At 63.9% G+C, this 55,431-nt stretch carries 55 protein-coding genes and 2 pseudogenes (1 of these 57 cut by a window edge); 29 read left to right on the top strand and 28 right to left on the bottom strand.

Annotation, left to right across the window (positions count from 1 at the left end):
- The first annotated feature begins 136 nt into the window (after positions 1-136).
- Positions 137-712, top strand: coding sequence for a phosphatase domain-containing protein (locus AC5P9I_RS14220; RefSeq protein ID WP_114618998.1), 576 nt, complete (start codon positions 137-139; stop codon positions 710-712).
- Positions 713-763: 51 nt separating this feature from the next.
- On the opposite strand, the gene AC5P9I_RS14215 is transcribed toward AC5P9I_RS14220, so the two are convergent.
- Positions 764-1,198 (bottom strand): MerR family transcriptional regulator, encoded by a 435-nt coding sequence (locus AC5P9I_RS14215; RefSeq protein WP_099484980.1) that lies wholly within the window; start codon positions 1,196-1,198, stop codon positions 764-766.
- Positions 1,199-1,302: 104 nt separating this feature from the next.
- Here AC5P9I_RS14215 and AC5P9I_RS14210 point away from each other — a divergent pair, with 104 nt between their 5' ends.
- The 5 genes from AC5P9I_RS14210 to AC5P9I_RS14190 all read left to right on the top strand — a co-directional run bounded on the left by AC5P9I_RS14210 (position 1,303) and on the right by AC5P9I_RS14190 (position 7,826).
- The gene (locus tag AC5P9I_RS14210; protein WP_114618997.1) at positions 1,303-1,920 is read left to right on the top strand and encodes a cation diffusion facilitator family transporter; all 618 of its coding nucleotides are present in this window, start codon (positions 1,303-1,305) and stop codon (positions 1,918-1,920) included.
- A gap of 203 nt (positions 1,921-2,123) precedes the next feature.
- The gene (locus AC5P9I_RS14205) at positions 2,124-3,401 is read left to right on the top strand and encodes a TolC family protein (RefSeq protein WP_114618996.1); all 1,278 of its coding nucleotides are present in this window, start codon (positions 2,124-2,126) and stop codon (positions 3,399-3,401) included.
- Positions 3,398-4,345: an efflux RND transporter periplasmic adaptor subunit gene (locus AC5P9I_RS14200; RefSeq protein ID WP_187756945.1), complete on the top strand. Its 948-nt coding sequence runs from the start codon at positions 3,398-3,400 to the stop codon at positions 4,343-4,345. The genes AC5P9I_RS14205 and AC5P9I_RS14200 overlap by 4 nt, the downstream gene beginning before the upstream one ends.
- Positions 4,346-4,353: 8 nt before the next feature.
- The gene (locus AC5P9I_RS14195; RefSeq protein ID WP_187756944.1) at positions 4,354-7,551 is read left to right on the top strand and encodes an efflux RND transporter permease subunit; all 3,198 of its coding nucleotides are present in this window, start codon (positions 4,354-4,356) and stop codon (positions 7,549-7,551) included.
- On the top strand, positions 7,548-7,826 hold the full coding sequence (locus AC5P9I_RS14190) for a hypothetical protein (RefSeq protein WP_114618993.1): 279 nt from the start codon (positions 7,548-7,550) through the stop codon (positions 7,824-7,826). The genes AC5P9I_RS14195 and AC5P9I_RS14190 overlap by 4 nt, the downstream gene beginning before the upstream one ends.
- Before the next feature lie 30 nt (positions 7,827-7,856).
- Here the strand turns inward: AC5P9I_RS14190 and AC5P9I_RS14185 are convergent, their stop codons facing one another.
- The 9 genes and pseudogenes from AC5P9I_RS14185 to AC5P9I_RS14145 all read right to left on the bottom strand — a co-directional run.
- Positions 7,857-9,161 (bottom strand): arsenic transporter, encoded by a 1,305-nt coding sequence (locus AC5P9I_RS14185; protein WP_005411451.1) that lies wholly within the window; start codon positions 9,159-9,161, stop codon positions 7,857-7,859.
- 18 nt (positions 9,162-9,179) lie between these two features.
- Positions 9,180-9,905, bottom strand: a complete 726-nt coding sequence (gene arsH / locus AC5P9I_RS14180) for an arsenical resistance protein ArsH (protein ID WP_187756942.1) — start codon at positions 9,903-9,905, stop codon at positions 9,180-9,182.
- On the bottom strand, positions 9,902-10,312 hold the full coding sequence (arsC, locus tag AC5P9I_RS14175; protein ID WP_005411449.1) for an arsenate reductase (glutaredoxin): 411 nt from the start codon (positions 10,310-10,312) through the stop codon (positions 9,902-9,904). The genes arsH and arsC overlap by 4 nt, the downstream gene beginning before the upstream one ends.
- Before the next feature lie 10 nt (positions 10,313-10,322).
- Positions 10,323-10,853: an arsenate reductase ArsC gene (locus AC5P9I_RS14170; RefSeq protein ID WP_114619015.1), complete on the bottom strand. Its 531-nt coding sequence runs from the start codon at positions 10,851-10,853 to the stop codon at positions 10,323-10,325.
- A complete protein-coding gene (locus AC5P9I_RS14165) occupies positions 10,850-11,197 on the bottom strand; it encodes an ArsR/SmtB family transcription factor (RefSeq protein WP_099484974.1) in 348 nt (115 codons plus the stop codon). Before AC5P9I_RS14165 ends, AC5P9I_RS14170 begins: the two co-directional genes overlap by 4 nt.
- A gap of 123 nt (positions 11,198-11,320) precedes the next feature.
- Positions 11,321-12,409, bottom strand: coding sequence for a UvrD-helicase domain-containing protein (locus tag AC5P9I_RS14160; protein ID WP_414608565.1), 1,089 nt, complete (start codon positions 12,407-12,409; stop codon positions 11,321-11,323).
- The gene (locus tag AC5P9I_RS14155; protein WP_099484972.1) at positions 12,387-13,967 is read right to left on the bottom strand and encodes an ATP-dependent nuclease; all 1,581 of its coding nucleotides are present in this window, start codon (positions 13,965-13,967) and stop codon (positions 12,387-12,389) included. The genes AC5P9I_RS14160 and AC5P9I_RS14155 overlap by 23 nt, the downstream gene beginning before the upstream one ends.
- Before the next feature lie 245 nt (positions 13,968-14,212).
- Entirely contained in the window at positions 14,213-14,635 is a 423-nt protein-coding gene (locus AC5P9I_RS14150) for an antitoxin Xre/MbcA/ParS toxin-binding domain-containing protein (protein WP_099484971.1), read from the bottom strand.
- 631 nt (positions 14,636-15,266) lie between these two features.
- Positions 15,267-16,289 (bottom strand): annotated as a pseudogene (locus tag AC5P9I_RS14145) (YifB family Mg chelatase-like AAA ATPase); the annotation flags it as partial.
- A gap of 556 nt (positions 16,290-16,845) precedes the next feature.
- On the opposite strand from AC5P9I_RS14145, the gene AC5P9I_RS14140 reads away from it, so the two are divergent.
- From AC5P9I_RS14140 to AC5P9I_RS14115, 6 genes are all read left to right on the top strand, one after another.
- Entirely contained in the window at positions 16,846-17,769 is a 924-nt protein-coding gene (locus AC5P9I_RS14140) for an RHS repeat-associated core domain-containing protein (RefSeq protein WP_227863693.1), read from the top strand.
- A 936-nt stretch (positions 17,770-18,705) separates the two neighbouring features.
- Positions 18,706-19,053: an Imm10 family immunity protein gene (locus tag AC5P9I_RS14135; protein ID WP_080355570.1), complete on the top strand. Its 348-nt coding sequence runs from the start codon at positions 18,706-18,708 to the stop codon at positions 19,051-19,053.
- 250 nt (positions 19,054-19,303) lie between these two features.
- On the top strand, positions 19,304-19,501 hold the full coding sequence (locus AC5P9I_RS14130) for a hypothetical protein (RefSeq protein WP_141098717.1): 198 nt from the start codon (positions 19,304-19,306) through the stop codon (positions 19,499-19,501).
- 42 nt (positions 19,502-19,543) lie between these two features.
- The gene (locus AC5P9I_RS14125) at positions 19,544-19,984 is read left to right on the top strand and encodes an Imm44 family immunity protein (protein WP_049441965.1); all 441 of its coding nucleotides are present in this window, start codon (positions 19,544-19,546) and stop codon (positions 19,982-19,984) included.
- Between the two features lie 61 nt (positions 19,985-20,045).
- Entirely contained in the window at positions 20,046-20,417 is a 372-nt protein-coding gene (locus AC5P9I_RS14120) for a hypothetical protein (RefSeq protein ID WP_049468942.1), read from the top strand.
- Positions 20,418-20,501: 84 nt separating this feature from the next.
- Positions 20,502-21,059, top strand: coding sequence for a hypothetical protein (locus AC5P9I_RS14115; RefSeq protein ID WP_235644636.1), 558 nt, complete (start codon positions 20,502-20,504; stop codon positions 21,057-21,059).
- 65 nt (positions 21,060-21,124) lie between these two features.
- On the opposite strand, the gene AC5P9I_RS14110 is transcribed toward AC5P9I_RS14115, so the two are convergent.
- Entirely contained in the window at positions 21,125-21,643 is a 519-nt protein-coding gene (locus AC5P9I_RS14110; protein WP_049468946.1) for a hypothetical protein, read from the bottom strand.
- 45 nt (positions 21,644-21,688) lie between these two features.
- Positions 21,689-22,045, bottom strand: coding sequence for a hypothetical protein (locus tag AC5P9I_RS14105; protein WP_049468948.1), 357 nt, complete (start codon positions 22,043-22,045; stop codon positions 21,689-21,691).
- Between the two features lie 699 nt (positions 22,046-22,744).
- Between AC5P9I_RS14105 and AC5P9I_RS14100 the strand changes: the two genes are divergently transcribed.
- The 3 genes from AC5P9I_RS14100 to AC5P9I_RS14090 all read left to right on the top strand — a co-directional run bounded on the left by AC5P9I_RS14100 (position 22,745) and on the right by AC5P9I_RS14090 (position 24,636).
- Positions 22,745-23,290 carry a DUF998 domain-containing protein gene (locus AC5P9I_RS14100; protein ID WP_235644902.1) on the top strand — a complete coding sequence of 182 codons (546 nt, stop codon included), beginning with the start codon at positions 22,745-22,747 and terminating at the stop codon, positions 23,288-23,290.
- 55 nt (positions 23,291-23,345) lie between these two features.
- Entirely contained in the window at positions 23,346-23,711 is a 366-nt protein-coding gene (locus AC5P9I_RS14095) for a hypothetical protein (protein WP_049468950.1), read from the top strand.
- Positions 23,712-24,021: 310 nt separating this feature from the next.
- Complete coding sequence (locus AC5P9I_RS14090) at positions 24,022-24,636, top strand: hypothetical protein (RefSeq protein ID WP_049468953.1); 615 nt, start codon at positions 24,022-24,024, stop codon at positions 24,634-24,636.
- Positions 24,637-25,091: 455 nt separating this feature from the next.
- Here AC5P9I_RS14090 and AC5P9I_RS14085 read toward each other — a convergent pair whose 3' ends face one another.
- The gene (locus AC5P9I_RS14085) at positions 25,092-25,916 is read right to left on the bottom strand and encodes a hypothetical protein (RefSeq protein ID WP_049468955.1); all 825 of its coding nucleotides are present in this window, start codon (positions 25,914-25,916) and stop codon (positions 25,092-25,094) included.
- Positions 25,917-26,082: 166 nt separating this feature from the next.
- A complete protein-coding gene (locus AC5P9I_RS14080) occupies positions 26,083-26,223 on the bottom strand; it encodes a hypothetical protein (protein ID WP_176422039.1) in 141 nt (46 codons plus the stop codon).
- A gap of 1,210 nt (positions 26,224-27,433) precedes the next feature.
- Between AC5P9I_RS14080 and AC5P9I_RS14075 the strand changes: the two genes are divergently transcribed.
- The 3 genes from AC5P9I_RS14075 to AC5P9I_RS14065 all read left to right on the top strand — a co-directional run bounded on the left by AC5P9I_RS14075 (position 27,434) and on the right by AC5P9I_RS14065 (position 29,025).
- Entirely contained in the window at positions 27,434-27,574 is a 141-nt protein-coding gene (locus tag AC5P9I_RS14075) for a hypothetical protein (protein WP_160314616.1), read from the top strand.
- Between the two features lie 98 nt (positions 27,575-27,672).
- Positions 27,673-28,206 carry a hypothetical protein gene (locus tag AC5P9I_RS14070; RefSeq protein WP_235644634.1) on the top strand — a complete coding sequence of 178 codons (534 nt, stop codon included), beginning with the start codon at positions 27,673-27,675 and terminating at the stop codon, positions 28,204-28,206.
- Between the two features lie 372 nt (positions 28,207-28,578).
- Positions 28,579-29,025 (top strand): DUF4279 domain-containing protein, encoded by a 447-nt coding sequence (locus AC5P9I_RS14065; RefSeq protein ID WP_049468957.1) that lies wholly within the window; start codon positions 28,579-28,581, stop codon positions 29,023-29,025.
- Here the strand turns inward: AC5P9I_RS14065 and arr are convergent.
- Together arr and ubiK are read right to left on the bottom strand one after the other, a co-directional pair.
- Positions 29,018-29,452, bottom strand: coding sequence for an NAD(+)--rifampin ADP-ribosyltransferase (arr, locus tag AC5P9I_RS14060; protein ID WP_049468960.1), 435 nt, complete (start codon positions 29,450-29,452; stop codon positions 29,018-29,020). The two genes, AC5P9I_RS14065 and arr, sit on opposite strands and share 8 nt — an antisense overlap.
- Positions 29,453-29,579: 127 nt before the next feature.
- On the bottom strand, positions 29,580-29,831 hold the full coding sequence (gene ubiK / locus AC5P9I_RS14055) for a ubiquinone biosynthesis accessory factor UbiK (protein WP_005419983.1): 252 nt from the start codon (positions 29,829-29,831) through the stop codon (positions 29,580-29,582).
- 155 nt (positions 29,832-29,986) lie between these two features.
- Between ubiK and AC5P9I_RS14050 the strand changes: the two genes are divergently transcribed.
- Entirely contained in the window at positions 29,987-30,325 is a 339-nt protein-coding gene (locus AC5P9I_RS14050; protein ID WP_005411374.1) for a P-II family nitrogen regulator, read from the top strand.
- Positions 30,326-30,571: 246 nt separating this feature from the next.
- On the opposite strand, the gene AC5P9I_RS14045 is transcribed toward AC5P9I_RS14050, so the two are convergent.
- Positions 30,572-31,231, bottom strand: coding sequence for an RIO1 family regulatory kinase/ATPase domain-containing protein (locus AC5P9I_RS14045; protein ID WP_064239412.1), 660 nt, complete (start codon positions 31,229-31,231; stop codon positions 30,572-30,574).
- Between the two features lie 436 nt (positions 31,232-31,667).
- On the opposite strand from AC5P9I_RS14045, the gene AC5P9I_RS14040 reads away from it, so the two are divergent.
- Entirely contained in the window at positions 31,668-32,573 is a 906-nt protein-coding gene (locus tag AC5P9I_RS14040) for an aspartyl/asparaginyl beta-hydroxylase domain-containing protein (RefSeq protein ID WP_032954620.1), read from the top strand.
- Between the two features lie 86 nt (positions 32,574-32,659).
- On the opposite strand, the gene speE is transcribed toward AC5P9I_RS14040, so the two are convergent.
- The gene (gene speE, locus AC5P9I_RS14035; RefSeq protein ID WP_049471480.1) at positions 32,660-33,514 is read right to left on the bottom strand and encodes a polyamine aminopropyltransferase; all 855 of its coding nucleotides are present in this window, start codon (positions 33,512-33,514) and stop codon (positions 32,660-32,662) included.
- A 191-nt stretch (positions 33,515-33,705) separates the two neighbouring features.
- Here speE and speA point away from each other — a divergent pair, with 191 nt between their 5' ends.
- Positions 33,706-35,595, top strand: coding sequence for an arginine decarboxylase (gene speA, locus AC5P9I_RS14030; RefSeq protein ID WP_049471482.1), 1,890 nt, complete (start codon positions 33,706-33,708; stop codon positions 35,593-35,595).
- 37 nt (positions 35,596-35,632) lie between these two features.
- On the top strand, positions 35,633-35,953 hold the full coding sequence (locus tag AC5P9I_RS14025) for a DUF6122 family protein (protein ID WP_049471484.1): 321 nt from the start codon (positions 35,633-35,635) through the stop codon (positions 35,951-35,953).
- Positions 35,954-37,068: 1,115 nt separating this feature from the next.
- On the opposite strand, the gene AC5P9I_RS14020 is transcribed toward AC5P9I_RS14025, so the two are convergent.
- From AC5P9I_RS14020 to AC5P9I_RS14010, 3 genes are read right to left on the bottom strand one after another with little or no spacing between them, the layout of a single operon-like run.
- A complete protein-coding gene (locus AC5P9I_RS14020; protein WP_049468629.1) occupies positions 37,069-38,388 on the bottom strand; it encodes a sensor histidine kinase in 1,320 nt (439 codons plus the stop codon).
- Positions 38,385-39,044 (bottom strand): response regulator transcription factor, encoded by a 660-nt coding sequence (locus AC5P9I_RS14015; protein ID WP_049468627.1) that lies wholly within the window; start codon positions 39,042-39,044, stop codon positions 38,385-38,387. The genes AC5P9I_RS14020 and AC5P9I_RS14015 overlap by 4 nt, the downstream gene beginning before the upstream one ends.
- Positions 39,044-39,334: a PepSY domain-containing protein gene (locus AC5P9I_RS14010; RefSeq protein ID WP_049468625.1), complete on the bottom strand. Its 291-nt coding sequence runs from the start codon at positions 39,332-39,334 to the stop codon at positions 39,044-39,046. Before AC5P9I_RS14010 ends, AC5P9I_RS14015 begins: the two co-directional genes overlap by 1 nt.
- A 151-nt stretch (positions 39,335-39,485) precedes the next feature.
- Here AC5P9I_RS14010 and AC5P9I_RS14005 point away from each other — a divergent pair, with 151 nt between their 5' ends.
- On the top strand, positions 39,486-39,920 hold the full coding sequence (locus tag AC5P9I_RS14005; protein ID WP_049461647.1) for a PepSY domain-containing protein: 435 nt from the start codon (positions 39,486-39,488) through the stop codon (positions 39,918-39,920).
- A 151-nt stretch (positions 39,921-40,071) separates the two neighbouring features.
- Here the strand turns inward: AC5P9I_RS14005 and AC5P9I_RS14000 are convergent, their stop codons facing one another.
- From AC5P9I_RS14000 to AC5P9I_RS13990, 3 genes are all read right to left on the bottom strand, one after another.
- On the bottom strand, positions 40,072-40,551 hold the full coding sequence (locus AC5P9I_RS14000) for a hypothetical protein (protein WP_014038776.1): 480 nt from the start codon (positions 40,549-40,551) through the stop codon (positions 40,072-40,074).
- 125 nt (positions 40,552-40,676) lie between these two features.
- Entirely contained in the window at positions 40,677-41,885 is a 1,209-nt protein-coding gene (locus AC5P9I_RS13995) for an NAD(P)/FAD-dependent oxidoreductase (protein ID WP_049468623.1), read from the bottom strand.
- An 11-nt stretch (positions 41,886-41,896) separates the two neighbouring features.
- Positions 41,897-42,391 carry a lipocalin family protein gene (locus AC5P9I_RS13990; RefSeq protein WP_088476281.1) on the bottom strand — a complete coding sequence of 165 codons (495 nt, stop codon included), beginning with the start codon at positions 42,389-42,391 and terminating at the stop codon, positions 41,897-41,899.
- A 183-nt stretch (positions 42,392-42,574) separates the two neighbouring features.
- On the opposite strand from AC5P9I_RS13990, the gene AC5P9I_RS13985 reads away from it, so the two are divergent.
- Entirely contained in the window at positions 42,575-42,823 is a 249-nt protein-coding gene (locus AC5P9I_RS13985; protein WP_006474562.1) for a hypothetical protein, read from the top strand.
- Between the two features lie 111 nt (positions 42,824-42,934).
- Positions 42,935-45,361: a DUF3772 domain-containing protein gene (locus tag AC5P9I_RS13980; protein ID WP_049468073.1), complete on the top strand. Its 2,427-nt coding sequence runs from the start codon at positions 42,935-42,937 to the stop codon at positions 45,359-45,361.
- 192 nt (positions 45,362-45,553) lie between these two features.
- Here AC5P9I_RS13980 and AC5P9I_RS13975 read toward each other — a convergent pair whose 3' ends face one another.
- Together AC5P9I_RS13975 and AC5P9I_RS13970 are read right to left on the bottom strand one after the other, a co-directional pair.
- Positions 45,554-47,659: a phosphoglycerol transferase I gene (locus tag AC5P9I_RS13975; RefSeq protein ID WP_049468071.1), complete on the bottom strand. Its 2,106-nt coding sequence runs from the start codon at positions 47,657-47,659 to the stop codon at positions 45,554-45,556.
- A gap of 243 nt (positions 47,660-47,902) precedes the next feature.
- Positions 47,903-49,549 (bottom strand): annotated as a pseudogene (locus tag AC5P9I_RS13970) (ABC1 kinase family protein); the annotation flags it as partial.
- A 245-nt stretch (positions 49,550-49,794) separates the two neighbouring features.
- Between AC5P9I_RS13970 and AC5P9I_RS13965 the strand changes: the two are divergent.
- Positions 49,795-50,721, top strand: coding sequence for a DUF808 domain-containing protein (locus AC5P9I_RS13965; RefSeq protein ID WP_049468067.1), 927 nt, complete (start codon positions 49,795-49,797; stop codon positions 50,719-50,721).
- Between the two features lie 64 nt (positions 50,722-50,785).
- Here the strand turns inward: AC5P9I_RS13965 and AC5P9I_RS13960 are convergent, their stop codons facing one another.
- Positions 50,786-52,324 (bottom strand): GGDEF domain-containing protein, encoded by a 1,539-nt coding sequence (locus tag AC5P9I_RS13960; RefSeq protein ID WP_235644632.1) that lies wholly within the window; start codon positions 52,322-52,324, stop codon positions 50,786-50,788.
- Positions 52,325-52,429: 105 nt separating this feature from the next.
- On the opposite strand from AC5P9I_RS13960, the gene AC5P9I_RS13955 reads away from it, so the two are divergent.
- The 3 genes from AC5P9I_RS13955 to AC5P9I_RS13945 all read left to right on the top strand — a co-directional run bounded on the left by AC5P9I_RS13955 (position 52,430) and on the right by AC5P9I_RS13945 (position 54,361).
- The gene (locus tag AC5P9I_RS13955; protein WP_049468062.1) at positions 52,430-53,065 is read left to right on the top strand and encodes an NAD(P)H-binding protein; all 636 of its coding nucleotides are present in this window, start codon (positions 52,430-52,432) and stop codon (positions 53,063-53,065) included.
- Positions 53,065-53,772, top strand: a complete 708-nt coding sequence (locus tag AC5P9I_RS13950; RefSeq protein ID WP_049468061.1) for a helix-turn-helix transcriptional regulator — start codon at positions 53,065-53,067, stop codon at positions 53,770-53,772. The genes AC5P9I_RS13955 and AC5P9I_RS13950 overlap by 1 nt, the downstream gene beginning before the upstream one ends.
- Before the next feature lie 202 nt (positions 53,773-53,974).
- Positions 53,975-54,361 (top strand): VOC family protein, encoded by a 387-nt coding sequence (locus tag AC5P9I_RS13945; RefSeq protein ID WP_049468059.1) that lies wholly within the window; start codon positions 53,975-53,977, stop codon positions 54,359-54,361.
- Between the two features lie 77 nt (positions 54,362-54,438).
- On the opposite strand, the gene AC5P9I_RS13940 is transcribed toward AC5P9I_RS13945, so the two are convergent.
- Positions 54,439-55,431: the 3' portion of a dihydrolipoamide acetyltransferase family protein gene (locus AC5P9I_RS13940; RefSeq protein ID WP_057494336.1), read on the bottom strand. It continues 405 nt past the right edge of the window; 993 of the gene's 1,398 nt are visible here — the last part of the coding sequence; its start codon lies off the right edge, out of view; its stop codon occupies positions 54,439-54,441.

Raw genomic sequence — 55,431 nt, 5'->3', positions numbered from 1 at the left:
ATCACCTTTGCTGTGCTGCTCGGCAGGGCGGCACCACTAGGTCGGCTGGAATGTTTAGCTCAAGGATCGGCATAGGAGGCATGGGTGGTCGCCGCTGCGCTGTGGCTCTCTTAGTTGCCGCGATGAGGGATCGACAATGTTCAGAACTAGTCACACACATCCTCTGCATATCGCCACGATCGCTGTCGGAGTCAGTGGCGGCGCAGTAGGTGTAACTTTCGCGCCAGGGAAGTTTCAGAAGGCCGCGATGACGGGGCCATGGAGTCGTGACATTGACGTGGATCTTTGCGCGATTCGCCAGTGGGGCGCGGGGTACTTGATCTCCCTGATTGAGCCATGGGAGTTCGATGAGCTTAGGATTGCCGCGCTGCCAAAGCGGGCGATGGCGCAGGGAATCAAATGGTACGGACTTCCAATCGTAGACGGCGCAGCGCCGAACAGTTCTTTCTTGGAGGCATGGCGCGAGCTGGGTCCAGCACTCAGTCGTGAATTGTTGCGCGGAAGCCGCGCAGTTGTTCATTGTAAGGGCGGGCTAGGACGAGCTGGCACCGTAGCGTGCTTGTTGCTTCTAGAAACAGGCACGGCTGCCACAGGTGAGCAGGCCATGAGCATGGTTCGTCAGGTCAGGACGGGTGCGATCGAGACGCGTGAGCAGGAGGACTTCATACGCGCCTGGAGTCCAGGTCCGGGCAGCCAAGCTACAGGCAACTGACACCGTCGACCGGTCGGACTGCGAAAGGCATAGGTTTTGGACCACGGGCGCCTAGGTAGCGCTCTTGCTCGATTCCTTACGTAGGGAGTCCTCGGAAGCCGGCCGGCGCAGCGTCGACAGGATGGTGCACTCAGCTCGCTGTCCGCCGTGACAACTGGCGATTACCCGTTCCAGCTCGTTGGCCATACGTTGCAAGTCTGCCATCCGGGCGCGAATGTCGGACAAGTGGCTGCGGGCCAGACGATCCACATCCACGCACGACAGGCCCTCGTCGCCGGCCAGCTGCAGCAGGCTACGGACCTCTTCCAGGCTGAAACCCAAGTCCCGACCGCGGGCAATGAAGCGCAGGCGCTCAATGTCCGGCAATCCGTAGACCCGGTAACCATTGCCTGATCGTCCCGGCCTCGGGAGCAAGCCGATGCGCTCGTAGTAGCGGATCGTCTCCAGATGGCACCCGCTGGCGGCGGCGGCGTCACTGATTTTCATTCGTAGTAGGCTTGACTCCGTAGTAGCTACGGACTTTACCCTCATGGACCCTGCCATGCCAGCGGACCGCGCCGGCCCGGCTCCCCTGCGATGGAGAAGATCCGATGAGTGATTGCGGCTGCCACCACGAGGCAAAGAACGCGCAGGAACGGCGCGTGCTGTGGATCGCTCTGGCACTGAACGCTGCAATGGCGGTGATTGGCGGCATTGCCGGCTGGATCGCCCATTCCACCGGCTTGCTTGCCGACGCACTGGACATGCTCTCCGACGCCACGGCCTACGCCATTGGGTTGGTCGCTATCGGTCGGACGGCGCGCTTCAAGGCCAACGCTGCTTGGGTTAGCGGTAGCGTGCTGCTGATTCTGGGCGTTGGCGTGCTGGTCGAGGTCGGCCGCCGCGTACTCCACGGGGCTGAACCGGTAAGCGGGTGGATGATCGGTACGGCTCTATTGTCGCTAGTGGTCAATCTCGCGGTCCTTCGCATGCTGGCGCCACTGAAGTCTGGCGAAGTACATCTGCGGGCAACGTGGCTTTTCACCCGAGCCGATGTGGTAGCCAACGTGGGCGTGATCCTGGCTGGCCTACTGGTGTGGTGGCTGGCCAGTCCATATCCAGATTTCGTAATCGGTGCCTTTATCGGCCTCTACGTGATGAAGGAAGCCTTTGAAATATTGGGCGACGCGCGCCGGGCACGCGCCGACGCGCGCAAGACCCCTGCATGACCGCGGGCGGCCAGCTGGGATTTTCCCTGCGCTGATTGCTGCTGGCGAAATTGGCTGTCGGCCGGGATTTGCCTGAAATCGAGGCCGAAACGCGTACAGATGCGTATGAGCATCAGGTCGCGCCCTTTCGACCGCCAATTGCCGGGTGACGCATGTAGGCGCAGGCCGATCCCTGTGATCTCAAGAACCTTCGGAGTACTTCCATGTCTGTGCGATGGGCGGCCTTGGCCGCGTTGCTGTTAACGGGCGCAGTAGCGATGCCTGCGGTGGCGGCCGAATTGATGACCTTGGACGATGCCTTTGCACGCGTAGCCCAAACCCATCCGGAGCTGCGTCTGGTCGATGCGCGAGCCACTGTCCTCGCTGCCGAGCGAGATAAGGCGATGCAGCGTCCACCGTGGACGCTCGGTGCCGAGGTCGAAAACGCGCTGGGCACCGGCGCGGCCGGTGGCTTGGACAGCGCCGAGTTGACCTTGAGCCTGAGTTCGGTGCTGGAGCGCGGCGGCAAGCTCGAAGCCCGCCGTACCTTGGCACAAAGCCGGATTGATGCGCTGGCCGTGCAGCGCGAGACCGGGCGCCTGGACTTGCTAGCCGAGACGGCGCAGCGCTATTTGGCTGTCGTTGGTGCCGACCGGCAACGAAGCCTAGCGGACATCGATGTTGGCCAGCGCCAGCGAACCGTGGTCGCCGCCAGGCAGCGCCTGCAGGCCGGCGCCTCACCCGAGTCGGTGCTGCTCACCGCGCAGGCAGCGCTTGCGCGGGCCGAGCTGAAGCGTGATCGGGCCGAGCAACAGCGACTCGCTGCTCGTCAGCATCTGGCTGCTTTGTGGGGCGAACGTACTCCCACCTTCGAAGTGGTCCCGGCCGATCCGATGGCCCTGCCGGCGATCGCCTCCATGCAGACGCTGGCCGATGAGTTGGAACGGACTCCGGAATTGGCGCAGTTTGCCGACGCCCGCCGGATCGCGCAGGCACGCCTGCAGCTGGCGCGTTCAGCGGCCTCACCGGACCTGTCCTGGCAGCTCGGAGTGCGTCGACTACAGGAGACCGATGACACCGCGCTGGTCGCCAGCTTATCCATGCCGCTGGGCAGCCGCAGCCGCGCACAGCCAGAGATTCGAGCCGGCGAAGCCGAGCTGCAGGTCCTGACGATCGAGCGCGAGGCCAAGGGCCTGTCGCTGTACTCCACGCTGGTCGAAGCCCATGGCCGCTACACCGTGGCACAGGCCGAGGTGGCGCGCCTGCACGACGACGTGTTGCCGAAGCTGGCCCGAGCCGAGCAGGCCGCTGAGCGTGCCTATCGTGCTGGGGCGATCAGTTACCTGGAATGGGCACAGTTGCAGTCCGAACGCACCGCCATGGCCCAGCAACAGCTGGACGTCGCCTTGGATGCGCAGCGCGCCCTGATCGAAATTCAACGACTGACCGGCCAGGCGCTTGTCACGCCGCCGGCTGCCGCTTCCACTGGAGAGACCCCATGAATCGCTTTTCCTGGACCGCACTGGGCATGGCTCTGATGCTGGCGGCCTGCAATGCGTCGACCCCCAACGAAGCATCCGAAGGAGGCCACGCCGATGAGGGCGAAGAGCACGGCGAGCACGAGGAAGCGCCGCTGGAAACCGAGATCTCGGCCAAAGCTGCGCAGGCGGCGGGAATCCAGGTCGCGCCGGCTGGACCCGGTGAGATTGCCGATGAGCATGAGGTGCAGGGGCTGTTGACCCCAATCGATGGGCGCATCGCGCAGGTCACTGCACGCTTCCCCGGACCGGTCCGTTCCGTGCGAGTGGGCGTGGGTGACCAGGTACGCACCGGCCAGGTGCTCGCGACAGTGGAGAGCAACCTCAGCCTGACCACCTACACCGTTACCGCGCCGATCAATGGCGTGGTCATGGCGCGTACGGCCGCCGTGGGCATGTCGGCGCCTGAGGGCGCCCCGCTGTTCGAGGTAGCCGACCTGTCCACGCTGTGGGTGGACCTGCACATCTTCGGCGCCGACGCCCAGCACATCGGTGCCGGCGTGCCGGTGACGGTCACCCGCTTGAGTGATGGCGTCACGGCGCAGACCACATTGGAGCGCGTCCTGCCCGGCACCGCCACTGCCAGCCAAAGCACTATTGCCCGCGCAACCGTAGCTAACACCGATGGGCTGTGGCGGCCGGGTTCAGCGGTCAAGGCGCGGGTCACCGTGGATCGCCAATCGGCGTCGCTGGTGGTTCCGATCACCGCCCTGCAGACCGCACAGGACCAGGACGTTGTCTACGTGCAGCAGGGCGAGACGTACCACACCCGGCCGATCAAGCTGGGGCGCCGTGACGCCGAACGCGCCGAAGTGCTGGAAGGGCTCAAGGCAGGTGAACGAGTGGTGGTGGCCCAAAGCTTCCTGATCAAGGCCGACATCGAAAAATCCACTGTGGAAGAGGAATGAGGCCCGCCATGCTCGAGCGCCTCATTGGTCTGTCCATCCGCCACCGCTGGCTGACGCTGGTGCTCACCGCTGCGCTAGTCGCACTGGGCGTGTGGAGCTACCGTCACCTGTCCATTGACGCCACGCCCGACATCACCAACGTCCAGGTCCAGATCAACACCCAGGCCCCGGGTTACTCGCCGCTGGAGGCCGAGCAGCGAGTGACCTTCGCCATTGAAACGGCCATGGCCGGGCTACCAAAGCTGGACTACAGCCGCTCGCTGTCGCGCTACGGACTCTCCCAGGTCACTGTCGTCTTCAAAGACGGCACCGACCTGTACTTTGCCCGCCAGCAGGTCGCCGAAAGGCTACAGCAGATCGCATCTCAGCTGCCCGAGGGGTTGGACCCGGAGATGGGCCCCATCTCCACCGGGCTGGGCGAAATCTTCATGTACACCGTGGAGGCCGAGCCTAACGCCCGCAAACCTGACGGCACGCCGTATACCGCCACCGACCTGCGCACCCTGCAGGACTGGGTGATCCGGCCGCAGCTGCGCACCACGCCTGGCGTCACCGAGGTCAACACGATCGGCGGCTTTGAGCGGCAGATCCACATCACCCCGGATCCGGCCCAACTGGTGGCGCTGGGCTTTACGTTGAACGACGTGGTCGCGGCGGTCATGCGCAATAACCAGAACATCGGTGCCGGCTACATCGAGCGCAACGGCCAGCAGTTTCTGGTGCGCGTGCCCGGTCAGCTGGCCAATCTGGACGCGATTGGGAACATCGTGCTGGACCGGCGCGATGGCGTGCCCATTCGCGTGCGCGACGTCGCCAGCGTGGGCGAAGGCAAGGAGTTGCGCACGGGCGCGGCCACCCAGAATGGCCATGAGGTCGTGGTCGGCACCGCCTTCATGCTGTTCGGCGCCAACAGCCGGGAGGTCTCCCAGGCGGCCGCTGCCAAGCTGGACGCCGCCAACGCCAGCTTGCCTGCTGGCGTACATGCCAAGGCCGTCTATGACCGCACCGCGCTGGTGGATCGCACTATCGGCACGGTGTCCAAGAACCTGATCGAAGGCGCGATGCTGGTAGTGGTAGTGCTGTTTCTGCTGCTGGGCAATGTGCGCGCATCGTTGATCACCGCGGCAGTGATCCCGTTGGCAATGCTGTTCACCATTATTGGCATGGTGCGCGGCGGCGTGTCGGGTAACCTGATGAGCTTGGGCGCCCTGGATTTCGGCCTGATCGTGGATGGGGCGGTGATCATCATCGAGAACTGTCTGCGCCGGTTTGGGGAGGCGCAGCATGCGTTGGGCCGCCAGCTCAACGACGAAGAGCGCTTTGATCTGACCGCCTCGGCCACGGCTGAGGTGATTCGTCCCAGTCTGTTTGGTCTGGGCATCATCGCGGCGGTCTACCTGCCGATCTTTGCGCTGTCAGGGGTGGAGGGGAAAATGTTCCACCCAATGGCGATCACAGTGGTCTTGGCCCTGACCGGTGCCATGGTGTTGTCGCTGACCTTCGTGCCGGCGGCGATTGCCACCTTCCTGCGCGGCCGTGTGGCCGAACACGACAATCGCCTGATGCGCTGGTCACGCGCCCGCTACACGCCGCTGCTCGACTGGGCGCTGCGGCGGCGGGTCGTGGTGCTGACAGGCGCAGCCGTGCTGGTGGTGGGGTCTGGCGTGCTGGCCACCCGTTTAGGCTCGGAGTTCGTGCCGAGCTTGGATGAAGGCGACATCACCCTGCAGCCCATGCGTATTCCCGGCACCAGCCTGGAGCAGTCGGTGGTCATGCAGGAAACGCTGGAGAAGCGCTTGGCACAGTTCCCGGAGGTGGCCAACATCTTCTCCAAGATCGGCACCGCCGAAGTGGCCACCGACCCGATGCCCCCCTCCATGGCCGATACCTTTCTGATGCTCAAGCCCCGCGACCAATGGCCCGACCCGCGCAAACCCAAGGCCGAGCTGGTGGAAGAGCTGGAGGCGGCGGCCAAGGAGATCCCGGGTAGCAACTACGAGTTCACTCAGCCCATCCAGATGCGCACCAACGAATTGATCTCCGGCGTTCGCTCGGACGTTGCGGTCAAGGTCTACGGCGACAATCTTGACCAGCTGACCCGCCTGGCCAGCCGGGTCGAGCGCGTCATGCGCGGGGTCCCCGGCGCCGAAGACGTCAAGGCCGAGCAGGTTACTGGCCTACCACTGCTCACCATCACGCCAGATCCAGCGGCATTGGCGCGGTATGGATTGAATCCGGGTGACGTGCAGGACACGGTGGCCACCGCCATCGGCGGTAGCGTCGCTGGCCAGCTGATCGAGGGCGACCGCCGATTCGACTTGGTGGTGCGTTTGCCCGAATCGCTGCGGCAAGACCCGGCTGTGCTTGCGGACCTGCCCATTCCACTGCCGGAGAGCACCAGTATCGATGAGTCCAGCCGTGTAGCCGCTGGTGCCAACGGTGGGCCTCGCACTGTTCCACTACGAGAAGTGGCGAAGATACAGGTAGAGCGCGGGCCCAACCAGATCAATCGTGAGAACGGCAAGCGTCGAGTGGTGATCACCGCCAACGTGCGTGAGCGTGATCTTGGCGGATTCGTTGGCGATCTGCGTACCCGCATCGGCCAGGATGTACCGCTTCCAGAGGGGTACTGGATCGATTATGGCGGCACGTTCGAGCAGCTGATCTCGGCCAGCCAGCGCTTGGCGGTAGTTGTCCCGGTCACATTGGCGCTGATCTTCGCCCTGCTGTTCATGGCCTTCGGCTCGGCCAAGGATGCCGCCATCGTGTTCAGTGGCGTTCCCTTGGCATTGACTGGTGGCGTAATCGCCTTGGCTCTACGCGGAATTCCGCTGTCAATCTCTGCGGGCGTAGGCTTCATTGCGCTTTCGGGCGTGGCAGTACTCAATGGCTTGGTCATGATTGCCTTCATCCGCCGACTGCGTGAGCAAGGCGACGCCCTCGAAGATGCTGTCCGGGATGGCGCCCTGGGGCGACTACGACCGGTCTTGATGACTGCCCTGGTGGCTTCCCTTGGTTTCCTGCCGATGGCTTTGAACGTAGGCGCTGGTTCTGAAGTACAGCGGCCGCTGGCCACGGTCGTAATCGGCGGTATCGTGTCCTCGACCGCGCTGACGCTGTTGGTCCTGCCGGTGCTGTACCGCTGGCTACATCGCGACCGCGGCAGCCGTGGCGATCGCGCCATCCAAGATCCCTCAACCTCATGAACGAGATCAATTTGGAAGAGGTCCGGGCAGCGATGTTCACGGACCCGAGCGTGAAAGCAGTAGACGGCCTGCGGCTGGTCCCAGGCCCGGCAACTGGCCGCGCGATTGTGGCCACGATCACTGTCGCTGCCCCCTCGGCGGACCTTGACGTGGTCCACGCTGTGATCGCCCGGGTACTTTTCGATCAATTCGGCATCGAGCAGGCAGTGCTTTCTTTCAACGACCCTGGGCCGGCGCCGCCGCGACCCACGACGGCGCCATTGAAGAAATTGTGATCGCTGCGACTCTCCTGAGTGCCTACGCAGTTATCGTGTAAACGGCAGCCAAATCCAAAGCGCGATGAGCGTGGTCAGCAGGACGGGGGGCGTCAGGATGAGCCCTACCTTCATGTACTGCCCCCACGTAATCCGTTGGCCTTTTCCGGCAAGGACATGCAACCACAGCAGGGTCGCTAGCGACCCAATTGGGGTCAGCTTGGGACCAAGGTCGTTGCCCACGACGTTGGCGTAGATCATCAGCTCGCGAGTGGCCGTCGATACGTTCGCCCCATCGATAGCAAGCGCACCGACCAGTGTCGCAGGCATATTGTTCATAATGGAAGCGAGAGCAGCGACCGCAAAGCCCGTACCAATCGTTGCCACGAAGCTACCCTGCGTTGCCAACCACTCTAGGATTGCACTCGCCGCGTCAGTCAGCCAGGCATTACCCAGTCCGTAGACGACTAGATACATGCCGATCGAGAACAGCACGATCTGCCAGGGTGCGTCACACAGGATCTTGGTCACAGCCATTGTGGCGCCCCGGCCTCCAGTCGCCCAGCGGCCTGCAATACCCATCAGCACTAGTGCAGCTGCACCCGTCACCAAAGCAATAGGAACGCCGAGCGGCCCGGTTACGAAGTACGCAATCAGTAGCAGTACTAGAAGAGGCAGCGCTGCGCGAAAAACTGCCACGTCGCGTATCGCGTCGCGGGGCGCTTCTAGATCCTGGACTGGATACCTACTGGGGATGTCGCGCCGGAACCAGAGCCATAGGACGATCAAAGTAGCTCCGACCGATACCAGGTTCACCGGCACCATGATCGCGGCGTAGCGCCCAAAGGACACGTCAAAGAAGTTCGCTGTAACGATGTTGACCAAGTTGGAGACAATGAGCGGAAGGCTGGCGGTATCGGCGATAAATCCGCAGGCGACCGTAAATGCCAGCGCGCCGGCAGGCGGGAAATTCAAGCGCAACAGGATCGCAAGAACAATCGGAGTCAGCAGAAGAGCCGCGCCGTCGTTGGCAAACACTGCAGCAATTGCAGCTCCCAGCAGGACAATGAGCGGAAAAAGCTTCCGACCATTGCCGCCGCCCCAACGGGCCACATGCAGGGCGGCCCACGCGAAGAAACCGGCTGCGTCGAGAATGAGAGAGATGATGATAAGAGCGACGAAGGTGAACGTTGCATCCCAGACAATTCCCCACACCGTTCCAACATCGTTCCACCCGACAACCCCAGTGGCTAAAGCAACGGCGGCACCGGCGAGTGCCGACCAGCCTATGCCAAGCCCGCGAGGTTGCCAGATCACGAAAACAAGAGTGACGATAAAAATCGCGAGAGCAAGCATGTAACCCACCGTTGGAAGTCAGATAGAGCGCTGATCGACGCGCTTGGAAAGCTCATCGGCGCTCTCAACGCGCTCGGAATAGCGATCAACGAGGTAGGCTGCGCGTCCTCGTACGAGCCAGGTGAACTTCACTAGCTCCTCGCATACGTCAACGACACGCTGGTAGTAGGCCGATGGCTTCATGCGCCCGGCCTCATCGAACTCCTGGAAGGCTTTGGCCACGGATGACTGGTTCGGGATAGTGACCATTCGCATCCATCGGCCAAGTACACGTAGCTGGTTTACTGCATTGAAGCTCTGCGAGCCGCCGGAAACCTGCATGACGGCCAGAGTCTTGCCCTGTGTCGGTCGCTTGGCACCGTCGGCCAGAGGTATCCAATCGATCTGAGCCTTCATAATGGCGGTCATGGCGCCGTGACGCTCAGGGCTGACCCAGACCATGCCCTCGGACCAGTACGCGAGCTCGCGAAGTTCGCTCACCTTAGGATGATCGGGAGACGCGCCGTCGGGCAATGGCAAGTCGTGCGGATCGAAGATACGCACATCGCAGCCGTACCAGCGTAGAAGCCGACCGACCTCCTCTGCGAGCAGGCGGGAAAAGGAGCGTTCACGCAGTGAGCCGTAGAGGATGAGCATCCGCGGTGGATGGATCGGGTCGCCAAGCCCGATGAGGGCGTCTACGTCGATCGGCGCAAGTTGTGTGGGGTCGATGTTTGGCAGATCTGCCGCAATGCGATCAATCACGGTGACGTCCCGGTTGTAACGATCTCGCCATCTTCCTTGGTAAAGGAAGACACGGGGTTTGCCAGCAGTGCGAGCACTTTCTCAGACGGTCGGCACAATGCAACGCCACGGTCGGAGACCACGATTGGACGGTTGATGAGAATGGGATGAGCCATCATCGCGTCCACCAGCTGGTCGTCGGTGAGGCCAGGGTTGTCCAGGCCCAACTCCTCGTATGGCGTTCCCTTCTTGCGCAGGAGGTCGCGAGGCGTGATGCCCATTGCGGCAATTAGTTCGACAAGTCTCTCGCGCGTCGGCGGTGACTGCAGGTACTCGATGACCTGCGGGTCTTCGCCCGACTGGCGCATCATTTCCAGAACGTTTCTGGACGTGCCGCAGGCCGGATTATGATAGATCGTTAGTGTCATGATGGATCCCTCAAGCAATGTCTGGTCGGGAGAACGAAGTGCCTTCGAGCTGGCCAATTGCGCAGACTTGCGCTGTCAATGCTGCTCGAGACAGCGTATGGAGTGGCAGCGCGACGAAGGCTCGGATGCGGTTTTCCAGGTACATCAGCGCCTTTCGGAAGGCGGCGCGTTGCCACATTTCCCCGTGAGCTTCGCGGATGGGATCCTCGATACCCCAATGCCCCGTCAATGGTCGCCCGGGCCACAGTGGGCACGCCTCGCCAGCAGCGTGGTCGCAGACAGTGAAGACAAAATCCATGCGGGGGGCACTTGCCGCTGCAAACTCCTCCCATGCTTTGGACCGCAGGCCTTCGACCGGGTAGTTGGCCTCGTGCAGCGTCTCAATCGCCAGCGGGTGGACCTCGCCCTTGGGGTGACTGCCGGCAGAGAACGCGTTGAAACGGCCATCGCCAATACTCCGCAGGGCGCTTTCCGCCAGTATCGATCGCGCAGAATTGCCCGTGCATAGGAACAGGACGTTGAAGGGCTGAATAAGGCTCATCCGCAGGTCTCCGAGGTACATGGGCGGGCGAGTTTGAAGAGGTCACCGCAAATCTCGGGAGTCCCGGAGCAGCAGTCCTCAGTCAGAAACGCGAGCAGTTGGCGCATGTGCTCATAGCTAGCGGCGTACAGCACGCGCCGCCCGTCTCGCCACGAGCGCAGCAGGCCAGCTCGCTCCAAGGTCGAGAGGTGAAAGCTCATGCGTGGTGGCGCGATCGCGAGAGCTTCCGCAATTTCGCCGGAGGGCATGCCATCCGGGCCAGCACGAACCAGCATCCTGAATGCAGCTAGGCGATCAGACTGGGCGAGCGCAGAGAGTGCGAGGACGGCGGAATCATCTTTCATGTCTAAATCCTACAACTATTCTTGTAGGATGCAAGTGTCTGGCCGGCGATCCCATCTCCGGACGTACCTGTCCGGAATCGAGGTCTGCTGCGTGTCCTGCGAGCTACCGCTCAGCTAAGGCGTTTAGGATTGAGGCGTATAGAGCTGGTGGCCCAGAAGCGCGCACGTGCCGTTATACACAAACGCCACACTCTGCCTCGCCCGGGTAAAGGCCACGTAATACTTAGGTGGCGCCGTTATGCGTGACGCATCTGCAGTGCGCAGGTACTGCGTCAAAGGCCCATTAGGGAAGATGAGGACCCGGCTGTAGGTGCGTCCCTTGGACTGACCGAAGTTCATCGCTGGTAGGCCGTCGCACGCCTGCCGTCGGTCATGCCGCAGCACGGTCGGGGCAAATTCCTGCATGTACGCAGTGACATGCTCGGGCGCGACAAGGTAGATGCCATCGTGACCGATCAACTGATCATTGCCTGATTGGGTCCGGGGCATCTGCGGATAGAGCGCGTCGGCCAGATCACACAGGGCCTGCACGCATCGCAAACTCGTGAGGCGGTGATCGATCTGGCACAGGCCTTGCGACTCCCAAAGCTGGAATAACGTCGCCAAGTTCGGTCCGCGGAACTGGCTGTACCGAGGCGCGTAGTTGGTGGCGTAGGTCGCTTGGCGCGTGTCGCCCACTAGCGTAACGCCGATCGGGCTCTTCAACAGGCGCTCAATAAGATCTAGGTCGTAGCCTGCCAAGTCCTGCACTTCATCAACGTACACTTCGTCGTACATGTTCGCCAAGCGCGAGATGACCTGACCTTGAGTGAGCTCATCGCACCGAACGGCGAAATCGGAAGCCCGATCCGAATACATCCGGTCGCCTGACAGGTAGTGGCGGGCTACATGCGAGCGGGGTGCCCGGTTGTTCGTCCGTCCTTCAACAAACAGAATCGATTCGACCCTTGGCTCGCGGCACAATGCCGCCTGATAGGGTCGAATGCACTCGCGTAACAGAAATCCGTACCAGCTATACAACGTGACATTCGCAGGCACCGCGCCGGCTTGGGCCTCGAATGAGCGTCGGATCTCTTCGAGATTCTCCAAGGTATAGGTGAGCATAGCGACGCGGCGCTGTGGCCGCTCCAATGCCTGGCGAACCAGCAAGGTAGTCTTGCCAGAGCCGGCTGCCGAAAGCAGTACTCGGTTAGGCGATAGCACGCTGGACATAGTCCGGGAAAGTGATCGAATGGGGGCTGTTGAAAATGGCTAGGGCCGTATCGGTCTTGTGACCTTTCATGTACTTGAGCAACGCCACCTCGTCGGCGAATGACTTGACCAGCACGGTGTTCAGCTCGTCCAATGAGTTGGCTTTAATGAGTTGCTCTTCCAACGATGGGGCGCTCTCGTCAGAATCGTAGTAGATGGCATTGGGGAAGTCGGCATATCGCTCTTGCACCAGCGCGATATCACCATCGTTGTCGGTGACGACTCTGGCCTGAATACGCAGGCGCTCCGCAATCTGCAAGAAGCGTTTAAACGCCAGTGATTTGACCGAGATGATGTCCACGCCGCGCGCCAGTGGCGCTACGCCGTGGTGATCAAAGTAGGCACGTTGCACGATCAGCTCGTCGGACGGGCCCTCCACCAGAATTGCCTGCTTGGCCAGAATCAGTCGCAACGTGTCATGACCAGGAAGCTTCATGAAGTAATCGTGCGTATCATGCGGCAACTGATCCAGTTTCATCTGGCCTTGGGCGCTGAACAGGATCACGTTGTCCACGCCCAGCTTGTTCAGAACGAAGCTGCTGTGGGTTGCGATGACCACCTGCTGCGTCGTGGAGAGCGCTGAAATCTTGTCAATCAGCTGGCTCATGCCAGAGAAGGAGAGGTGGTTCTCCGGCTCTTCGATTAGCAGTACATGCGCCGACCCTGCAGCATGCATAGCCAGCTTCATCTTTACTGCGCTTTGCTCACCCTTGCCAGCTTGGGTGAAAGGAAGCTCATCCAGGTACGGTGACAAGCTTGTTTCCCACGTTGAGCGCGGTGAAGAGTCCACGCCAACCGTCAGTGCTTTGTGACTGATGTCTCCTGTGTGCTGAGTGAGATAAGCATTAATGGCGGCCACGTCGTCCTCTTCCGAGAAGCTTTGCCGCATGCGGCGAAAACTCAAAGATAGCGAAACGCGCTGCGCTGGGGTAAGCGCCTGTTCGATGATGCTGGCGATATAGCGATCGGCTCCGGACAGTGTCTTGATACCGTGGGTGTCGATGATAGTTGAATCGAACGGGATGGTACGAGCGGTGACGCCGTTGTTGGCAAAGGAGTACCAGCGCACCGTGTAGTATTCCACTGGGAGGCTGGTCGCGCCCTGGTGTTGCTGCAGGTAGGCGTTGAATTCCTCGCGATAGTCGTCGCTAAGCTCGACCAGCAATCGGACGCCTGCACTGTCTAGACCTAATGAGTTGTTGGTGCCGCGCAAGGACGCCAGCGCGGGATCGTTCCCCAAATAGGCTTCAATGGAGATCCTGGGCGGTGACGCAGGCGTTCCTGCGCGCAGAGCCGCTAAGTACTCCCTCACCGTTGGCTGGTGAAAAAGATAGGGTGTGAGCTCGTAGGTGAGGTTGCGACCATACAGCTGCCCTGTTATTACTGCGTGGATCGCTTCCAGCAAGGTGGACTTTCCCACCTCGTTGTCACCAACCACAAGGTTCATGTGCGCATTGAGCTGCAGATTGAGGTGACGAAAAGACTTGAAGTTATCGATAACAATACGTTCGATCGGCATGCTCCATCCCCCAGTGGACTATCCTGTCTCTACAGAACTTTACGCGGCTCTTAAGAACGATGCCAACTGGACTGGATTTGGAAAGAATTTGTTCTGGACAGGCCTGGCGGGCACAGAAGGTAAGCCATCAAAGACTGCTAAATGAACAGGATCCATCGTCTTCGTTCGTCTCACGTATCGGCTATGCGGTGTGGTGGTTGTGACGAGGTGGTGGTTATAGTCCCGACTTTCTTAGCGGTGCTCGGTCACAGACTGCTGGACGTCGTCGGAGCTGTCAGGGAGGCGGCGATTCCCTGGGCCTCTAGATAGTCACGAACAGTGGCAAGGTCGTTGAGTTGACCAGAGCACATGAAGGCCAAGGCCGGGGTCCCCTTGAATGGTGCTGCGCTGTTGGGGCGTCTTAGCCAGCTGTCAGCTTGCTGCTGATCAGGGAAGAGGATGTGCAGTGCCTGGTATATGCCGAGCGCATAGCTGATTCGCTCGAGTGTTTCTGGCCAAAGGCCGTCAGTCACTCCCGCCTCTAGCTGTGCACAAGCAACGTCGATGGGCCTACCCAGGATTGCCGACTGCTCATGAGCGCTTAGTTTCCAAACTTCTGCCATCTTCGTAAACGCGCGCAGAGCAGGTCCTTCCAGGCTGGTGGCGTCACTGGCGATTGGGTAGATCATCCCTCTGGCCTGGGGAGCAGATGAGTCATGCTACTCCCGTTTCACTCACCGCACCCTCAGCGATGCGCCGATTGAATAAATAGTTGGCCTACATAGGCGGGCGATGCTCATGTCATCTCGACCGTTCGGTGCGAGGGAGGCCTAACAGCCCCGCTTCGGTCGACGGTCTGGCAGCCGACTGCCTGCCGGCCGCACGTCTGCATTCTATTTCAACGACACGTGGTGGCTGGTAGTGAACAACGTGGTGTGACCCCTTCAGGACCTATAAACAATGAAGGGGACAACAGTGACTACTGGGCCTCTATGCCCTGCCGCAATAAGCCTTATAGGGAAGGCGCCGGCGATGGATTTCACGGCGTCATTGGGCTTGGAAGGGGAAATCCATCACAAGTGATCCGAGCAGCTCCGCACCGCGACGCTGGGCATTAGCCTGCAACGTTGGATAGATGGCTGGTTCGTCGTGATCAAGACGACGTTAGCTGTAGAGGTGATGCATCTGTTGTGCGGTAGTTCATCAGCGATGCTGGCAGTCATCTCATGCTGTATGACCACTCTAAATGAGCAGTCATTTTTCTATCTATATGAAACAAAAGGAAAAAATGTCTTAAATGATGCGAGCCGCAGGCACTAGTGAGATCAGTTGGAATCGCGCGGGATACTGCACGCTGCGCGCCGCGCGGGCGATGCGGATGTGGCCGGATTCCAGCGGCTCACGCAGAGTTTCCAACGCACTTCGGTTCCACTCGGGCAGCTCATCGAGAAAAAGGACACCGTGATGGGCCAGCGAGATCTCGCCGGGGCAGGGTGGGTTGCCCCCACCCACCAGCGCCGCCGCACTCGCACTGTGGTGCGGTGCCCGGAAGGGACGCTGCCGCCAACGCCGTGGGTCCAGCCCTTCGCCACTCACCGAGGCAATCGCGGCCAGCTGCAGTGCCTCGGTTTCTTCGGTATCCGGCAACAGGCTGGGCAGGCGCGAGGCCAGCAGCGTCTTGCCGCAGCCAGGGCTGCCGATCAACAACAGATGGTGCCCACCGGCGGCCGCCACTTCCAACGCGCGCCGCGCATGCGCCTGCCCGCGCACGTCGGCCAGATCGGGTAGCGGCAACGGCGTCGTGTCCACGCGTTCCACGGGTGGCAACACGCGCCGATTTCCCAACCCGGCGCAGCACTCCAGCAACGTACGCGCTACGCGTACATCGGCATGCTCGGCCAGTGCGGCTTCTGCGGCATTCCCCGGCGGCACCACCAGAATGCGCCCGGCTTCGGCGGCCGCGATCGCGGCGGGCAGTGCACCCGCCACCGGGCGCAGTTCACCGGTCAGGCCAAGCTCGCCCAGGAATTCGTACTGCAGCAGTGACTGCGGATCGACTTGACCACTCGCGGCAAGAATGCCCAGCGCAATCGCCAGGTCGTAACGCCCACCTTCCTTGGGCAGGTCGGCGGGTGCCAGGTTCAAGGTGATGCGCCGCTGCGGAAAGTCAAAGCGCGCACATAGCAGGGCGGCACGCACGCGCTCGCGCGATTCGCGCACGCTGGTCTCGGCCAGGCCGACAATCTGGGTGGCAGGCAGGCCGCCAGAGAGGTGCACTTCCACCCGCACCAGTGGGGCATCGACCCCGGCGCGGGCACGGCTGTGGACCAGCGCCAGGCTCATGTGTGGATTCCTGCAGTCGGGCGCTTGATGATGCGGCAGGTGAGCTGCGGCCAACCATCGGGAATTGCTGGTGAAGCGGCTAGGGGGATTCCGGCAGACGGTTGGGGCATGCCTTCCTCCTCTGCGGAAACAAGATTCGGCCATCAAGTGAACGATGGACGCCAATTCGCCGTGCTACTCAAATTGGAGTGCTACTCAAATTGACGTTCTACTCAAATTGAATGGTGACGGTTACACATAGCCACGCATTTCCAAGCGCTACGCCAATTCCACTTGGGCATCCAGGTGGTGCAACCATGGATGCTTCTGGAAAAACAGCGTGGCAACAGCCACCGCTTGATTCACGTCAACTCGCACTGGTTTTCAATGTGACTTCCCCAGCCATCGGGGGCTGTGATATGAAGACGGAATCTTGCTGGAAGGCTCTTTCAAGGGGATGGGGAGAATGGAAACGTTTGAGGAGGCTGATCGTCGTGTTTCCCTCGTCCTTTTGGGGGTGGCGAAGCGCATTCCCGAACGGGGCTCCGTGGGGGCCTGGCTCTGTTGCACACTAATGATGAGCCTGGCGCTGACGCCATCGGCAAGTGCCGAGACGGTCACCTACATTCATACCGATGCGCTTGGTTCGGTGGTTGCCGAGACCGACGCCAATGGCAACGTGGTCAAGCGCTATGACTACGAACCCTATGGGGCCGTTGTTGGCGGGCAGGTTGCGGATGGACCTGGATATACGGGACACGTGAGCGACGCTGCCACTGGGCTGAGCTACATGCAGCAGCGCTACTATGATCCCCAGTTGGGACTCTTCCTCTCGGTGGATCCGATCTCTACGCATTCAAGCACGAAACACTTCAATCGATACAGCTACGCTTATGGCAATCCGTACTCCTTCACCGATCCGGACGGAAGGGTTCCGGTAATGCCATTCATATACGGTGCCGTCCTGGGCGGCCTCGCAGACATCGCGGTCCAAAAAGCCATGAATCCGGATAAGCCTATCGACAAAGTGGAGGCTGGCATTGCTGCTGCGGTTGGCTCAGTCTCCGGAGGCGCTGGTGGAGTGGCCGTTGCGGCAGTGGGTTCCGGCACGATTTCGGTAGGGCGTGCGGTTGCCATACAGACCGTGGTCAATGCGGTGGCGGGTGGTGCTGGCTCCGCCGCAGAGAGCGCAATCAAAGGGCAACCCATCACGGCGGAGGGCGTCGCTTCAAATGCGATTGGCAGTGCAGCGGGTGGATTGGCAGCCTCCGGGGTTGGCGTTGCCATGGGTGATTTCGCAGGCCCAGCTGCACGCGGATCACTCCAACGGCTGAGTCAATCCCGCGGCCCAGGTGGGCCGAACATGGCAAGTGCCACTGCGTCAACCGGAACTGCCATTCCCAGGCAATCGGCACTCCAGGGCGCGGCGTCCCAAGCGGGGCAGGGCCTGGCGGGAGCAGGGGCGACTGTCGTACAGAAGGACCTGGAGAAGAAAAAATGAGTCCCTTGTTGAAAGGCCTCATAGGCACTCAGCTTCTCGCTGCGGTCTTTGGCGCTTCTTACTTCGCAGTTCTCACGTACCGCAATTACCCGGACGCTATGCATACGGGATTGCGTATTTGGGGCTACTTCGCGGTGATCTTCCTATTCCTTCATCTGTTTCTTGCGTTGAAGCAGTGGTGGGAAAATTCGCGTCGAAGGCGATAGGCGTGCCCCCTCCGTGATCTCGTTTGCACCAGAGAACAAGTCGCCCAAAGGGCGACTTGTGCTTTTTGCGGGGAGGTGCACCGGGCTGCAAGTGAAAGCATGCCCATCTCTACATCAGCTGCTGGAAAAAATGCGCTCACTGCAGGTCCATCGCGGCTTGCGTGTACTGATGGCCCTCTCGCTCGTCATGGGCCTGCCGGGGTGCCGGGATGAGGTGGAGAGTTCAACGTATCCCATTGGCCAGACGGGAGAGACGTGCACAGCCTACAAGGGCTTCGACCGCCAGCCTCCTGAAGAAGTTGTGGCCGAGCTTGCCAAGCGAGGGTTGGATAGTCGCCGATTGGTGCATAGGACGGTGTGCGGCCCGATCACAAGTTGGGACATTCTCCCCGCAGGGGCGTCGATCGATCGGATACCTCCGCCAGACGCATATGTAAGCGTCCACCTGCTGGAAGACGGCTCGGTTTCCGTCAGTACAGACCGCCCCTGACGTTGGCGCCGCCCTTGATGATCGAGCGGCGGGCGAACAGACAAAAGTACGGATGGGCTCGCAGGCGGGGCGAGTGGCACCCAGGTGGGCTGGAAGGGTGACAACGATGCGACCCTGCGTGCTGAGAGCGGCACCAGGACAGCGGCGGAGTAGACATTGAGCTTTCCACATGTCAGGAGTACCCGGGAAATGTACAGATTCAAGGCCGAAGTCGTTTCCATGGAGGAAGATGACTAATGCATCGTAGTTGGCTTGGCCGACAGCTCGACGAATCCGTCTCGTTACGTGGTATTGCAGAACGCGAAGGCGTATGACGACCAGGACGAAGAGTTGGGCATGGCGCACGCCCATATCGAGGTCGGTGGAGGTCTTGAGCCTTGCTATGGCGGTCTGGTGCATATCTCTCTGCGGCGCATGGAGCTTGAGCTGTCTCTCTCCGAAAGTGCACAGAGGAAGCTTGGGATCACTGGTGGGATTGCAGTGACACTGAAAACGTTGGAAAACGGCAGCAAGCTGGAGGCCGCGTTGCGGAAAATCTGTGTTGCGGAGGGTATTCCGCTTGATCTGAACTCGTCTGGACGGGATTGAGTTCATGCTGTGCCGCACTGCCTGCGAGAGGCGGGCTGAGCGGGGACAAGAGGCAGCAGGTCCGGACAGGCGAATGTGTTCCGGCTCATTTTCGAAGCCGGGGGAGTGGCATGAAAGCTGACGAATTTGTATCCGCTATCCAGCGCTATGTGCTTGAATCATCCGTGGGTAGTACGATCTCGAACCTGGCGTATCCACCGGGCCATCGGGTGGCCCCAGACCTGTTGGCACGGTCGAATGGTTCAACAGCTTGTCCGCTGTAGAAGCCGACATGTTGCGAGCCGTTGCCGGTGAAGCTGCCCGTTCGGCGGTCTTCGGGTTTCTGGCGGTGCTTGATGGCACCCGTGTCATCGATTCAGAGAAAGGCACCTTCGAGCTTCACCATGTGGGTCGCGAGAAGCGCCTGGTGAATCCGTCTGGCATCGATCTACACGACCTGCTCGAATAGGTGCGGGATGCGCGCGCAGCACTGACATGGAGCGTGGGACTGATGAAACTGAACTTCGTGGCGGACTGCGACTGGGAGTCGCATGTTGGCAGGATAAAAAGTCATTACGTAGAGCGCTCCGCCACATTCGAGTCCAGGAGCTACGGGAACGAAGTGGCTTCTGTGGCATTGCTTTTCGTGTGTCGAGATCCCGAGCTGGATTTCAAGCGAAGAGTGCAGTTTCGACGAAAGAAGGCGGAGTTCTATACCGATGTGATGCTTGACCTGCCGACCATCGTTCCGCTCTCGATGAAGGAGAAAATGCGGTATGTCTCCCGCGAATTGCTTGAGCAGTTGGCGGAGCAACTGGGCAGGGTGAAGTTCAAGGACTTCGACCATGCAAGGTTTCTGATGGATCTGAAGGTATGGCTGGAGGACATCGATAGCCGTTACAACGGCCAATCGTCGGGTGCATGGCACTATGCCTCGGGCGAGGCGTCCTAGTCGCTCCGGAAGTCACCGATGCTTGTTGGCTGGTCAGTTTTCTCAACGGAATGGGGGGCCATTGCAGCGCTATCTTTGTGTTCTGGATGTAACAGGCAATCTTTCGGCGGGCCGCGATGTCGAGCAGCTGCTCCCCGATCGATATGAGTTGGATCAGCGTGTGATTCGCTTTGTCTCCATTGAGCAGGCCAATCTGAACGCCTGGAGAGTTCGTCTTTGCGAAGTGTTTGACAATGGAGCGCCTGGCTTCATCGACGTGTACGAGTTCGAGGCGGTGGATCCGGATCATCCCTTTGGTACCGAGTGGACGTTTGATTCGGTTGACGGTGCCTTGAGGTTCGCGCGGGACGTGCTGAGGACCAGTCTGGGGCGCTATGTGAACCAAGGACTGATTCAAGACGAGTACAAGGACTGCTATCACCCGGAATGGTGATACGCCTCTGGAACGAATGGGCTATCCGCGCATGAGTCACCAATGTCCTGTGATCATTCCTTCAGATGGATGGACGAAGTTGTCATGAAGACACGCAGATTCATTTTGATTGCGCTGGGTATGTTGCCTGCAGCTGCAGGCTTTCCCGCAGGAAGTCCACGTGTGGACTTTGTATCGAAAGCCTTCCGCGATGGAAGTTTCATCCCGCATGTCTACAGCGAGCGGGATGTCCTGCGCCGCTATGGTGATGGCGAGATGGTCATGGACGCGGCAGGGCTGATACGGCGTAGATACCTGGATCCCACTACCCGATTGGAGGTGCTGATCACCTCCAACCCTGACGTCGCTCCGGAGTTCCGAACCATTGATGAGATCCGCGTTTCATCGATCAGCGCGGGACAACCTGCTGCAGGCAGAACCGAGAGCTTGCGGGGCGTGAAGCTGAAAGGCGTTGCCATGGGTGACCGGGCGTCCAAGGCCGCCAGCGCAGCAGGCGCGCATGGCCAGATGGACACAGAGCAGGCAACGCTGGGCAGCTTCAAGGTCGAGCGCACTTGTGGGTTCTCGGAAGGTGGATCGAGCATTTGCTTCTACGTTCGGGATGGGAAAGTGGTTGCGATGGCGCTAGGGTTTGGCCCCTGACCAGTTGCTGTGCCGCATGCGGTGCAGGCACAGCGCAACCGTGAGCATCAGCCTACGAGGGCACTTCAGCGCTGAGGTAATTGGTGGGAGCGGCCTGGCGGTGGGCTGGCGCCCCCAGACAGACACCGCTGCTCATCCAGCACCAACCCATTGAAGCGCCCGAACCGCGCCTCAACCCACGAAGGCCCCGCGCTTTCCACCAGCAACCGCCCCTGGCTCTGGTGCAGATCCAGCCAACGCTCGAAGCTGATGCGCAGCCGTTCGATATCCGGTGCCCGCCAGCGGGCATCGGCAGGCATGCGGATCAACACACGCGACGGCGCGTTCTCCACCTCCATCACCAGCACGCCCTTGCAGCGGATCTCGAAGGACGTCGCCCCGGCATGGCGCGCTTGCAGTTCAAAGCCCTCGTGGGCCTTCGCGGTCACGAAGCCGAGCGCATCACTGTGCAGCAGGCGGTAATCGGCCGGCCGTAGCTTCTGGTAGGCCCACACCTGCTCGCCCGCGGGCTCGGGCCACTCCACCCACATCGCGCCGATCACCGCGATGCACACCACCGCAGCGGCAAGGCCGTGCATCTTCATTCGTCACCCCGCACACAGGCAGAAAGGTCCGCGCCATAAGCGCGCTCAGTCCTTGGGTCGCATGCGTTCGTGGATGAAGGCGGTCAGCGCCAGATCGGCCATCACCAGCCCCTCCATCACCCGGTCGCCCACGTACTGGTCCGGCTCGCCGTTCTGGCGCGTGCGCTCGGCCGCCAGCAGGATCTCCTGCACGATGCGCTGGCCGGTGAGCGCGCAGTCGGCGTCGGACAACGCCATCTGCCGGCTGCGTAGATGGTGCCGCTCGGGCCAGGGCTGGCCGTCGGCCGCAGCGCCCGCGCCGATGGCGTGCAGGATGGCGATGAGGCTGTTGGGGTCCAGGGCCGGAGCGGCCGAGGGCGCTTGCTGGATCGGGCGCGGGGGAGGGGAGTGCGGCGTGGTCATGGCAGGCTCCGTGCATGCAGGCAGAAGCCGCCACCGATAAAGGTGGCGGGCAGAGCGTGGCTCGAAAACCGGATGTTGGGAACCGGCGGGTACAAGACCCCCACGCCCCGCCCGCCATAGCCGGCAGACGGATTGCCAGCCGGCACCACGCGCGGTGGTGCCGGCTGGCAAGCGCAAACTACTTCCCAACAAAACGGGCTTTCGAGTCCCGACCACCGATGCACGGTGGCGCAGTAACGATTACCTGCTGTTGTTCGGAATGCCAACGGGTAGGGGCAATGCCGCCAAAACCCGAGACGCTTTTGGCATTGTCGCATAGCGTGGAAAGGGGCGAGAGCCTTGGCGTACTAGGCGGAGCGGCACTTCTGGGACGGAGTCGTCAGAACCTTCCGTTGGAGATGCAAGGCGCGGCAAATGCGACAGCACTCGCCCATCGGACATGTGTGATCGCTCATGCAACTGAACCGCTGCGACACCCGCTGGATGGTTTAAGTGACTTCTTGCCTATTGAACCTACCGAGCACCGCGCGCAATCTGACTACTGCTGTAGTCACTGAAGATCGTCCTGCCCGCAGCAGGAAGGTTCGGCAGCGTTCGACTGGATTCCACTCACTGGCGCAGGCCAAACAAGGACCACTGCACGTGTCACGCCGCAGCCGACTGCTTCTCTGCGCGGGTCTGGTCCCGCTTCCGTGATTCCTGTTCTGGACCAGCGTTGCCGCCGTGCTCGCGCCGGGCTACAACCCGCTTGCGCAGCACGCCAGCGAGCTGCTGCAGGCGCCAATGCTTGCAAGCATCTGCGGCAGGATCGCCGCCATCGGCTCCGGTGTCGGCTTCGTGGCGTTCTCCATCGGCGTATGGCGGGAGTCCGGCCGGCGGATTGCCGTAGGTGCAATCTGCTGGTTGGTCTTTGGCATTTCCATGCTGACCAACGGGCTCTGGCCCATGGGCCATCCGATGCACGGCTTCTACACCATCGGTATCGCAAACATCATTGCACCTGCGATGTCGCACATCGAACTGAGCGCGTGGTCTGCCAACCGAAGGGCGTACGCCGTGACCGCTGCGGTGAGCATCGCGGGCATCGTCTATCTCTGGTTGAACGTGGTGGGAGCGGACCCGGAGGGGTTCAGGGGGCTGACACAGCGCCTGTTCTCGTCGATCAACTCGCTGTGGCCATTCCTGGTGGCGCTGTACCTGCTGCGAAGAGGTTCAAGCGCGCTGAAGGTGCAGTCTGCGCATTGATGGGCGGGCGTGCAGGCACATGGACGACCATTGAGCGTGTGGGGTTGAGAAGGGGATGAGGATCTTTCGCCGTCAGCTGATCTACGTTCGAGTGCACCAGGATCACTTCATTGCGCGCGTGGTGGGTGGAGACAGGACCATCCGTCGCCAGTGTCATGCCCTTGGCAATCGCGCGGGTCCGATCAAGGACTTTTCGAATATCCGGCCCCTGCTCAAGGCGATCTTCTTGGAACTCCTGCCCGGGTTCTCTTTCGTCAAGCCGTGGGGGATTCTGCACTTTGATCCGGTTGAGTACCCGATCACGAAGGAAGAGTTGGCCGGATTTCAGAAGGCTGCCATGCGAAGTGGTGTGAGCTTCTGTTTTCTCTCCACGTGGGAGCAGCGGCATGAAGACAATGATCTGTTGGAGATGTTCAAGTAGGGTTCGGCCCGATACTTCGTTCTAGGCCACGCAGATTCTTGGGCCGGTTCGAGGCACTGCGAGCGTCCGCTCTCGGCCGGAAGCGGACGCACACTACGGTCCATTTCCTCTTCGATATGACAACGGCGGCTTACGGCCTTTGCAATGCAGGTTAGTCATTCTCAGGCGTTGCAACGGATTGTGAATAGGTCACAATCCGCCTAGTATCGAGCTGTGCTAGGGGGGGGCGAACCCTTTCGAGGGGCGTGGGTGGCATAGCCAAACTCCCAGGGGGGAGCGTCCATCAAATGGTTTGGCGGGAGAAGAGACTATGTCGACAGTGAGTTTTCTTGCAGGTGAGTTTTTTCTGCGGAACAGACCCAACGGCGGCACGGCTGTACTGTTGCGGTCGCTTTGGGTGACATCGCTAATTTGTGCGATCGTGCTCCCAATCAAGTCGTACTTTGCGGCCGGCACGGAGCTTGTTTTCTCTGCAGCCCAGCTCAAAGTCGAGATTGGGCAAATGATCCCATGGTTCGGCGCCATCTTTGCCGGTGCGTACGCAGCGTTCTACACTAGGTTCGCAGCACAATGGGGCTATCTGGCCGCGCTGTACAACCAGCTCATGGCAACTCTTGCTTCCGCACCGCCAGGGCAATTTCCGAACGAAACTCTCATCGGTTGGAATGCCGCATTCATAGAGGACGCTCAAGACTTGCATCTTGCACGGAAGTCAATGTTTGCATCGGTCATCAGAGAGTTGCTGCAGAATCCGCACGTTGTTCGAGTCTTTCTAGCCTCCACCCAAGGTGGCCCAAACCGGCTTCGTGAATTGGAGCGCCAGCTCAATTGCATTGCGGTGGCTCCTGCAGAGTTCGACTTTGGTACGGCACAGTCGGGGCAGCGTGCAGTTGAAAGTTTGGATACTTCCCAACCCGAAATGTGATTCGTTCGAGACGAATCCCCTGTAGCGGCTCGGCTCGGTTGGAGCTTCACGGATTTCTGCTTCTGGCCACTGCGAGACAAGCTAGCCTGAGTCAGTCTTCCGACGCTGATCGGCCGAGGTCTGCTTCTGGCCGGAAGCGGTCACCCAAGGGGCGGGTTGCGATTGTCTACATGAACCTGGGCGATTCACAGTACTTATTGCTTCAGAAATTCCCCGAGCGGATTTCAGGCTGCAGCCAGAAATCTAGTAATTAGGCCACGGTTCCGCGCTCAGCCTCTGCCTTCCGGTGATGCCGGCTGAGCTTAGGCAGGGCTTCGGATCCTCGTCCACACTGACCTAACCACTGCACTGTCAGACATGCGGAACAGTGGCGACCACGGGGCGGCTCATCGCAGTACGACCTTCCATTAGTCCTTCATGGCTTGAGCTGGAGCTCAGGACTGCGCCGCAGTCTGCTACTTCTTTATCCTGGAAAGGTCTACTGGCCTGGGAGGACTGGCGTTTGCCATAGTGGACTGAGGCCCTGCAAAGATCGCCGAGTTGCTGCTTGGGTGCTCGGGGAAGTGGCGCGGGGGGTAGTTGATGAGCGCGATCGGAAGCTCAGCCTGATCATCGTCACCAAGATCCCCGAAGTCGTCCATCACCATTTGAGGGGGCACACCGTCAAACGCGTACCCTCTATTGATCAGTGCGAACCCCAGCGGGAAGCACTTCATGATCCAGAGCATGCTCGCGCTACCGCATCCCAGACGTGTGATGGAGTAGTCCCTGGTCAGCACGACGCCTGGATGCGGGAAGAGCCAGTAGCACAGACTCAGGGAGTTGGGGAATTTTGCCGTGGGATCGGTAAGATAGTTCTTCAGCACCTCTGTCAGTTCCCCCTTGTGGAAACGATCAACGCCTTGGGAACACAGGTGGCCGATCACCGAGCGCATGATGCGTTGGGGTCGTAAGCGCACGTACTGGAGAGCCGGAATGTGAAGTACTGACGTGGTTAGCGCCGTCACCTTCTCCACCAAAGAAATCAATTCAGGATCGTAGCGGGTACCGAGGATGTCTCGATTGCAACGCTCGCAGAGCGATCTGAACTGAACGCCATTGTTGAACTTCTGGTACCGGAATTTTGACCCGTCGCGATAGGGAGCCATCACTTCGGAGACACGCAGTGGAACGCGCGGGGCCCATCCCTTGGGTGGACAGTGGTCCACGGTCAGCGGGCCGACCTCGCCACAGATGTTGCACTTCCCGACCTGAGGGCCGCGCGTCTGTTTGATGGGCATTGAGGCAGTCCATTGGCTGGTTTCGTGGATGGTAAAGGCGGGACTGATCACTTTGACCAGGTTCGACCGTCCCGAGCGGGAAAGACATCCAACTGCTGTAGTTGCGCCTGCGTGAGCCGCAGTCCAAAAAAAAGGGCCCGCAGCAATGCGGGCCCTTCATTCATCATCACTTCTTCTTGGTGGGCGGCGGCGGCGGACGGTTGTGTTCCTTCTGAGTGGTGCGCGGGTGGTTCTCCGCGAAGCGCTCGGTCACAAACCGGCCAGTCTCCGAGCTGCGGAAGTCCGCGGGGCCCTTCTTACTGGACATATCTGATCCTTTTTTGCGAGATCTCTCCAGAAGATGCTCTGCTCCAAGTCCTGGGCACCCGGACCCAATGACTGGGTCCGGGGCCTTCCTATCAGCCCTTAACGGCGCGGATGGGAGCGGTAATGACGGATGACGTGTTCCACACGGCCGAATCGACGGCGGGTGTAAGCACGTACCGGTACATTCTTGGTACGCATAGCTCTCTCCTTCGGAGAAGGTGAGAGGAGCGCGGTCTCGCCAAGAGAGCTCCAGGTCGCCCGGGCGTGTTATTGACACACTTCGGTCAACCGTGGAACCATTGTCCAGTCGAAGCCAAACGACAAGACGGTACTTGGCAGCCTGACAGGTGAGTCCCCTCTGGCACTCGCTCCTGTCCCCGGCCTTGTTACCTAGGAATCGCGCGCCAACGCGACCCTCGGTGACGTCTACATTGTTAAAGAACTGACCCTCGCCCTAAACAGCGGGGGTTTTTTCGTGGGCGTATCACACCCTTGACCGAACATTAACCGAGGCGACTCGGTTCAGTCAAGCGATTTCGGTAAGTCGAGAAGAAATCTTAACGTTAAGCCGTCTATTTGGCCCGTGGCGGCGATTTCAGCCCCGCCAACTTATCCTGATTAGCAATTGCTTTGGAATTGCACACAGCGCGTCCTAGGGCCATTCGGACGGGGTATTACTTTTGGCCAGTGCGAGTGGCGATCCTCGCCGAAGTCCGGCCAAAGTCGGCAAACATCCGAGATAAATTCCTCCAAAAGCGCTCAATTTGCGCAATCGTCAGCGAAAATTCCTTGCTGAAGCCGGATTTGGGCAAAATCCAGTCAGGAATTTCCTACCACAGCTTTTGCCCTTCCGCCTCAAACAGTGTCAATTGAGTTGCGCCAGGAGGTGCTGGGGGCGGACATCGGCAGTAGGCATGAAGCAATTTGCGCCACCCCCTGGGCCCGCTGCCGGCTGCTGGGAGGCCGCCGTCGACCAGATGTGGGGAGCAAATTTTGCGCATTTCGGGGATTCCGGGGGCTTGGACAGTAAACGACCGGGCCATCTGATGCTTTCTCGTTTACTATGTTTTTCCGCCGAGTGATCCCATAAAACCCTTATTTACCAAGGGTTTGAGCTTCTTATTCGCACGATATCGATGATCGCTCTATCTAGATGATCCATCAAGCCTGCTTTCTAATTTAAAGCACTCCCCATCTCGTGGAACATTCATGTGGAACAGCTCGTCCAGCAGTTTGGCGCCATCAACCCGGCCGCATGCGCAATTTTTGTCCTGGCTCTCTGCGCTTTTGCAGTGGCTTGGAAGGTCCTTCATATCCTCGGCAAGGTCATCCGTAATAAGGAGGGCAAGTGAGCGCCTGGGGCAGCTTCCCTTCATGGCCTGTAGGGCCCTTGGCCCTGGGCCCCTTACGAGGCGGAGCCAACAAGCTGACCGGGAGGCACATCGCTGCGATGAAGGTCTTCATCGCGGTAGCGATCGAGGTGGACTTCACTACCCGATCAAGCGAAATCACGAATGATCGCCTGATTCACCTGACGGGCCTGTCCCGTCCAATGCTCCTGCCAGCTGTGGAGACTCTGGCGGACAGAGGCGTTTTGAATTTTGACAACAGCGGCTATCGCAATCGCTTCACTCAGGTCCCAAGTGCGGAGAACACGCGCTGGACCAAGGTGCCAGTGGATCTTGCAACCAAGGCCATGCAGCAGTTGCCAAATCGAGGCGTGACAGTCTTGGCTGCGTTCAAGATCTACCTGAAGCTCCTCGAGAGCCGCTCGAAGGGCAGCTCCAAGACGCTCATCTCCCACCGGAAGCTGGTGGAGGCCATGTCCCTACCTCCCCGCGATGTTGCGGCCGGTATCGATCACCTGGTTGTCAATCGCCTTGTCCATGTAAGGCAGCATCCGACGCTCAACACCGCCGGCCACCCGGTCAATGAGTACGACCTCAAAGGGCCGCTCAATGGTCACGGTGGACCAACCAATTGAAGCCTACAGGAAGCCTACAGAGCTAGGTCCAACTCGGACACACCGTCGCGGGCAAGCAACCCCGTCGCTAAACGTCCCCCGCCATGGGCGTGCACATGAGCACGCCAGCACTACATGGAGGAGTGGATAAAATCCTGCTCTGTCTGTCACGTTCGGAGCTACGTAGATCATCACGTCTGACTCTCCAACCGGGACCAACTCCGCCTCGTCCTAAGGTGCACCAGTAGGCTCACACCCACCAGGACACCGAAACGCCAAGGTTACTGTGGACAACTACAAATCATCTGAGTGCCTGCTTTTGGCTGATAGCTGACCTGACGTCGATGAGACGTGTCGATTGGAAAAGATTCCGAAAAGGACAACTGGATTCCCGTGCCAGCATTCGATCATTCCCTGGTAACCCTCAGATTCTTCGGAGACGACCTTCTGCCCGAAGAAGTCAGTGCCTTGCTCGGAGCGACCCCGACCGCTTCGCATCACAAGGGCCAGGAACTCAGAGGCAACCAATCAGGCACCGTGCGTATCGCCAGGACTGGCCGCTGGCAACTTGATGCGGAGCGTCGTGAGCCTGAAGATCTGGACGCTCAGATCTTCGAAATCCTCGATCAGCTCACCGGCGATCTCGCCGTATGGCAGTCTCTGGCACGCTTCCGACCTGATCTGTTCTGTGGTCTTTTCATGGGCAGCAGCAACGGTGGTGTCTCACTTTCGCCTCGCGCGCTGCTCGCCTTGGGTGAGCGCGGCATTGAGCTCGGGCTGGACATCTATGAAGCCGATGAAGAGGTGCGCGACGCCCAACGCCAGCAGGCCATCAATTGATGATCTCCCCACTCCCCGAAGCAACAAACGCCTTCAACTGCCGAACGAACTCCGCGTCGTAGAGCTCCCACTCCACAATCTCCCCAACCACCCGCAACGGCTGCGCACTCCGATACGACCGCGTCGGGTTCCCGGGAAACTTCTTGTTGGTCACATTCGGATCGTCTTCAAACGGCCCGGTCGGCTCCACCACATACACGCGCGGCCGCCCCTCACCGCGGGCCATCTCCGCAGCCAGCCCGGCGCCTTTGGCGATCGTGGTGAAATAGATGTGGTTCATCACCACGCTGTCGCGATAGTTGGAGCGGAAGCCTGCGCTCAGCAAGTCGCCCACGGCCAGGTCAGCGCGGGTGCCGTGATAGAACGGGCCGGCGATCTGGTCGCAGGTGTCATGCGAAACGGGTGTCCATTCGGTGTCCTGCGCCATCGGCACTGCCCCCTGCGTGTCCTGCCGGATCGACAGGCCGGCGAGTCTAGGGCGCCCGGTGGGCCTTGCTGCAAGGCCCCATCCGGGAAATAATCTGTAAACGGGAGGCGCAGTGCGCCTCCTTTTTTCATTCTGCGGCGCCGCGCCCTTCCAGCTCGCGCACGGCGGTTTCCAGTGCGTCCAGCTTCTGGCGGGTCTTCAGCAGCACGGCGCGCTGCACTTCGAACTCCTCGCGGGTGACCAGGTCCAGCTTGGCCAGCCCCGCCTGCAGCGCGCTCTTGAAGGTGGCCTGCAGTTCCTCGCGCGATTCGCGCAGGCCCGGGGGCACCAGGTCGCTGAGGCGACGGGCGAGGTCATCGATTTGATTCAGGTCGATCATGGGGTGCTCCGTGGGGGTGGGCCCGTGCATCCGGCGCGGGCAGGCCAGTCGGGCACAAGGATACTGCCGGCACCCACTGCCCGGACAGGCGGCAGCGGCTTCGCACGGGCCGCGTTCAGGCGCTATCCTCCACGCCGGAAGACAGGAGATAGACGATGAAGATGGTCATGGCGGTGATCAAGCCGTTCAAGCTCGACGACGTGCGCGAAGCGCTGGCCGAGCGTGGGGTCACCGGGATCACGGTGACGGAAGTGAAGGGCTTTGGTCGCCAGAAGGGCCATACCGAGCTGTACCGTGGCGCGGAGTATGTGGTCGATTTCCTGCCGAAGGTGAAGCTGGAAGTGGCGGTGACCGATGACCAGGTGGAGGCGGTGGTTGAGGCCATCGTGAAGGCCGCCGGCACCGGCAAGATTGGGGACGGCAAGGTGTTCGTGTACGACCTGGGCAGCGTGGTGCGCATCCGTACCGGTGAGTTGGACGCTGACGCGTTGTAAGCGCGCCGCGGGCTGCCGGCACACGACAGGGGTGCCGGAATGCGACGAGGTAGAGTCGACTGTTAGTCGACTTGCGCGCGTAGCGCGGGGTTTTCCGGCTTCGGAACGAAGAGCAGTCGACTAACAGTCGACTCTACCTGGTCGGGCGCACGCTGCCGCCGAGGCATCATCCCCGTCGGGGCGTCCAGCCCCAACGACGTTGTCCCATCCGATCGCGCGATCAATCGCGCCCGAAAGACGCGGCGCTTACCGGCGCTTCGCCCACTTATAGAACCGCTTCCAGCCCTGCCGCACGGCGGCGACCCAGCCCGGGTCGGCCACCAGTGCGGCCTGCGCGGCACTCGGCGCTTGGCCGGTCACGCGCTGGCGGATCTTCAGCAGGTTCTTCATGTCGCTGCGGCGCATCTGCCGGCTCAGTGGATTGCGGCGCAGCCAGCGAGGCGCGCGCCAGGCCGAGGTGAAGTCCAGCAGCACCGGTACGCCACCGCTCACCACCACGTTGGTGCCGTGCAGGTCGTTGTGGGTGATGCCGGCGGCGTGCAGGCGGCTGAGCGCGTGCTGCAGCTGCTCGAACACTTCATTGCCGACGGCCTGCGCGGTGCTCAGGGTCTGGCCGGGGATGAACTCCATGCCCAGCGCCAGGCCACCGAGGGTGCCGAGCAGCGCGGGGGCATGCTTCCAGCCGCCGAGGCGCTGCAGCATGCGTGCTTCACGGCGCACCATCAGTCGCGCGATCAGCGAAACGGGAGTGCCGCGGTAGCGGGAATAGTCCTTGATGACCGCCTCGCGCCCGTCCAGGCAGGTGCGGTAGACGTCGGGGGCCAGGAAACGCTCGCCGCGCTTGAGCAGCAGCGGGGAGGTGGCGCCATCGGCGCAGGAGGAGGGGGGCAGGGCAGGAAGATACATGTCGGGGTCTCGGACGACCCGGTGGGTGGCGCAATGCGTCAAGCGAACCGGTGTTACAGGGAGTTACTAAGTTTTCGTTAATTTTAGTACTCGCCAGTTCGCTATTCCACGATTTGTCAGAGAAATGTCGGGGTCGTGGCTGGAACAGTTCGTCACGCAGAATCGGACAATTCCGTCTCACTTATAAGGTTTGCCCCGCTGGGTCAATGAGTTGGGCGCACGTCCAGCCCATTCATCGGCGGCGCGCTGAACGCCACGCACGTCCGGCTTGACCCCGGCGCACGCCCTGCCGACCATAAGCTGTTAACCCGCGACATCGGCGGCCGCCCCCCTCCGGCACGTCCCCGTCCCCTGCCGCGTTCCCCACCGGTGCTGGCCGCCAGGCCGTGCATCGCCCCGTTTCCCGTTCCGGCCGCGGCTGGAGGAAAGTGCTTTGATCATCAAAATCGTCATTGCAGCGCTGTTCGTGGCCTGCGTGCTGTACATCCACTTCCGTGGCAAGGTCCGCGCGCGCTGGTCGCGCCAGCTGCTGGACCATTCCAGTTTCATGGCCCCGATCAACGTGGTCATGTATATGTTCTCGAAGGTGCCGACCACGCCGTTCCTGGACCCGGGCAAGGAGTTTCCGCAGCTGGAGCCGCTGCGCCAGAACTGGCAGATGATCCGCGACGAGGCGCTGGCGCTGCGCGACGCGCAGAAGATCGCTGCCTCCAGCACGTTCAACGATGCCGGCTTCAATTCGTTCTTCCGTCGTGGCTGGAAGCGCTTCTACCTGAAGTGGTACGGCCCGTCGCATCCGTCGGCGAAGACGCTGTGCCCGAAGACCACGGCGCTGATCGAGTCGATCCCGGACGTGCGTGCGGCGATGTTCGCGCAGCTGCCACCGGGCAGCGAGCTGCGCCCGCACCGCGACCCGTTCGCCGGCTCGCTGCGCCTGCATCTGGGCCTGAGCACGCCCAACGACGATGCCTGCTACATCGAAGTGGACGGCATCAAGAAGAGCTGGCGCGACGGCGAGTGGATGATGTTCGACGAGACCTACATCCACCATGCGCACAACGAGACGCAGCAGGACCGCGTGATCCTGTTCTGCGATATCGCCCGTCCGCTGCGCTTCGGCCTGCCGGGGCTGTTCAACCGCGCGGTGGCGGCTACGCTGCTGGCCGGTGGTGCATCGCCGAACCTGCCGGGTGACCCGACCGGCGGCGTCAACAAGGCCTTTGGCAGCGTCTACAAGGTGCGCCTGAAGGCCAAGGCGTTGCGCGAGCGCAGCGTGGTAGCCTACCAGCTGATCAAGTGGGGCCTGGTGGTGGCGGTGATCGCCGGTATCTGGGCGCTTTGATCGTTACATGAGGTTGCCGGCCAGCGGCCGGCACTACCGGAGCATGAAAAAACCCGCGCTGTCGCCAGCGCGGGTTTTTGTTTGGATCAACCCTTCAATGCCGCCTGCACGAACGGCGGGGTCACCAGCACGCCGGTGTGCAGCGCGGCAGTGTAGTACAGGGTGTTGAAGGTCTTGGCGGCCGAGTCGGCCTGGCGGAAGTCGAAGCTGCTGTCGCCCTTGCGCGCCATGGTCACGCTCCACCAGCCGGTGGGGTAGCACGGCTGCGGGAACGGCAGGGTCTTGAACGAACCGAAGCCGGCCTTGCCCATCTCGGTGCGCATTTCGTTGATCAGTTCCAGCTGCATCAGCGGCGACTCGGACTGTTGCACCAGGATGCCGTCGTCCTTCAGGGCCTTGAAGCAGCTCTCGTAGAAGGCCTTGTTGAACAGGCCTTCGCCGGGGCCGACCGGGTCGGTCGAATCGACGATCACCACGTCCACGCTGCCGGCCGGGCAGTTGGCCATGTAGGCCACGCCGTCATCGAACAGCAGCTCGGCGCGGGCGTCATCGTTGGAGTCGCACAGTTCCGGGAAGTGCTTGCGCGCCATCACGGTGACCTGCTCGTCGATGTCGCACTGGGTCACGCTCTCCACGCCGCTGTGCTTGAGCACTTCACGCAGGGTGCCGCAGTCGCCGCCACCGATGATCACCACGCGCTTGGGCGCGGCGTGGGTGAACAGCACCGGGTGGCTGATCATCTCGTGGTAGAAGAAATTGTCCTTGCTGGTCAGCATGATGGCCCCGTCGATGGTCATCAGGTTGCCCCAGTCGGTGGTCTGGAAGATTTCGATCTTCTGGAACGGCGACTGCACCTCGTCCAGCTTGCCGGTGATGCGGTAGCCGATGGCCGAGCCGGTGCGCTCGAAGTGTTCGATGTACCAGTTGTTGCTGTCAGTCATGGGAAAACGGTCCTGTTCGGAGGGGTGGAGCCGGGCTGGCGGGCGGGGCCGCGTGGCACAGATGCCACATCCGGACGGATCGGCCCGTTCAGGTTGGAACCTGTCACGGGCGCGGGCGCGCATGATAACGAACCTGTGGGCATATAGGCGTTATCATGCCCCCCCTTTTATTGCCAACAAGGCCGACTGAAATGACCGATTGGTCCCTCGACCAAGCCCGCAAGACCTACTCGATCCCGCATTGGGCGGATGGTTACTTCGACGTGGATCAGGCCGGGCACATGGTGGTGAGACCGACCGGGGCGGACGGCCCGGTGGTATCGCTGCCCAAGGTGGTGGACGCTGCGCGCGCGGCCGGTGCCAAGCTGCCGCTGCTGGTGCGCTTCCCGGACATCCTCGGCCAGCGCCTGGGCAAGCTGCAGGCGGCCTTCGCCCAGGCCCAGCAGGACTGGGAGTACAGCGGCGGCTACACCGCCGTGTACCCGATCAAGGTCAACCAGACCCGCGGCGTGGCCGGCACCCTGGCCAGCCACCACGGCGAAGGCTTCGGCCTGGAAGCGGGCAGCAAGCCCGAGCTGATGGCCGTGCTGGCGCTGTCGCGCCCGGGTGGCCTGATCGTCTGCAACGGTTACAAGGACCGCGAGTACATCCGCCTGGCCCTGATCGGCCGCAAGCTGGGCCTGCAGACCTTCATCGTCATCGAGAAGCCGTCCGAGCTGAAGCTGGTGCTGGAAGAGTCCAAGGCGCTGGACGTGAAGCCGGGCCTGGGCGTGCGCATGCGCCTGGCCTCGCTGGGCGCCGGCAAGTGGCAGAACAGCGGTGGCGACAAGGCCAAGTTCGGCCTGTCGCCGCGCCAGCTGCTGGACCTGTGGAAGTCGCTGCGTGATACCGAGTACGCCGACTGCCTGAACCTGCTGCACTTCCACATGGGCTCGCAGATCTCCAACGTGCGCGACATCGCCAACGGGATGCGCGAAGCCACCCGCTACTTCGTGGAGCTGTCGCGCCTGGGCGCGAAGATCACCCACGTCGATGTGGGCGGCGGCCTGGGCGTGGATTACGAAGGCACCCGTTCGCGCAGCTTTTGCTCGATCAACTACGGCCTGCATTCCTACGCCAGCAACATCGTGCAGCCGCTGGCCAATGCCTGCGAAGAGTTCGGCCTGACCCCGCCGCGCATCGTCACCGAGTGCGGCCGCGCAATGACCGCGCACCACGCGGTGCTGATCGCCAATGTGTCGGAAGTGGAAGAAGCGCAGGAAGGCCGCGTGCCGGACCAGCACGACGACGAGCCGGCCGCGATCCGCCACCTGCGCGAGATCCACGACGAGCTGGACGTGCGCCCGGCGGTGGAACTGTTCCAGGAGGCGCAGCATTTCCATGCCGAAGGCCTGGCCAGCTACGCGCTGGGCCAGATCGACCTGCCGCAGCGTGCGCGCATCGACGACCTGTTCTACGCCATCGCCCACGGCGTGCGTGCGCGCCTGAGCTACGACGAGAAGAGCCATCGCCCGGTGCTGGACGAACTGAACGAGCGACTGGTCGACAAGTACTTCGTCAACTTCAGCGTGTTCGAATCGATTCCGGACGTGTGGGCGATCGACCAGGTGTTCCCGATCGTACCGATCGAGCGCCTGGACGAAGCTCCGGACCGTCGCGGCATCATCGCCGACATGACCTGCGACTCGGACGGCATGGTGGAAACCTATGTCGAGAACGAGAGCCTGGACAGCTCGCTGCCACTGCACAAGATGAAGCCGGGCGAGAGCTACCGCATCGGCTTCTTCATGGTCGGCGCCTACCAGGAAATCCTGGGCGACATCCACAACCTGTTCGGCGATACCGACGCGGTGGAAGTGCTGGCCGATGCCGATGGCTACGCCATCACCCAGCAGCGCCGCGGCGATACCACCGACGTGATGCTGGATTACGTGGGTTACCGCCTGGACGAACTGCGTGCGACCTATGCGCAGCGCGTGGCTGCGGCGCAGCTGTCGCCGGAACGCGCGCAGGAACTGTCGGACGCGCTGGAAGCCGGCCTGACCGGATACACCTACCTGTCCGACGAACCGCTGGTGTGATGGACGGCACCGGGCCCGCCCGGTGCCACCGTTGCCGATGAGCGCGCGCGCGATCTTCCACCTGTTCCTGCATGCAGCCGTGCCAGCGTTGCTGGCATGGCTGTGCTGGCGCAAGCGCTTTGCCTCCGCATGGCTGCTGATGTTGCTGGGCTGGATCATCGATCTGGACCACCTGCTGGCCGATCCGATCTACGCGCCCAACCGTTGCAGCATCGGTTTCCATCCGCTGCACACTGCACCGGCGATTGCGGTCTATGCCGGGCTGTGCGTGCCGAAGAAAACGCGGTTGTTCGGCATCGGTTTGATCATCCACATCGTGCTGGACGCGATTGATTGCTGGTGGATGCATCACCGTTGATGCTCGGTCCACGGCGACCGGTCGGTTGCCGCTTGGTAGAGCCGGCCGCTGGCCGGCTTCCGCTGGGTGTTCCCGATGATCACGTGGTTGCCGGCCAGCGGCCGGCACTACCCATCGTTGGGTTGGCCAATGTCGACACCTACCGGATGCACGGCGACCGGTCGGATTGGCGCTTGGTAGAGCCGGCCGCTGGCCGGCTTCCGCAGGGCGTTCCCTGACCACGTGGTTGCCGGCCAGCGGCCGGCACTACCCATCGTTGGGTTGGCCGATGTTGACGCCTACCGGGTGTACGGCGACCGGTAGGATTGGCGCTTGGTAGAGCCGGCCGCTGGCCGGCTTCCGCAGGGCGTTCCCGGTGATCACGTGGTTGCCGGCCAGCGGCCGGCACTACCCACCGTTGGGTTGGCCGATGTTGACGCCTACGGGGTGTACGGCGACCGGTCGGATTGGCGCTTGGGAGAGCCGGCCGCTGGCCGGCTTCCGCTGGGCGTTCCCGGTGATCACGTGGTTGCCGGCCAGCGGCCGGCACTACCCATCGTGAGGTTGGCCAAGGTCGACGCCTACCGGGTGTACGGCGACCGGTAGGATTGGCGCTTGGTAGAGCCGGCCGCTGGCCGGCTTCCGCAGGGCGTTCCCGGTGATCACGTGGTTGCCGGCCAGCGGCCGGCACTACCCACCGTTGGGTTGGCCAATGTCGACGCCTACCGGGTGTTCGGCGACCGGTCGGATTGGCACTTGGTAGAGCCGGCCGCTGGCCGGCTTCCGCTGGGTGTTCCCGGTGATCACGTGGTTGCCGGCCAGCGGCCGGCACTACCCATCGTTGGGTTGGCCGATGTTGACGCCTACCGGGTGTACGGCGACCGGTCGGATTGGCGCCTGGTAGAGCCGGCCGCTGGCCGGCTTCCGCAGGGCGTTCCCGGTGATCACGTGGTTGCCGGCCAGCGGCCGGCAGTACCAACCGTTGGTTGGCCAATGTCGACGCCTACTGGGCGTACGGCGACCGGTCGGATTGGCGCCTGGTAGAGCCGGCCGCTGGCCGGCTTCTGCAGGGCGTTCCCGGTGATCACGTGGTTGCCGGCCAGCGGCCGGCACTACCCACCGTTGGGTTGGCTGCGTCACGCCACCGGCAACCACAACGTTGCACGCAGGCCCGGCTGTGCATTCTCCAGCGCCACGCGCCCGCCATAACTGGCGGCGATGTCCCCTACGATCGCCAACCCCAACCCACTGCTGCCTTCGCGCTCATCCAGCCGCACACCGCGCTGGGTGACCTGTTCCAGGGCGTCCGCAGCCAGGCCGGGACCGTCGTCGCGCACTTCGATGCGTAGCTGCCCTTCGCTGGTTTCCGCTTCGACAGTGACCTGCTGCCGCGCCCAGCGCCCGGCGTTGTCCAACAGGTTGCCCAGCATCTCTTCCAGATCCGCACTGGCACCGGCGAATTGCAACGCCGGGTCGATGCCTTCCGCCGTGAACGCAATGCTGCGCTCGCCATGCACGCGTGCCATCAATTGGCACAGCGCCTGCGCGACAGCGGCCACGTCGGTGCGCTGGCGATGGTCGGCGGCCAGCCCGGCGGCCAGGTAACGGTCGATGCTGGCCTGCATGCGTGCGCTCTGCTCGCGCACGGTGGCGCGCCAGTGCGTACCGTCGCCGTCGGCCTCGGTGGCCAATACGCTCAGTGGTGTTTTCAGCGCATGCGCCAGATCCTGTGCACTGGTGCGCGCACGCGCGACCATGCGCTGCTGGTGGTCCAGCAGCGCGTTGAGTTCTTCACCCAGCGGTGCGACCTCCGCGCCCAGTCCCTGCGTGTCGATGCGCTGCGCATCGCCGCGCCGTACCTGTTCCAGCTGCGCGCCGAGGCGATGCAGCGGGCGCAGGCCGAAGCGCACCTGGCTGGCCAGCACCGCCAGCCACGCCGCGACCAGCAGGCCCAGGGCGATGGCGGTGCGCTTGCGGAACGCGGCGACATCGGCATCCAGCGCGCTGCGATCGGTGGCGACCACGGCTACGAACGGTTCGCTGGCGCGTGGCAGTCGCACCTGCTGCACGCGTGCGCGCAGGGATTGCTGCAACGGTCCGGGCAGGTTGCGCGTGGCCGGACCGGCAGCCGGTGTCGGTAGGCTTTCATCCCACAGCGAGCGTGACTGCAGCAGCACGCGGCCATCGGCACCGGCGATCTGCCAGTAGGCACCGGAGAACACGCGCTGGAAGCGTGCGTCATTGGGTTCCTGGCGCAGGCGCAGCTGCCCGTCCGCATCCACTTCGGCCTGTGCCAGCAGGGTCAGCATGTCCTGCTGCAGTTCGTGGTCGAGGCGGTCGCGCGCACTGCGCTTGAACAGCTCGCCCAGCAGCGCGCTGGCCAGCAGCGAGACCAGCAGCAGGCCGACGCCGCCGGCCAGCAGCAGGCGCCGTCGCAGCGACGGTTGCCGCTTCATGGCGCGGCCAGCCGCCAGCCCTGGCCGCGCACGGTCTGGATCAGGTCGATGCCGAGCTTGCGGCGGACCCGTCCGAGCAGCACGTCCAGTGCGTTGGAGTCCGGGTCATGGCCGCCGTCGAACACCTGTTCGCCCAGGCGGTCGCGGCCGATCACCTGCCCGCTGTGGTGGATGAAATAGCTGAGCAGGCGGAACTCCTGCGGGCTGAGGGGCAGCGCCTGCCCATCCAGTTCAAAGCGGCCGGCATTGACGTCCAGCTGCAGCGGGCCGCAGTGCAGGCGCGGGCTGGCGTGGCCATGGCTGCGGCGGATCAGGGCGCGCAGGCGCAGCACCAGTTCGTCGGCCTGGAATGGCTTGGTGAGGTAATCGTCGGCACCGGCGTCGAAGCCGGCCAGTTTGTCGTGCCAGCGCCCGCGCGCGGTCAGTACCAGCACCGGAAAGCTGCGGCCATTGCCGCGCCAGCGCTCGATCACGCTCAGTCCGTCCAGCCCGGGCAGGCCGAGGTCGACGATGGCCGCCTGCAGGTCTTCGATCTGGCCGATCTCCTCGGCGTGGCGACCATCGGCAACCACCTCCACCACATAACCGGCCTGCTCCAGCAGCGGTACCAACCGTTGTGCCAGTGCGGCATCGTCTTCGGCCAACAGGATGCGCATCAGTCGTCGAGCTCCGTCTTCAGCAGCTTTCCGCTGCACGCATCATAGTCCAGCTCCACCACCACGCCGTCGCCGCGCAGGATCTCCACTTCGTAGACGCCGTCGTCCAGCTCCACTTCCAGCAGCTGGCCCGGGTAGCGCTTGAGCGCATCGCGCACCACGCTTTCCAGCGGCACATAGCGGCCCTGCTGCACGGCGCGGCGCGCGACCTGCTGCGCCGGGTCCTGCACGGGCGCGGCGGCGGTCGGGGCGTTGGCCAGGGCCAGCAGCAGGGGCAGGGTGGCGAGCATGCGGGTACGTAAGGAAAGAGGGGTACAGGCGCGAGTGTGGCGCGGATGACTAACAGCCGGCTAACAGCCACGGCTAAGGCGCTGTTAGCCGTGGCATGCATCGTGGCGTTGCCGGGATGGTCCGGCCACGAACACGAACAGGAGAACCCCCATGTTGAAGTCGCTCACCCTCGCCACCGTTGCCCTGCTGGCCATTGCACCGGCCGCACAGGCCGCACCGCTGGGCATGGCCCAGGTCGAACAGACCCTGCGCAAGGCCGGCTACACCCAGATCCACGAGATCGAACGCGATGACGGCCTGTGGGAGGCCGACGTGAGCCGTGCCGATGGCCGCTTCAGCGAGGTCTACGTGGACCCGAAGACCGGCGAGATCTTCGATGAGCACAGCGGCCGCACGCTGCTGACCACCGAGCAGGTACTGGCACGCGCACAGGCGCATGGCCTGCGCGAGATCCATTCGCTGGAGCGCGACGGGGCGACCTGGTCGCTGGAAGCCCGCAATGCCCGCAACCAGAAGGTGGAAGTGCGCCTGAGCGGCTACGACGGCCGCATCCTGCACAGCGAGCGCGATGGTTGGCTGGATTGATTCGCGCGCGGGAAGGGGCCGGCCGCAGGCCGGCACGGAATGCAGAGCGTGTCGACCAAGGTCGACACCACCGGCACATGCAAGGTCGACACCTACCAAGCGTACGCAGCGGTAGCAGCCGACCTTGGTCGGCCCAGGCCTGGCGCGGGGCTTACCAGCCGTACGGCGGCGGGTAATCCCAGCCCGGCCCGCGGCCGTAGTAGCCGCCATACGGGCCGAAGAAGCCCGGGCCCTTGCCCTCACTCACGTGGATGTTGAGGTTGACCCCATGGGTCTTGCCCTCATCGGTCGTGTAGTTCTTGCTCAGGTTCAGCGTGGCCGCGTTGTAGTGGCTGTTGCCACCGTTCTTCGAATAGCCGATGCCGGTGGTGAAGCTGCCGGACACCTTGACCTTGTCGTCGGTCACGTCGGCGATCTTCGCATCGTCGTGTACGCGCGGGCCGCTCTTGTCACCGTAATAGGTGCCGGGCGGGTCCTGCTGCAGGGCCGGGTCGTTGAGGTAGCGCATCGGCGCCTGCGGCAGCGTCAGGTCCAGGCCAGCGGCCTGCGGCGCAGTGGCGCCAGCGGCGGACTGGGCCAGCACGGTTCCCGGCAGGGCCAGGCACAGCAGCAGGGTCAGGGGGCGGATCATGACGGCGCTCCAGCGGACAGGTGGCCACGCAACACGCGGCGGTACAGGCCGACGCTAGCAGGGGTTGCTTGAATGATGCCTGTCGGCGCCGGATTGGGGTAGAGCCGGCCGCGGCCGGCTGCAGGTCACAACCGCCCGAACCCGAACAGCCTTTCCAGCGCATGCTTGCGCCGCTCGATCCGGGCCCGCAGCAGCTGGGCGCCGATCATCGAATAAGTGATGCCGTTGCCGCCGTAGGCCATGGCGAAATGGACCCGCGGCCCCCACTGCGCGTGCGGGCCGAAGAAGGGCAGGCCGTCGGCGGTTTCGGCGAAGGTGCCGGCCCAGGAAAAGGCGGGCACCGGGTCCAGCCGCGGGAACCAGTGCAGGAGCTGATCCATCAGCTTGTCGGCCTTGCGCTGCACGCGCCGGTCGCGCCGCGCCGGGATATCGATGGCGTCGTCCAGGCCACCCACCAGCAGGCGGCGGTCACCGGTGACGCGCAGGTACAGGTACGGGCGTGCGCTCTCCCACACCATCGTGCGCTGCAGCCGGCCCAGTACGTCCGCATCGATCGGATCGGTGATGAAGGCATAGCTGCTGCGGTTGCGCGCGACCCGCTGTTCCAGCCAGTGCTGGTTGGCGTAGCCCATGGCCAGGACCACGTGGCGGGCACGGACCGTGGCGCCGGCCTCGGTCATCGCGGTTACACCCTGAGCGCCGGGCTTGAGCGTGTGCAGCACGGTGCGGTCGTGCACGTGGCCACCGCGGCGACGCAGCCGCTGGAGCAGGCCGTAGGTGAGGCGGTAGGGGTCGACCCGGGCCGCCTGGCGGGTCAGCAGGGCGCCGCCCGCATCCACGTCGAAGCGTTCGCGCAGCGCCTCCCGGTCCAGCCAGCGGGCGTCCAGTCCGATATCACGGCGCGCAGCACCCTCGGCCATCAGGCGCGGCACGTCGCGCCGCCGGCTGGCCAGGTACAGGCTGTCCATCTGCCGGAAATCCACGTCCTTCAGCCCACGCGCCACTTCACCCAGTGCGGGGATCGCATCGGCACAGGCCAGGTAGGCCAGGGCGGCAGCGTCCTTGCCATAGCGCTGGGCCAGTTCCAGCAGGTGGGTGTCGATCTCGTACTGCAGCAGCGCGGTGCTTGCGGCCGTGCTGCCCCAGCCGATGTCGCGCTGCTCGATCACGGCCACCTCGTGGCCGTGGTGGGACAGCGCGTCGGCGATCAGCGCACCGGTGATGCCGCCACCGACCACCAGCACGTCGCAGCGCAGATCCTGCTCCAGCGGGGGAAAGGCCTGCAGCAGCCCGTTGCGCACCGCCCACCAGGGGTAGCCACTTTTCAGGTCCATGCGACAGGTGCTCAGGCGGTGGGGTGGCCGGTGTGCGGGGTCTGGATCAGTTCGGACAGATCGAAGCCCTGCAGGCGCGCTGCGGCCAGATAATGGTCCTGCACGGTCGCATCCAGGCGCGGCTCGCGCGCCAGCAGCCACAGGTACTTGCGGTCCGGGCTGCCGACCAGCGACACGCTGTAGTCCGGGGCGACCTGGATCACCCAGTAGTCGCCCTTGGCGAACGGCAGCCAGCGCAGGCCTTTGGGCAGGAAGCTGACCTCCAGCCGCGCGCTGTCGTTGTCGACGGCACAGGCCTCGCCGGTAGCTTCTTCGATCTCGCCATCCATGCGGCAGCGGTTGGTGACGCCGACATTGCCGTTGTCGAGCAGGGTGTAGTGCGCCGATACGTCGGTGCAGCCTTCCGGCTCGTGGCGCATCGGCAGGCGTGCGACCTCGTACCAGGTGCCCAGGTAGCGCGGCAGCTTGAGGTCGGCGACGGTCTTCAGCGGCGGGTGGTCGGTCATCGGCAGTCGGGGCGGGGGGGGGGCCTCCACGATGCCGATGGCCCTGCCATGGGCGGGTGAAGCCGGGGCGATGGCCACGTCCAGAACGTTGCGTCGCCCCGGCGGCGTGCACGTTGTCACCGGCGCGGCGGTATCCTGCCGCCAGCGCCGTGTTTCCCTGATCCAACCGAGGTGGAGGTGCCGATGTACCAGGTGATCCTGTTGAAGAGTGAATCCGCGTTCGCGCGCGAACAGTGGCCGCAGGTCGATGACCTGGTCGACTACGAGGGCGTCAGCTACAGTCTGCGTGCCGGCCCGCGCCAGCCACTGCCGACCGACCATGACTGGCATCCGGTGGCGGTGTATGCGCCCGATGAGATCACCGAGGAGGAGTTCCAGGACTGGTATGCGCTGCAACAGCCGACGGTGGAAGAGCTGCGCCTGAAGTACTGAGGACTGCCGATGGGGCGGTCGAGCGGCCCGAGGCCGCTGCTGCCGCGCATCCGCTCTTTACCGCCTCTGCCGTATAGTCGCGCGCAGGCGCGGTGGTCCGCGCGAACCGGTGTGTCTGGCGTGTCTTTCTTCCTGCGATCGATCCGTGCACGGGGGCCCTGGTGGGTCCTGCTGCTGTGCACTGCCTTCCTGCTGTCCGCACCCGTACTGGCGCAGGATGAGGACCCTACGCCGAAGCAGCAGCTGGCGGACATCGATGCGAGCCTGAAGGACGTCGAGCGCAAGCGTGGCGATGCGGAAGCCACCGAGACACTGGCGATGCTGTCCGAGAATGCCTCGCAGGCACGGCGCGACGCCGAGGCGCTGGAAAAGGCACTGCAGCCACAGCTGGACCGCCTCAACGAGCAGTTGGTGCAGCTGGGCACGCCGGCCGAGGGGGCCACTGAGCCGCCGGAGCTGGCGGCGCAGCGGCGCACCCTCACCAAGCAACGCGACGGCCTGGCCGCTTCGGTGGTGCAGGCCAAGGCCACTGCCGTGCGCGCGCAGCAGTTGGCCACCGATATCGAGCAGCAGCGCACCGCGCAACGTACTGAAGAGCTGGGCCAGAAGGTCGCCTCGCCGCTGTCGCCGGCGTTGTGGAGCAAGGTGGCCGAGCGCCTGCCGATCGATATCGCCCGCGTTGCGCCGTTGGCCCAGCAGGGACGCGATGCGCTGGCCGCCGGCATCCGCAGCCATGGATGGGGCACGCCGCTGCTGGGCCTGCTGGCTGCGCTGGTGATGATGTTCCCGCTGCGGCTGTGGCTGCGCGCGCTGGGGCGGCGGTTTGCCGCGTCCGAGCGCGCCCCTGACGGCCGTCTGCGCCGCTCCGGCCTGGCCATGTGGCTGTTGCTGGTGGGCACGCTGCTGCCGGGTTATGCCGTGGTGGTGCTGATGGCGGCAATGGATGCCATCGATGCGATCGCGCCACGGTTGCAGGTGGTGGCGGACGGCCTGGAGACCGCCACCTTCCGCGCGGCCTTCATTGCCGCGCTCAGTGCCTGCATGCTGGTGCCCAAGCGCCCGTCATGGCGGCTGTTGAACCTGGATGACACCGCCGCGCTGAAGCTGCGCAAGTACGCCTGGGGCGCGGCGGCGCTGGCCTGGCTGAGTACGGTGCTGGTCGCGCTCGATCAGGCCACGCGCACCAGCGACGTCACCACCGTGGCACTGGACGGCCTGATTGCCCTGACCTACCTCGGCCTGATCATGGCCATGCTGGTGACCCTGGCGCGCCTGCACCGCCGGCAGACCGCCGAGGCCGAAGCCAAGCTGGAGGCGCAGGCCGACGGCCTCGGGGCAAGTACGCCGGTGCGGCGCAGCAGCTGGCTGGTGCTGGCGCGGGTGGCGGGCAACATCGCGGTGGTGGCGGCCATCGTCGCGACCCTGCTGGGCTACCTGAATCTTGCAAAGTTCGTGAACCAGCAGCTGATCGGCGGCAGCATCGTGGTGCTGGCCGCGACCCTGCTGTTCAAGTTCGTCGATGACCTGAGCACCTGGATGCTCAACGCCGACAGCAAGGTCGGCCAGACCATCCTGCTCAGCACCGGCCTGAGCGTGTCGCGGCTGGAACAGGCCGGCGTGCTGTTGTCGGCCGCGCTGCGCACGGTCGTGGTGCTGCTGGCACTGCTGGCGCTGGTGGCGCCGTTCGGCAACATCGGTGCGGTGGTCGAGCGCTTCTTTTCGCTGTTCACCTCGGGATTCGATGTCGGTGGCACGAAACTGGAGCCGGTGCGGATCGTGCTGGCGGTGCTGGTGCTGCTGGCCGGCCTGGCCATCACCCAGCTGGTCCAGCGCTGGCTGACCGACACCTACCTGCCCAAGACCGAGCTGGACCTGGGTGCACGCAATTCGGTGAGTACCGTTGCCCGTTACGTGGGCATCATCATCGCGGTGATCTGGGCGCTGTCGGCCATGGGCCTGCAGCTGAGCAAGCTCGCGTTGCTGGTCAGCGCGCTGTCGGTGGGTATTGGTTTCGGCCTGCAGGTGATCACCCAGAACTTCGTCTCCGGCCTGATCCTGCTGGCCGAGCGGCCGGTGAAGATTGGTGATTGGGTGAAGCTGGGCGACCAGGAGGGCGACATCCGCCGCATCAGCCTGCGTTCGACCGAGATCCAGGTGGGCGACAAGTCGACGTTGATCGTGCCCAACTCCGAGCTGGTCACCAAGACCGTGCGCAACATGACGATGGGCAACAACCAGGGCCGCATCCAGATCCAGTTCGCGGTGCCGCCCAGTACCGATGTCGGCTCCCTGCGCGAGGCGCTGCTGGAGGCCTACGGCGCACATACCAATGTGCTGAAGCAGCCCGCGCCGACGGTGTACATCGACAGCATCGGCGGGGGCCAGATCACCATCAACAGCTTCGCCTACGTGGCCAGCCCGCGACAGGTCTATGCCACCCGCAGCGATCTGTACTTCAGCCTGCTGCAGATCCTGGCCGAGCGGAACATCCCGTTGTCGACGCCGACCGATATCCACATCACCCGCGACCCGCAGTAGTGCCGGCCGCTGGCCGGCAAACTCAGCAGCAACAGTGTGCTGGGGTCAGATCCGTTTGCCTCCGGAAAACGGATCTGACCCCACGAGCATCCGGCAGATCGCGGAACGCTGTCGAGGGCGGGGTGGGTCCGGAGCGTGCCGGCCAGCGGCCGGCACTACCGCGGGTGCAGGGCGCAGCCCTGCCAGGAACCCTTACCCCCGTGGTCGGCTGCGCGAGGGCACCAGGGCGAACGTATCCACCGCCAGCTTCTCGGCATGGTTCAGCCACGCGCGGATTTCCAGATCATCCACTTCGTGGTCCAGCCCGAAGGAGACGTTGATCTTGCCGTTGGCATCAGGCTGCACCCACTGCTGGGCCAGCACCACCTTGCGCTGCGAGGACACCGCTTCGATCCAGAAGCCACGATCCGGGCGCGTGCTCGCCACCAGCTGCAGCATGTACTGGCCGGCGCGGGTGCGGCGCCCCTTCTGGGTGATCATGTGCGCCTGGCGCACGCTCGGGCGCGGGCCCTGGAATGCATCCAGCGGTGCATCCACCGCGATGCCACCGCGCAGGTCGTCGTCGCGGTAGAGCTTGATGCCGTTGTCGCGGTTGACGAGCAGCGCACACCAGTCGCCGTCGGCCGAGCCGTCCTCGAACGCGGTGCAGCGATCAACATAGGCCAGCGTGTTGTCCGGATCCGCGTCATCGAACTGGCGCGAGGTATTTTCCAGATATACCGACTTCAGCCCCCAGTCCTTGTCGTACTCCAGCAGCACCGGCGGCTGCACGTGCTGCAGGCCAACCACGACCTGGTCATCGCCATCGATCTTCAGTTCGCGGGTCGGTTCGCCCAGCCACAGCGAACGGGCGAACGCCAGGTACTGCGGGTAGTCGCGGCCGCCGTCGCGGCGCGCGGCCACGCTGGCACTCGGCGCGCGCGTTTCATCCAGCAGCGAGCGGCCAAAGCCCATGGTCCGCAGTTTCGGGTCCAGCAGGCTGAGCAGGGTGGCGCCGGAATCCAGCGTCGAACCGTCGTCCACCGCCAGCTGGCGCGGCGCCACGCCCTCGCCGAGGAACAGCAGCAGGTTCTCGCGCTTCTGCTTGGCCAGCACGTGGCTGAGGTCGTTGGGCATCGCCAGGTGGTCGGAGGCGATCACGATCAGCGTGTCCTTGCCATACGGACTGGCCTGGATGCGCTCGACCAGCTGCGAGATCAGCCGGTCGGTGCACTTGAGTGCATTGAGCAGGCCGATGTTGCCGTAGCCGCTCTGGTAGCGCTCGCCCTTGCACGATACCGGCAGGTGTCCCGCCGGATGGTGGGTGTCCATGGTCAGCGTGGTCAGCATGAACGGAGAACCGGCACGCGAGAGCTGCTCGAAGCGCTGGTAGGCGGTATCGAGCAGCACGTCGTCGTGCACGCCCCAGGCCGAGTAGTGGATGCGGCCGATCTTCTTCTGCTGCTTGAACCACGCCAGGTCATGCACTTCGTCGAAGCCATGGCTGGCCAGGAACTGGCCCTTGCCGGCGAACTGGCCGTTGGCGCCGCCCAGATAATGGTTGGTGTAGCCCTGTTGCTTCAGGTAGTCGCCCAGGCACACCGCCTTGGGCAGGAAACTGCCCATGCGGTCCATGCTGTTTTCATCGCCCTGCGAAGTGGTCAGCGGCACGCCGCACATCGATGAGACCAGGCCGGCGATGGTCCAGCCACTGCCTTCGGCCGAGGCCAGGCCCCGCACATCCAGCGACTGGCTGGCGAGGCGGTGGAGGTTGGGCATCAGCCCGGGAAACACGGCTTCGTCCAGGTAGGTGCGTTCCAGGCTTTCACCGTAGATCCAGACGATGTTGCGCGGGTGCTGCAGCGGCTGCGTCGGCACCTGGTACTCGGGGGCGATGCGGGCGAAATCGACCGGGCGCAGCTGCTGGTAGAGGCGCTGGCCATCGCGGGCCAGTGGGCTGATCAGGATCGTTGCGATCCAGACAACGGCGAAGCCGGCAAACCAGCCGCCACCGTGGCCCGGCCGGCGCCAGCGCTTCACCCGCGTGGCAAACAGCGGCAGCAGCGAGACCAGCGCAAGCACCACGAAGCCGGCGATGTAGCCCTTGAAGTCTGCGATACCGGCGCCTTCCATGTCGGCGCCGAGGTGGTACAGGGTGGCGGCGTTGAGCCCGTCACCGGACAGCTTGTCGATCAGCCACCACGCGCTGAGCAGGAGCAGCAGCAGCGAAAACGCACCGGCCTTCCACCACACCCACCGGTCGGAGGCGAGGAACAACCAGCACAGCAGCAACAACGACAGCAGCAGTATCCAGAGCATAGGCAGCTTCGGCAGTGACGGGGTGGTGGTGATGGACGTCGTACCGACGCGTGTCCATCCGACCGGCGCTGCCGCAAGCACATGCAGATGACAGGCCGATGACCCGATAGTGCATGCACGAACCTGACTGAAATGTTTGTTGAAATGACGCGCGCGCAATGGCGCTCACAAGGTAAAACGAGCGTGAAATGCTGCGTTGGATTGCATTAAAAAGCGCATGAATACGGCTGTTTCGCCAATGCGCTAGCGGTGCCCGCGCTCCTCGCGTGCGCGTGCGCGACGATCAAACAGCAATGCACTGGTCACAATGCCCAGGCCCAGCACCACGCCGATCATCAGCAGCACCAGCGCGATGAGGGGATAGCCGAACAGGTGCCAGCCCGTGTCGATCTTCATCATCAGCGCGGCGGCCATGATCAGTGCCGCGCTGATGATGCCGGCCGCCACACGGTTGGCGATCTTCTGCAGGTTTTCCATCAGCCGTGATTCTTCCAGCCCGGTCACCTTCATCTGCAGGCGGTTCTCGGCCAGCAGCGCCATGATGTCCGACAGCTTGCGGGGGCCATCGCGCAGCAGCTGCTGCATTTCCATCGCTTCGCTGGCGATGTTGGCCGCGGACAGCGACTTCTTCAGGCGCGCGCGCATCACGTGCTGCAGCTGGCGCTCGACGATGCGGCGGGTATCCAGCTCCGGTGCCAGCAGCCGGCACACCGTTTCCAGGTTGAGCAGTGCTTTGCCCAGCAGGCTCAATTCCGGCGGGGTGCGCAGGCCGCAGGCCGTGGCGATGCGCACCATGTCCAGCACCACGCGGCCTTCGGAGAAGCTGCCACTGGCCGCATAGCGCGCGATCAGCTGGCCGGTTTCGCGCAGGTAGCGCTCTTCATCGAAGGCCTCCAGCCGCGTGCTGATGCTGATCAGGTCATCGGCCACTTCCTCGCCACGGCCGTCGACCGCCGCGAACAGGATCTTCAGCAGACGCTCGCGCAGGCGCGGTGGCATGTGCGCGACCATGCCCAGGTCGAAGATCGCCAGCCGGCCATCGGGCATCACCCTCAGGTTGCCCGGGTGCGGGTCTGCATGGATCTCGCCATGCACGAAGATCTGGTCCAGGTAGCCGCGGATCAGCGCGGCCGCCAACGGGTCCATGTCCTGCTCGGTGCGGCGTACGCCGGAGATCGCATCCACGCGCACGCCGGTGGCAAGCTCCATCGTCAGCACGCGCTGGCTGCTGTAGTCCCAGACCGGCTGCGGCACCCACAGCCGGCGGAACGGCCGCAGGTGCCGTCCGAAGCGCGCCAGGTTCTCGGCCTCGGCGTGGTAATCCAGCTCCTGCATCAGGGTCTTGGCGAACTCGTTGAGCCAGTCGCGCAACCGCACGCGGCGGCCCACCTGGGTCAGGTGGTCGGCGGCCAGCGCGAAGCTGCGCAGTGCCTCCAGGTCCGAGCGCAGCTGCGCGGCCACTTCGGGCTTCTGCACTTTCACCGCCACCTGGCGGCCATCGTGCAGCACCGCGCGATGCACCTGCGCGATCGACGCACAGCCCAACGGCTCGGGATCGAACGAGGCAAACAGCTTGTTCACCCCTACGCCCAGTTCCTGCTCGATGATCGCGTGGATGCGCTCGACGGGGATCGGCGCCACCTTCTCCTGCATGCGCTCCAGCGCCGTGGCGAACTCCACCGGCACCATGTCCGGCCGCGTGGACAGCATCTGGCCCAGCTTGACGAAGGTCGGCCCCAGGGCTTCCAGGTCGCTGACAAACTGCTCCGGATTGCCGTCGGCGGGCACGTCGGCCTGGCTGCTTGCCGCATCCAGGTTCATGCCCGAGAACACGCCCGAGTGGCGATAGCGCATCAGCAGGCGCAGGATCTGGCTGCGCCGGTTCATGCCTTTGACCAGCGGGGGATTGCCATTGGCGGCGGACGGATTGCTCAAGCGGAACTCCCATGCGACGAAGACAGGTAGCGCCAGCCGTTGGCCGGCAATGTCCGAAACTGTGCGGCGGCCGGCCAGCGGCCGGTACTACCGGGTTTCCCAGTGTCGCCGGGCGGCGGTGGGCACGCGGTGAATCCGGCGTCTTCCGCAGTCCACACCGGATCGGTCAGAATCCGCTCATCCCCTTTCTTGGACGCCCCATGGCCGGTGCCAGCCTGTTCGCCCTGCTCGACGATATCGCCACCCTGCTCGACGATGTCTCGGTCCTGACCAAGGTCGCGGCGAAAAAGACCGCCGGCGTGCTCGGCGACGATCTGGCGCTGAACGCGCAGCAGGTCACCGGGGTCAACGCCAACCGCGAACTGCCGGTGGTGTGGGCGGTGGCCAAGGGCTCGCTGCTCAACAAGGTGATCCTGGTGCCGGCGGCACTGGCGATCAGTGCGCTGGAAGCCTGGCTGCACGGCCGTGGCTGGAACGTGCCGCTGATCGTGCCGCTGATGATGATCGGCGGTGCTTTCCTGTGCTTTGAGGGCGTGGAGAAGCTGGCGCATCGTTTCCTGCATTCCTCCGAGGACGATGCCGAGCGCCTGGCCGAGCGGCGCAAGGCGCTGGCCGACGCGCAGGTGGACATGGTCGCGTGGGAGAAGGACAAGGTGAAGGGCGCGATCCGCACTGACTTCATCCTGTCGGCCGAGATCATCGTGCTGACCCTGGGCGTGGTCGCCACCGCTCCGTTCACCAACCAGGTGATCACCCTGGCCGTGGTGGCGCTGGCGATGACGGTGTTCGTCTATGGACTGGTGGCCGGCATCGTCAAGCTCGACGACGTCGGCCTGTACCTGTCGCGCAAAGGCGGCGCCATCGCCGCCTTCGGTCGTGGTCTGGTGGCCTCGGCACCGTGGCTGATGAAGTTCCTGTCGGTGGCCGGCACCATCGCCATGTTCCTGGTCGGCGGCGGCATCCTGGTCCACAACGTGCCGGCGCTGCACCACGCGGTGCAGGCGCTGGGCGGCCAGGGCCAGTGGGGCTGGCTGGTCAGTGCGGCCGGCAACATGGTGGTGGGCATCATCGCCGGTGCCATCGTGCTGGCGGCAGTGACCGGCTTCCAGAAGCTGCGCGGCAAGTAAGCCCGTGGACCCTCGGGGCCAGATCCCTTTTCCGTTGGGAAAGGGATCTGGCTCCATTCCACTATCACCCTGCCTGCACGCGGTTCTTGCCCTGTCGCTTGGCCGCATACAACGCGTCATCCGCACGCCGCAGCAGGGCCTCGGCATCATCGCCGGGCTGCCATTGCGACAGGCCGGCGCTGAAGTGCACCGGCACGCGGCGGTCCTGCACGGTCAGCACGCGATGGGCCAGCGAGCGCTGCAGGCGCTGCACGGTGGCCATGCTGTCGGCCGCCTGGGTTTCCGGAAGCACCAGCACGAACTCGTCGCCGCCCAGCCGTGCGATGCCATCGGTCGCCCGCAGCAGCAGCTTGCACACGGCCACCAGGTGCTGCAGCAGCGCGTCGCCACCGGCATGGCCGTGTGCATCGTTGGTCTGGTGGAAATCATCCAGGTCGATCACCGCCACGCCCAGGGGTGCGTTGTTGCGTGCGGCACGGGCCAGCTCGCGTTGCAGCAGTTCGTCCAGGCCACGGCGGTTCAGCGCCTGGGTCAGTGGATCGATGCGCGCCAGGTCACCGGCCGCGCGCAGCTCCTGCTCCAGCTCGGCAATGCGCTGCTCAGCACGTTCCACCTCCCGCCGCGCGTTGGCCAGATGATCGCGGGCCTGCGCAGCCTGCTGCTGCACCTTGCCGGTGTCGCGCATCACGTCCTGCAGCAGCTGGTTGAGGTCGGCGATGCTGCGTGCCTCGCGCAGCTGCAGCGCGTAGCTGCCGATGCGGTCATGGTATTCGCCGGTACTGGTGGCCATGCCATCCATGCGCTCGATGAACTCGCCCATCAACCCGCGCATGGCTGCCTTCGAATCGTCGATGCCCTGGCGCAGCAGGCCCTGCTTGTAGATCACTTCGCGCAGTTCGGCGCGGGTGCGCTCGACCGCTTCGGCTTCCAACGGCCCGTCCAGCAGTTGCCGTACTGCGGCGATCTGGCCCTGCAGCCAGCTGCGGTCATCCAGCAGCTCGCTCACGTTCTCCAGCAGCAGCGCGAACAGCTCCAGCAGCAGCGCCTGCTGCTCCTGCCAGCTCTCGGCGCGCACGCCGACCTGGTGGCCAAGCTCGCGCACCCCCTGCTCGATCGGCTCCAGCGCGGTACCCGGTTGCCACTGGCGCAGGCGCACGGCCAGCGCCTGCGCCTGCTCGCGCAGGTCCGGGTCATGCTGCAGCAGCGCCACCACCGCGCCGCCCAACAGCAGCCGCAGCTGCTCGGACAGGCGCAGGCTTTCCGGCTGCCCGTCCGGCGAATGCTGCTCGATGGTACGGATGTACTTGTCGATCAGCTGCCGCATCGCGCGCCCGTAGCGCGGCCAATCGGCACTGGCCTGCGCCGATTGCAGGCGGTCACCCATGTCGCCCAGTTCGCCGGGCAGGGTGGCCATGCCGTTGGCGAACGCGGCCAGCAGGGGCTCCGGCGCGTCGGCCCCGGCGAACAGCTGCTGCAGCGCCACGCCACCGCCGCCCTGCAGCACCACACGATCACCCCGGCCGTCGTCCGCCGCCGCGCGCACGCGTGCCGGCGGCCCAAGGGCGGTGCCGGGTGCAGGGCGGGGATCGGGCTGGTCCGTCATCGAGCGAATCCTGGGGCTGGCAGGGTCTGGTTCCAGCATATCGGCGCGGCCGCCGAGGGCTTGAACGGCTAGGATGGGCGACAGGATGCCGTAGTGGAGGTGGGGATGCGCGTGATGCTGCTGGGGGCGACCGGCCTGGTCGGTGGGCAGGTCCTGCCGATGTTGCTGGATGACCCGCGCTGCCGCGCCGTCGTGGCGCCCACCCGACGGCCGCTGGCGCTGCGTGATCCGAAGCTGCACGCGCCGGTGCTGCAGTTCGATGCGCTGCCCGATGCACCGGCGTGGGCCCGCGTGGACGCGGTGATCTGCGCGCTGGGCAGTACCCTGGCCCAGGCCGGGAGCCGGGAAGCCTTCCGTCGCATCGACCACGGCTACCCGATGGCGTTTGCCCGTCTTGCCCGGGCCGAGGGCGCCCGCGCCTTCGCACTGAATTCCGCCGCCGGTGCCAATCCGCAGTCACTGATCTTCTACAGCCGGGTCAAGGGCGAGCTGGAACGTGACCTGCGTGCGCTGGGCTTTGCCTCTTTGACCCTGGTCCGGCCGGGCTTGATCGGCGGCGAACGCAACGAAGTCCGGCGCGGAGAGCGATGGGCGCTGTCGGTGCTGGGCGCGCTGGGACCAGTGCTGCCGCGGTCATGGCGGATCAATCCGGCGGGTGAGATCGCCCGGGCGCTGGTCGAGGCCGCACTGGCCCCGCATCCGGGCGAACACGTGGTGGCATCCCGCGCGCTGGTCGGCTGATGTCGCGTGCGCTCCGCCTGAACCAGCTGCAGCAGCTGCTGCGCCGCCATCGGCGACCAGTGGCGGGGCAGGCGCTGGCCGATGCGCTGGGTATCAGCCTGCGCACGCTGTACCGCGATATCGAAACCCTGCGCGAGCAGGGCGCCGACCTGCGCGGCGAGGCCGGCGTCGGTTACCTGCTGGCCCCCAGCGATACCCTGCCGCCGATGACCCTGCCACCGGCCGAGATCGACGCGCTGGTGCTGGGACTGCGTTGGGTCGCGGCGCGCACCGAGCCGGCGCTGGCCGAGGCTGCACGTGACGCCCTGGCGCGCATCGCGCACGTATTGCCCGTGGCGCGCCGCGAGGCCCTGCGTGACAGCGGCCTGCGCGTTGGCCCATCGCGTGCTGCGGCCAAGGTGCCGGCTGCACGCCTGCAGGCCGTGCGCGAAGCCGTGGGTGCGCAGCAGCGCCTGCAGTTCGGCTACCAGGACGCGCAGGGCCAGCGCAGCGAACGGATCGTCTGGCCGTTCGCGCTGGGCTACTTCGATGAAGTGCCGATGCTGGCGGCCTGGTGTGAGCGCCGCGAGGATTTCCGCCACTTCCGGCTGGACCGCATCCGCCAGGTGCGGGTGCTGGAGGAGCACTATCGGGTGCCGCGTGCCACCCTGCTGCGGCGCTGGCAGAAGGCACAGGGCATCGCGCCGGACTGGCTGGATCGTTCGTAGCATCGGGCCCGCTCGACTGCTTCTGCGTTCTGCTTCCTGCCTCTGGGGGAGGGCGGCCTTCGCACTTTGCTCCTGGTAGGGGTCGAGCTTGCTCGACCGCCTTTGATCTTCGCGAACAGCAGTCGAGCACGCTCGACGCTGCTGACAGAATCTGTCAGCAGGGCCGTACCACCATGATCGCTCCCAACAACGGAGCTTCCCCATGTTCAAGCCCAGCACCCTGCTGCAGTACGTGCGCGACGTTACCGCCAGCGCCACCTTCTACAGCGGCATCCTCGGCAAGCCACCGGTGGAGCAGTCGCCCGGCTTTGCCCTGTTCCTGCTCGGCGATGGCGCCGCACTCGGCCTGTGGCAACGCGACGACGTGCAACCGCCGGTGTCCGCGCAGGCCGGTGCCGCTGAACTGGCGATGGTCGTCGCCAACCCCGACGTCGTGCAGCAGCTGCACGATGCGTGGCGCGCGCTCGGTGTGCAGATCCTGCAGGCGCCGATGACGCTGGAGTTCGGCCACACCTTCGTCGGCGCCGACCCTGATGGGCACCGCCTGCGTGTGTACAGCCGCGCCGAGGGCATGGTCGCGCGCGATTGATCGCATGCATTCTGTAGAGCGGGCATAAAAAAACGCCGGGCAATGCCCGGCGTTCGTGTTTCACAGGTGGTGGCCGATCAGCTGGCCAGCGCCAGGTCGTCCATCATCGCGCGCAGGAAGCGGGCGGCTTCACCGCCGGTGGCTGCGCGGTGGTCGAAGGTGACCGACAGCGGGATCACCTTGTGCGCTTCCACGCCGCCCATCACCGGGGTCATCTGGTGGCGGGCACGGCCGGCACCGACGATGGCCACGCACGGCGGCACGACGACCGGGGTTGCGTAACGACCGGCGAACATGCCGAAGTTGGACAGCGAGATGGTGTAGCCACTCAGTTCCGACGCCGCGATCGAACGCGATTCCACCTGCTCGCGCAGGCGGTTGACGCCTTCGCGGATGCCGCGTGCATCGAGCATGTCGGCATTGCGCAGGGCCGGCACGAACAGGCCGTCGTCGGTGTCCACGGCGATGCCGATGTCCACCTGCGCGTGCAGGGTGCGGGTCAGTGCTTCGCCGTCGAACCAGGCGTTCATCGCCGGCACCTTCTGTGCGGCAACGACGATGGCGCGCACCAGGCGGGCGGTGACGTCGTTGCCGGGCAGCCAGGCGTGGATGTCGGCGTCGTCGTTCAGCGTGGTCGGCACGACCTTGCTGTGCGCATCGGCCATCACGCGGGCCATGTTGCGGCGCACGCCCTTCAGCGGTTCCGGCTGGCCCTTGGCGACCACGCCCGGCGGCTGGGTGCGCATCGGCTTGCCGGCGGCAGACAGCGGGGTACGGGCTTCGCTCTGCACCGGGGCGGACACCTGCGCGGGGACCGGCGCGGCATACGCGGCGGCAGCAACCGGCGCCGGAGCAGCGCCGAGCTTGGCGGTGCCGTTGGCGGCGGCCTGCTTGACGTCGGCCATGGTCACCGCGCCATCGGTGCCGGTGGCGGCCACGCGGCTCAGGTCCACGCCCAGCTTGCGCGCCATCGCACGCACGGCCGGCACGGCCTTGACGCCACCGACGGCCAGCGCCTGTTCGGCATGCACGGCATTGGAGCTCTGCATGGCGCCGACCACGGTGCCGGC

This window comes from Stenotrophomonas sp. YJH_SMC_29 (genome assembly GCF_059371235.1).
The sequence above is the reverse complement of the archived record's forward strand: the minus strand, read 5'-3'. Positions and strand labels throughout refer to the sequence as shown.

Bases quoted from the DNA above. Each gene is read 5' to 3' on its own strand.
- AC5P9I_RS14210 (WP_114618997.1), top strand. From the start codon at position 1,303: ATGAGTGATTGCGGCTGCCACCACGAGGCAAAGAACGCGCAGGAACGG.
- ubiK (WP_005419983.1), bottom strand. From the start codon at position 29,831: ATGATCGACCTGAATCAAATCGATGACCTCGCCCGTCGCCTCAGCGAC.
- AC5P9I_RS14185 (WP_005411451.1), bottom strand. From the start codon at position 9,161: ATGCTTGCTCTCGCGATTTTTATCGTCACTCTTGTTTTCGTGATCTGG.
- AC5P9I_RS14170 (WP_114619015.1), bottom strand. From the start codon at position 10,853: ATGAGCCTTATTCAGCCCTTCAACGTCCTGTTCCTATGCACGGGCAAT.
- AC5P9I_RS14165 (WP_099484974.1), bottom strand. From the start codon at position 11,197: ATGAAAGATGATTCCGCCGTCCTCGCACTCTCTGCGCTCGCCCAGTCT.
- AC5P9I_RS14090 (WP_049468953.1), top strand. From the start codon at position 24,022: ATGTCGACAGTGAGTTTTCTTGCAGGTGAGTTTTTTCTGCGGAACAGA.
- AC5P9I_RS14010 (WP_049468625.1), bottom strand. From the start codon at position 39,334: ATGCTCGCCACCCTGCCCCTGCTGCTGGCCCTGGCCAACGCCCCGACC.
- AC5P9I_RS14155 (WP_099484972.1), bottom strand. From the start codon at position 13,967: ATGCCGATCGAACGTATTGTTATCGATAACTTCAAGTCTTTTCGTCAC.
- AC5P9I_RS13950 (WP_049468061.1), top strand. From the start codon at position 53,065: ATGTCGCGTGCGCTCCGCCTGAACCAGCTGCAGCAGCTGCTGCGCCGC.
- AC5P9I_RS14220 (WP_114618998.1), top strand. From the start codon at position 137: ATGTTCAGAACTAGTCACACACATCCTCTGCATATCGCCACGATCGCT.
- AC5P9I_RS14105 (WP_049468948.1), bottom strand. From the start codon at position 22,045: ATGACCACGCCGCACTCCCCTCCCCCGCGCCCGATCCAGCAAGCGCCC.
- AC5P9I_RS13995 (WP_049468623.1), bottom strand. From the start codon at position 41,885: ATGGACCTGAAAAGTGGCTACCCCTGGTGGGCGGTGCGCAACGGGCTG.
- AC5P9I_RS14195 (WP_187756944.1), top strand. From the start codon at position 4,354: ATGCTCGAGCGCCTCATTGGTCTGTCCATCCGCCACCGCTGGCTGACG.
- AC5P9I_RS13965 (WP_049468067.1), top strand. From the start codon at position 49,795: ATGGCCGGTGCCAGCCTGTTCGCCCTGCTCGACGATATCGCCACCCTG.
- AC5P9I_RS14005 (WP_049461647.1), top strand. From the start codon at position 39,486: ATGTTGAAGTCGCTCACCCTCGCCACCGTTGCCCTGCTGGCCATTGCA.
- AC5P9I_RS14110 (WP_049468946.1), bottom strand. From the start codon at position 21,643: ATGAAGATGCACGGCCTTGCCGCTGCGGTGGTGTGCATCGCGGTGATC.
- AC5P9I_RS14050 (WP_005411374.1), top strand. From the start codon at position 29,987: ATGAAGATGGTCATGGCGGTGATCAAGCCGTTCAAGCTCGACGACGTG.
- AC5P9I_RS14070 (WP_235644634.1), top strand. From the start codon at position 27,673: ATGAAGGTCTTCATCGCGGTAGCGATCGAGGTGGACTTCACTACCCGA.
- AC5P9I_RS14215 (WP_099484980.1), bottom strand. From the start codon at position 1,198: ATGAAAATCAGTGACGCCGCCGCCGCCAGCGGGTGCCATCTGGAGACG.
- arr (WP_049468960.1), bottom strand. From the start codon at position 29,452: ATGGCGCAGGACACCGAATGGACACCCGTTTCGCATGACACCTGCGAC.
- speA (WP_049471482.1), top strand. From the start codon at position 33,706: ATGACCGATTGGTCCCTCGACCAAGCCCGCAAGACCTACTCGATCCCG.
- AC5P9I_RS13955 (WP_049468062.1), top strand. From the start codon at position 52,430: ATGCGCGTGATGCTGCTGGGGGCGACCGGCCTGGTCGGTGGGCAGGTC.
- AC5P9I_RS14205 (WP_114618996.1), top strand. From the start codon at position 2,124: ATGTCTGTGCGATGGGCGGCCTTGGCCGCGTTGCTGTTAACGGGCGCA.
- AC5P9I_RS14140 (WP_227863693.1), top strand. From the start codon at position 16,846: ATGAGCCTGGCGCTGACGCCATCGGCAAGTGCCGAGACGGTCACCTAC.
- speE (WP_049471480.1), bottom strand. From the start codon at position 33,514: ATGACTGACAGCAACAACTGGTACATCGAACACTTCGAGCGCACCGGC.
- AC5P9I_RS13985 (WP_006474562.1), top strand. From the start codon at position 42,575: ATGTACCAGGTGATCCTGTTGAAGAGTGAATCCGCGTTCGCGCGCGAA.
- AC5P9I_RS13960 (WP_235644632.1), bottom strand. From the start codon at position 52,324: ATGACGGACCAGCCCGATCCCCGCCCTGCACCCGGCACCGCCCTTGGG.
- AC5P9I_RS14000 (WP_014038776.1), bottom strand. From the start codon at position 40,551: ATGATCCGCCCCCTGACCCTGCTGCTGTGCCTGGCCCTGCCGGGAACC.
- AC5P9I_RS14015 (WP_049468627.1), bottom strand. From the start codon at position 39,044: ATGCGCATCCTGTTGGCCGAAGACGATGCCGCACTGGCACAACGGTTG.
- arsC (WP_005411449.1), bottom strand. From the start codon at position 10,312: ATGACACTAACGATCTATCATAATCCGGCCTGCGGCACGTCCAGAAAC.
- AC5P9I_RS13975 (WP_049468071.1), bottom strand. From the start codon at position 47,659: ATGCTCTGGATACTGCTGCTGTCGTTGTTGCTGCTGTGCTGGTTGTTC.
- AC5P9I_RS14150 (WP_099484971.1), bottom strand. From the start codon at position 14,635: ATGATCTACCCAATCGCCAGTGACGCCACCAGCCTGGAAGGACCTGCT.
- AC5P9I_RS13990 (WP_088476281.1), bottom strand. From the start codon at position 42,391: ATGACCGACCACCCGCCGCTGAAGACCGTCGCCGACCTCAAGCTGCCG.
- AC5P9I_RS14045 (WP_064239412.1), bottom strand. From the start codon at position 31,231: ATGTATCTTCCTGCCCTGCCCCCCTCCTCCTGCGCCGATGGCGCCACC.
- AC5P9I_RS14200 (WP_187756945.1), top strand. From the start codon at position 3,398: ATGAATCGCTTTTCCTGGACCGCACTGGGCATGGCTCTGATGCTGGCG.
- AC5P9I_RS14160 (WP_414608565.1), bottom strand. From the start codon at position 12,409: ATGTCCAGCGTGCTATCGCCTAACCGAGTACTGCTTTCGGCAGCCGGC.
- AC5P9I_RS14085 (WP_049468955.1), bottom strand. From the start codon at position 25,916: ATGCCCATCAAACAGACGCGCGGCCCTCAGGTCGGGAAGTGCAACATC.
- AC5P9I_RS14095 (WP_049468950.1), top strand. From the start codon at position 23,346: ATGAGGATCTTTCGCCGTCAGCTGATCTACGTTCGAGTGCACCAGGAT.
- AC5P9I_RS13945 (WP_049468059.1), top strand. From the start codon at position 53,975: ATGTTCAAGCCCAGCACCCTGCTGCAGTACGTGCGCGACGTTACCGCC.
- AC5P9I_RS14025 (WP_049471484.1), top strand. From the start codon at position 35,633: ATGAGCGCGCGCGCGATCTTCCACCTGTTCCTGCATGCAGCCGTGCCA.
- AC5P9I_RS14115 (WP_235644636.1), top strand. From the start codon at position 20,502: ATGAAGACACGCAGATTCATTTTGATTGCGCTGGGTATGTTGCCTGCA.
- AC5P9I_RS14020 (WP_049468629.1), bottom strand. From the start codon at position 38,388: ATGAAGCGGCAACCGTCGCTGCGACGGCGCCTGCTGCTGGCCGGCGGC.
- AC5P9I_RS14125 (WP_049441965.1), top strand. From the start codon at position 19,544: ATGAAACTGAACTTCGTGGCGGACTGCGACTGGGAGTCGCATGTTGGC.
- AC5P9I_RS14190 (WP_114618993.1), top strand. From the start codon at position 7,548: ATGAACGAGATCAATTTGGAAGAGGTCCGGGCAGCGATGTTCACGGAC.
- AC5P9I_RS14080 (WP_176422039.1), bottom strand. From the start codon at position 26,223: ATGTCCAGTAAGAAGGGCCCCGCGGACTTCCGCAGCTCGGAGACTGGC.